Annotated in this window: 55 protein-coding genes and 1 other RNA gene (1 of these 56 cut by a window edge); 40 read left to right on the top strand and 16 right to left on the bottom strand. The window is 58.6% G+C overall.

What is annotated here, in order from left to right; all coding sequences use genetic code 11:
• Positions 1–628: 628 nt before the first annotated feature.
• The 3 genes from ACM6J5_RS22385 (at position 629) to ACM6J5_RS22395 (ending at position 1719) form a co-directional block, all read left to right on the top strand.
• On the top strand, positions 629–763 hold the full coding sequence (locus tag ACM6J5_RS22385) for a hypothetical protein (RefSeq protein ID WP_414929364.1): 135 nt from the start codon (positions 629–631) through the stop codon (positions 761–763).
• 290 nt (positions 764–1053) lie between these two features.
• On the top strand, positions 1054–1287 hold the full coding sequence (locus ACM6J5_RS22390; RefSeq protein WP_414929365.1) for a hypothetical protein: 234 nt from the start codon (positions 1054–1056) through the stop codon (positions 1285–1287).
• A 252-nt stretch (positions 1288–1539) separates the two neighbouring features.
• Complete coding sequence (locus tag ACM6J5_RS22395; protein ID WP_414929366.1) at positions 1540–1719, top strand: DUF2934 domain-containing protein; 180 nt, start codon at positions 1540–1542, stop codon at positions 1717–1719.
• A gap of 119 nt (positions 1720–1838) precedes the next feature.
• Here the strand turns inward: ACM6J5_RS22395 and ACM6J5_RS22400 are convergent, their stop codons facing one another.
• The 5 genes from ACM6J5_RS22400 to ACM6J5_RS22420 all read right to left on the bottom strand — a co-directional run bounded on the left by ACM6J5_RS22400 (position 1839) and on the right by ACM6J5_RS22420 (position 7958).
• Positions 1839–2804 (bottom strand): hypothetical protein, encoded by a 966-nt coding sequence (locus ACM6J5_RS22400; protein ID WP_414929367.1) that lies wholly within the window; start codon positions 2802–2804, stop codon positions 1839–1841.
• The gene (locus ACM6J5_RS22405) at positions 2801–4582 is read right to left on the bottom strand and encodes a hypothetical protein (RefSeq protein ID WP_414929368.1); all 1782 of its coding nucleotides are present in this window, start codon (positions 4580–4582) and stop codon (positions 2801–2803) included. Before ACM6J5_RS22405 ends, ACM6J5_RS22400 begins: the two co-directional genes overlap by 4 nt.
• Positions 4583–4585: 3 nt before the next feature.
• A complete protein-coding gene (locus tag ACM6J5_RS22410; protein WP_414929369.1) occupies positions 4586–5818 on the bottom strand; it encodes a metallophosphoesterase family protein in 1233 nt (410 codons plus the stop codon).
• Positions 5819–5840: 22 nt separating this feature from the next.
• A complete protein-coding gene (locus ACM6J5_RS22415; RefSeq protein ID WP_414929370.1) occupies positions 5841–6638 on the bottom strand; it encodes a DNA adenine methylase in 798 nt (265 codons plus the stop codon).
• 324 nt (positions 6639–6962) lie between these two features.
• The gene (locus ACM6J5_RS22420; RefSeq protein ID WP_414929371.1) at positions 6963–7958 is read right to left on the bottom strand and encodes a site-specific integrase; all 996 of its coding nucleotides are present in this window, start codon (positions 7956–7958) and stop codon (positions 6963–6965) included.
• A 167-nt stretch (positions 7959–8125) separates the two neighbouring features.
• Between ACM6J5_RS22420 and ACM6J5_RS22425 the strand changes: the two genes are divergently transcribed.
• Together ACM6J5_RS22425 and ACM6J5_RS22430 are read left to right on the top strand one after the other, a co-directional pair.
• Positions 8126–8770 (top strand): MBL fold metallo-hydrolase, encoded by a 645-nt coding sequence (locus tag ACM6J5_RS22425; protein ID WP_414929372.1) that lies wholly within the window; start codon positions 8126–8128, stop codon positions 8768–8770.
• Between the two features lie 106 nt (positions 8771–8876).
• Positions 8877–9620, top strand: a complete 744-nt coding sequence (locus ACM6J5_RS22430) for an OmpA family protein (protein ID WP_095943461.1) — start codon at positions 8877–8879, stop codon at positions 9618–9620.
• A gap of 126 nt (positions 9621–9746) precedes the next feature.
• On the opposite strand, the gene ehuA is transcribed toward ACM6J5_RS22430, so the two are convergent.
• The 4 genes from ehuA to ehuB form a co-directional block, all read right to left on the bottom strand.
• Positions 9747–10541 (bottom strand): ectoine/hydroxyectoine ABC transporter ATP-binding protein EhuA, encoded by a 795-nt coding sequence (gene ehuA, locus ACM6J5_RS22435; protein ID WP_095943523.1) that lies wholly within the window; start codon positions 10539–10541, stop codon positions 9747–9749.
• Positions 10542–10621: 80 nt separating this feature from the next.
• On the bottom strand, positions 10622–11278 hold the full coding sequence (gene ehuD / locus ACM6J5_RS22440) for an ectoine/hydroxyectoine ABC transporter permease subunit EhuD (RefSeq protein WP_095943462.1): 657 nt from the start codon (positions 11276–11278) through the stop codon (positions 10622–10624).
• Entirely contained in the window at positions 11275–11934 is a 660-nt protein-coding gene (gene ehuC / locus ACM6J5_RS22445) for an ectoine/hydroxyectoine ABC transporter permease subunit EhuC (protein ID WP_095943463.1), read from the bottom strand. Before ehuC ends, ehuD begins: the two co-directional genes overlap by 4 nt.
• A gap of 77 nt (positions 11935–12011) precedes the next feature.
• Positions 12012–12866 carry an ectoine/hydroxyectoine ABC transporter substrate-binding protein EhuB gene (ehuB, locus tag ACM6J5_RS22450; RefSeq protein WP_414929373.1) on the bottom strand — a complete coding sequence of 285 codons (855 nt, stop codon included), beginning with the start codon at positions 12864–12866 and terminating at the stop codon, positions 12012–12014.
• 292 nt (positions 12867–13158) lie between these two features.
• On the opposite strand from ehuB, the gene ACM6J5_RS22455 reads away from it, so the two are divergent.
• The 8 genes from ACM6J5_RS22455 (at position 13159) to ACM6J5_RS22490 (ending at position 22629) form a co-directional block, all read left to right on the top strand.
• The gene (locus ACM6J5_RS22455; RefSeq protein ID WP_095943524.1) at positions 13159–14553 is read left to right on the top strand and encodes a PLP-dependent aminotransferase family protein; all 1395 of its coding nucleotides are present in this window, start codon (positions 13159–13161) and stop codon (positions 14551–14553) included.
• A 106-nt stretch (positions 14554–14659) separates the two neighbouring features.
• The gene (gene eutB, locus ACM6J5_RS22460; protein ID WP_414929374.1) at positions 14660–15631 is read left to right on the top strand and encodes a hydroxyectoine utilization dehydratase EutB; all 972 of its coding nucleotides are present in this window, start codon (positions 14660–14662) and stop codon (positions 15629–15631) included.
• A 36-nt stretch (positions 15632–15667) separates the two neighbouring features.
• Positions 15668–16660, top strand: a complete 993-nt coding sequence (gene eutC / locus ACM6J5_RS22465; RefSeq protein ID WP_414929375.1) for an ectoine utilization protein EutC — start codon at positions 15668–15670, stop codon at positions 16658–16660.
• A 43-nt stretch (positions 16661–16703) separates the two neighbouring features.
• Complete coding sequence (gene doeA / locus ACM6J5_RS22470) at positions 16704–17894, top strand: ectoine hydrolase DoeA (RefSeq protein ID WP_414929376.1); 1191 nt, start codon at positions 16704–16706, stop codon at positions 17892–17894.
• Positions 17895–17897: 3 nt separating this feature from the next.
• Positions 17898–18899 carry a N(2)-acetyl-L-2,4-diaminobutanoate deacetylase DoeB gene (gene doeB / locus ACM6J5_RS22475; protein ID WP_414929377.1) on the top strand — a complete coding sequence of 334 codons (1002 nt, stop codon included), beginning with the start codon at positions 17898–17900 and terminating at the stop codon, positions 18897–18899.
• A gap of 133 nt (positions 18900–19032) precedes the next feature.
• The gene (locus ACM6J5_RS22480) at positions 19033–19512 is read left to right on the top strand and encodes an Lrp/AsnC family transcriptional regulator (RefSeq protein WP_414929378.1); all 480 of its coding nucleotides are present in this window, start codon (positions 19033–19035) and stop codon (positions 19510–19512) included.
• Positions 19513–19759: 247 nt separating this feature from the next.
• Positions 19760–21232, top strand: coding sequence for an NAD-dependent succinate-semialdehyde dehydrogenase (locus ACM6J5_RS22485; RefSeq protein ID WP_095943470.1), 1473 nt, complete (start codon positions 19760–19762; stop codon positions 21230–21232).
• Between the two features lie 11 nt (positions 21233–21243).
• Entirely contained in the window at positions 21244–22629 is a 1386-nt protein-coding gene (locus ACM6J5_RS22490; protein WP_095943471.1) for an aspartate aminotransferase family protein, read from the top strand.
• 188 nt (positions 22630–22817) lie between these two features.
• Here the strand turns inward: ACM6J5_RS22490 and ACM6J5_RS22495 are convergent, their stop codons facing one another.
• Positions 22818–23252: a YhcB family protein gene (locus ACM6J5_RS22495; RefSeq protein WP_008045970.1), complete on the bottom strand. Its 435-nt coding sequence runs from the start codon at positions 23250–23252 to the stop codon at positions 22818–22820.
• A 144-nt stretch (positions 23253–23396) separates the two neighbouring features.
• Between ACM6J5_RS22495 and ACM6J5_RS22500 the strand changes: the two genes are divergently transcribed.
• The 3 genes from ACM6J5_RS22500 to zapE all read left to right on the top strand — a co-directional run bounded on the left by ACM6J5_RS22500 (position 23397) and on the right by zapE (position 26591).
• Positions 23397–24026 carry an alpha/beta hydrolase gene (locus ACM6J5_RS22500; protein WP_414929476.1) on the top strand — a complete coding sequence of 210 codons (630 nt, stop codon included), beginning with the start codon at positions 23397–23399 and terminating at the stop codon, positions 24024–24026.
• A 24-nt stretch (positions 24027–24050) separates the two neighbouring features.
• Complete coding sequence (locus ACM6J5_RS22505; protein ID WP_095943472.1) at positions 24051–25406, top strand: tryptophan--tRNA ligase; 1356 nt, start codon at positions 24051–24053, stop codon at positions 25404–25406.
• Positions 25407–25496: 90 nt separating this feature from the next.
• Positions 25497–26591 (top strand): cell division protein ZapE, encoded by a 1095-nt coding sequence (zapE, locus tag ACM6J5_RS22510; protein WP_095943473.1) that lies wholly within the window; start codon positions 25497–25499, stop codon positions 26589–26591.
• A 184-nt stretch (positions 26592–26775) separates the two neighbouring features.
• On the opposite strand, the gene ACM6J5_RS22515 is transcribed toward zapE, so the two are convergent.
• A complete protein-coding gene (locus tag ACM6J5_RS22515; protein ID WP_172435333.1) occupies positions 26776–27696 on the bottom strand; it encodes a GlxA family transcriptional regulator in 921 nt (306 codons plus the stop codon).
• Positions 27697–27917: 221 nt separating this feature from the next.
• Between ACM6J5_RS22515 and ACM6J5_RS22520 the strand changes: the two genes are divergently transcribed.
• Positions 27918–29054 carry an acyl-CoA dehydrogenase family protein gene (locus tag ACM6J5_RS22520; protein ID WP_095943478.1) on the top strand — a complete coding sequence of 379 codons (1137 nt, stop codon included), beginning with the start codon at positions 27918–27920 and terminating at the stop codon, positions 29052–29054.
• Between the two features lie 103 nt (positions 29055–29157).
• Here the strand turns inward: ACM6J5_RS22520 and ACM6J5_RS22525 are convergent, their stop codons facing one another.
• Positions 29158–30198 (bottom strand): NADP(H)-dependent aldo-keto reductase, encoded by a 1041-nt coding sequence (locus ACM6J5_RS22525; protein ID WP_095943479.1) that lies wholly within the window; start codon positions 30196–30198, stop codon positions 29158–29160.
• A gap of 245 nt (positions 30199–30443) precedes the next feature.
• On the opposite strand from ACM6J5_RS22525, the gene rplM reads away from it, so the two are divergent.
• The 7 genes from rplM to ACM6J5_RS22560 all read left to right on the top strand — a co-directional run bounded on the left by rplM (position 30444) and on the right by ACM6J5_RS22560 (position 35332).
• Positions 30444–30872: a 50S ribosomal protein L13 gene (gene rplM / locus ACM6J5_RS22530; protein ID WP_007917032.1), complete on the top strand. Its 429-nt coding sequence runs from the start codon at positions 30444–30446 to the stop codon at positions 30870–30872.
• Between the two features lie 14 nt (positions 30873–30886).
• Positions 30887–31279 (top strand): 30S ribosomal protein S9, encoded by a 393-nt coding sequence (gene rpsI, locus ACM6J5_RS22535; protein ID WP_003228056.1) that lies wholly within the window; start codon positions 30887–30889, stop codon positions 31277–31279.
• 268 nt (positions 31280–31547) lie between these two features.
• Complete coding sequence (gene petA, locus ACM6J5_RS22540) at positions 31548–32141, top strand: ubiquinol-cytochrome c reductase iron-sulfur subunit (RefSeq protein WP_095943480.1); 594 nt, start codon at positions 31548–31550, stop codon at positions 32139–32141.
• The gene (locus ACM6J5_RS22545) at positions 32141–33352 is read left to right on the top strand and encodes a cytochrome b (RefSeq protein ID WP_414929379.1); all 1212 of its coding nucleotides are present in this window, start codon (positions 32141–32143) and stop codon (positions 33350–33352) included. The genes petA and ACM6J5_RS22545 overlap by 1 nt, the downstream gene beginning before the upstream one ends.
• Entirely contained in the window at positions 33352–34134 is a 783-nt protein-coding gene (locus tag ACM6J5_RS22550; protein ID WP_095943482.1) for a cytochrome c1, read from the top strand. Before ACM6J5_RS22545 ends, ACM6J5_RS22550 begins: the two co-directional genes overlap by 1 nt.
• A 150-nt stretch (positions 34135–34284) precedes the next feature.
• A complete protein-coding gene (locus tag ACM6J5_RS22555; RefSeq protein ID WP_007972581.1) occupies positions 34285–34902 on the top strand; it encodes a glutathione S-transferase N-terminal domain-containing protein in 618 nt (205 codons plus the stop codon).
• Between the two features lie 16 nt (positions 34903–34918).
• Positions 34919–35332, top strand: a complete 414-nt coding sequence (locus ACM6J5_RS22560; RefSeq protein ID WP_007998247.1) for a ClpXP protease specificity-enhancing factor — start codon at positions 34919–34921, stop codon at positions 35330–35332.
• A 159-nt stretch (positions 35333–35491) separates the two neighbouring features.
• Here ACM6J5_RS22560 and ACM6J5_RS22565 read toward each other — a convergent pair whose 3' ends face one another.
• From ACM6J5_RS22565 to ACM6J5_RS22580, 4 genes are all read right to left on the bottom strand, one after another.
• Positions 35492–36070, bottom strand: coding sequence for a BON domain-containing protein (locus ACM6J5_RS22565; protein WP_095943483.1), 579 nt, complete (start codon positions 36068–36070; stop codon positions 35492–35494).
• Positions 36067–36660 carry a phosphoheptose isomerase gene (locus ACM6J5_RS22570; protein ID WP_007972584.1) on the bottom strand — a complete coding sequence of 198 codons (594 nt, stop codon included), beginning with the start codon at positions 36658–36660 and terminating at the stop codon, positions 36067–36069. Before ACM6J5_RS22570 ends, ACM6J5_RS22565 begins: the two co-directional genes overlap by 4 nt.
• Before the next feature lie 104 nt (positions 36661–36764).
• A complete protein-coding gene (locus tag ACM6J5_RS22575; RefSeq protein ID WP_008045939.1) occupies positions 36765–37127 on the bottom strand; it encodes a YraN family protein in 363 nt (120 codons plus the stop codon).
• On the bottom strand, positions 37127–38938 hold the full coding sequence (locus ACM6J5_RS22580) for a penicillin-binding protein activator (RefSeq protein ID WP_414929380.1): 1812 nt from the start codon (positions 38936–38938) through the stop codon (positions 37127–37129). Before ACM6J5_RS22580 ends, ACM6J5_RS22575 begins: the two co-directional genes overlap by 1 nt.
• Before the next feature lie 177 nt (positions 38939–39115).
• Between ACM6J5_RS22580 and rsmI the strand changes: the two genes are divergently transcribed.
• The 16 genes from rsmI to ftsA form a co-directional block, all read left to right on the top strand.
• A complete protein-coding gene (rsmI, locus tag ACM6J5_RS22585; RefSeq protein WP_162130349.1) occupies positions 39116–40021 on the top strand; it encodes a 16S rRNA (cytidine(1402)-2'-O)-methyltransferase in 906 nt (301 codons plus the stop codon).
• Between the two features lie 75 nt (positions 40022–40096).
• An RNA gene (rnpB, locus tag ACM6J5_RS22590) (RNase P RNA component class A) lies at positions 40097–40450 on the top strand.
• A gap of 355 nt (positions 40451–40805) precedes the next feature.
• On the top strand, positions 40806–41261 hold the full coding sequence (mraZ, locus tag ACM6J5_RS22595; RefSeq protein ID WP_007917012.1) for a division/cell wall cluster transcriptional repressor MraZ: 456 nt from the start codon (positions 40806–40808) through the stop codon (positions 41259–41261).
• Positions 41258–42205 (top strand): 16S rRNA (cytosine(1402)-N(4))-methyltransferase RsmH, encoded by a 948-nt coding sequence (gene rsmH / locus ACM6J5_RS22600; protein WP_008045933.1) that lies wholly within the window; start codon positions 41258–41260, stop codon positions 42203–42205. The genes mraZ and rsmH overlap by 4 nt, the downstream gene beginning before the upstream one ends.
• Positions 42202–42495: a cell division protein FtsL gene (gene ftsL / locus ACM6J5_RS22605; protein ID WP_032829321.1), complete on the top strand. Its 294-nt coding sequence runs from the start codon at positions 42202–42204 to the stop codon at positions 42493–42495. Before rsmH ends, ftsL begins: the two co-directional genes overlap by 4 nt.
• A complete protein-coding gene (locus ACM6J5_RS22610; RefSeq protein ID WP_191628374.1) occupies positions 42495–44234 on the top strand; it encodes a peptidoglycan D,D-transpeptidase FtsI family protein in 1740 nt (579 codons plus the stop codon). The genes ftsL and ACM6J5_RS22610 overlap by 1 nt, the downstream gene beginning before the upstream one ends.
• Complete coding sequence (locus ACM6J5_RS22615; protein WP_150672419.1) at positions 44234–45697, top strand: UDP-N-acetylmuramoyl-L-alanyl-D-glutamate--2,6-diaminopimelate ligase; 1464 nt, start codon at positions 44234–44236, stop codon at positions 45695–45697. The genes ACM6J5_RS22610 and ACM6J5_RS22615 overlap by 1 nt, the downstream gene beginning before the upstream one ends.
• The gene (locus ACM6J5_RS22620; RefSeq protein WP_414929381.1) at positions 45690–47057 is read left to right on the top strand and encodes a UDP-N-acetylmuramoyl-tripeptide--D-alanyl-D-alanine ligase; all 1368 of its coding nucleotides are present in this window, start codon (positions 45690–45692) and stop codon (positions 47055–47057) included. Before ACM6J5_RS22615 ends, ACM6J5_RS22620 begins: the two co-directional genes overlap by 8 nt.
• Positions 47057–48139 (top strand): phospho-N-acetylmuramoyl-pentapeptide-transferase, encoded by a 1083-nt coding sequence (gene mraY / locus ACM6J5_RS22625; RefSeq protein ID WP_095943488.1) that lies wholly within the window; start codon positions 47057–47059, stop codon positions 48137–48139. Before ACM6J5_RS22620 ends, mraY begins: the two co-directional genes overlap by 1 nt.
• Positions 48140–48145: 6 nt before the next feature.
• Positions 48146–49492, top strand: a complete 1347-nt coding sequence (gene murD, locus ACM6J5_RS22630) for a UDP-N-acetylmuramoyl-L-alanine--D-glutamate ligase (protein WP_414929382.1) — start codon at positions 48146–48148, stop codon at positions 49490–49492.
• Positions 49489–50706 (top strand): putative lipid II flippase FtsW, encoded by a 1218-nt coding sequence (gene ftsW / locus ACM6J5_RS22635; RefSeq protein WP_056726220.1) that lies wholly within the window; start codon positions 49489–49491, stop codon positions 50704–50706. The genes murD and ftsW overlap by 4 nt, the downstream gene beginning before the upstream one ends.
• On the top strand, positions 50696–51766 hold the full coding sequence (gene murG, locus ACM6J5_RS22640; RefSeq protein ID WP_008045918.1) for an undecaprenyldiphospho-muramoylpentapeptide beta-N-acetylglucosaminyltransferase: 1071 nt from the start codon (positions 50696–50698) through the stop codon (positions 51764–51766). The genes ftsW and murG overlap by 11 nt, the downstream gene beginning before the upstream one ends.
• Positions 51759–53219 (top strand): UDP-N-acetylmuramate--L-alanine ligase, encoded by a 1461-nt coding sequence (gene murC / locus ACM6J5_RS22645; protein ID WP_007989894.1) that lies wholly within the window; start codon positions 51759–51761, stop codon positions 53217–53219. The genes murG and murC overlap by 8 nt, the downstream gene beginning before the upstream one ends.
• Positions 53216–54199, top strand: coding sequence for a D-alanine--D-alanine ligase (locus tag ACM6J5_RS22650; RefSeq protein WP_414929383.1), 984 nt, complete (start codon positions 53216–53218; stop codon positions 54197–54199). Before murC ends, ACM6J5_RS22650 begins: the two co-directional genes overlap by 4 nt.
• 4 nt (positions 54200–54203) lie before the next feature.
• Positions 54204–55073, top strand: coding sequence for a cell division protein FtsQ/DivIB (locus ACM6J5_RS22655; protein ID WP_095943491.1), 870 nt, complete (start codon positions 54204–54206; stop codon positions 55071–55073).
• A 15-nt stretch (positions 55074–55088) separates the two neighbouring features.
• Positions 55089–56344, top strand: partial view of a cell division protein FtsA gene (ftsA, locus tag ACM6J5_RS22660; protein WP_007989901.1) — the 5' portion only. The gene runs 4 nt beyond the window's last position; only the first 1256 of its 1260 coding nucleotides appear in the window; the start codon lies at positions 55089–55091; its stop codon lies off the right edge, out of view.

Consider the following 56344-nt stretch of genomic DNA (forward strand, 5'->3'; position numbering starts at 1 on the left):
CTATCGAGAAAAAAATATACGTGGTGACGGGAACAAAAAGGATCACTAAAACGTTTACGAGCAGCATCATCAAAACTCCCTGAAACGGGCCATTAAGGCATTGTAGGGGAGCCCGCAGAGTTCGGCTTGAAGTACACCTCAATCAGGCGTCAGGACGATTACTCGCATCCCGTCAGAGTAGGGTCTATTTCTGCATTTTCTGACGCTATGGCGTCCACTTCTACGACCTCAACCTGACAGACAGAGCGCTTAGCGTACGATTTTTTCCGTTTTCTCTATTCGCCCCTAGTTGACCGCGACCATTCGGCGTCACCCGGATGCGCTGCCGTGGCGCGCGGCCAAGGCCACGTTGCTCTAGAAAAACTTTGTCCCTAACTGGAAAAACTTTTCCCGCCAGAATCACGACTTTCTGCTTGGGTTTTTTCCAGCGCATCGGCGGCGGTCACGACCGATCGCGATGCAAGGCCCCGCTGAAAATATTTTTTAGCCAACCGGGCCAAGGGTTTTGCGCGTTGTATACCTGACTTTGCCCACGTTGCCGCCTTGTAGGCCCGGGCACTCCCCGGGCAAGCTGTACCTAACCGGCCTTTCACTCAACCCACAAAAAGAGCCGGGGGAGTAAAAACCAATGACTGATGATCTGATTTTCCTCAAGGCCGCGGGCTGTCTGCTTGTGTGCTATTGGCTGCTGCGCGGCTGGCAGTGGTACAAGTTGCGCAAGGCTGCGGATAACGACCCGTGGGCCGGGATCGAACACCGCTAGCGCGCAGAACCCAAGGAAGGGCGCCACACGTTATGAGTAACGCGTTGTATGTGAAATTGGGGCCCACCTTGCCTAAGGGTGGTGCCCTTTTTTATTTGCCATAGATACCAGCCACCCTCAACTGGTAAACCAGATTCCCAGACACTGGATTTGCTCGAAAGCGGGCACCTGCATCTCCCTAAAACCAATGGATCGCGGCAAATGGTCCGTGGTCAATATGGTTAAAAAGGATGTATTTCGAACTGGGAACTGTTCGATCGCCTATCCCATCGCCGCTCTGGAGGCGATCCATGAACACAACATACTTTGTTCCGCTGAGACATGGGCACCGTCACCCCCCTCTAGTCAGTGATAGCCCGCAGGATACCGCTCGGGCAGATTGGCTCTACAACGCTGCTGAAGAACTGTTGCGTGGCAACAGCGTGTTGTTCCAGCGTCGCATGCGTCCTCAGCAAGGCGTGACAGCTGAGGAATTTGCCCTGGCAGTGGATGAATACGTGAACAACCATCTTGCCGATAGATAGGTGCATACCTCGGCGCTGGGCTGGCTGATCATCACCGCCGAGCGAGGACACGCTGACAAGACTGCCTCAGCCGGACTGCTGGGCAATAGTGACCATCCGCTGGGTAAGCTTGGCGAGATTGCCGAGACGCTCCTTGAACCTCTCGCGGATGACGCTCTGATAGCCAAGGCTCAGGATGAGCTATGAGCACGCACATCATCAGCTGGTGTGAGAGCTTGCGAATCAGTTAACGATTCAGTGAGGAAAATGAAAATGATCGAAGATCTGAAAGTCCGGGAAAGAGCTTACGAGTTGTGGGAAAAAGATGGTCGCCCGGAAGGATCTGAAGAGTTGTATTGGCGACTTGCGCAAGAACAGCTTGAGGCAGAAGCCACGCCTCAAGCTGCTAGTGAGTGGCCAGCAACAGGCGAAGCCAGTCGTTTTGATCACTGATGACTACTGGAGGAGACGGCAATTTTGTAACGGCGGCACCTACGGCGGTGCCGCCATTGGATCGCTGCTCGTTTCGATACTACTCTGCTGCTATACACAAAGTACCCTTTTATGAAAGGCTAATTTAAATATGGGTAATGGTCGAGCTTGGTAACCCTAGAAATAACTAAATCGGTGGTCGGTTTAACCGCGCCACCGCTTCCTCCCATGCTGGAGTAAAGGCAAGAGACCTCAGGGTAATTCATTGCTGATAATATAGATGCTAATGCGTGAGGCTTCGGGCCGAAGGGGACCATAACGATTCCAGCCTTACCAAGATATGGATAAAAAATCTCACGCAACACTGAGTAACATTGAGCAACGCTATGCAACGGAGGAAAAATTGTATTAGCTGAAAAATTCTCCAAAAAAAACTTATTACACTGCTGTGTTTTTTCTGTGTAGTCATCAAGAGCACCAGGGCGTGCTATGACGGAGAATGTCACATCAGGCTCGATTTTATGATGGAGACAAATGGGTCCACCTTCATTGAAGCCTAGACTGAAAATACCAATCGTTTCTTTATTGAAAGTAGAAACAGCAGCGCATCCGGGAAGCACAATAGGATCACTTAATTGCCTTGCTACTCCACTACCCGAGTGCTCACCAACTGAATAAACAAAATCAAACTCAACGGGTACCTGAAAATCATAGTTCTTAAGAAAATTCAGAATTTCTGAATACCATGATCGCGGCATTGAAGAGTAATCAACAAGCACTCTAAATTTATCAATGCATGAAAAGTCAACTGCTGATACAGCCTTCAGCAAATAAGAAAATATCCTACTCGCCCCGTAACTATCTAAAACTGTCGGCGTGATTTTGTATCGCGAGCTACGAGCGTAATAATCACTATTAAATCCATAGTCTTGATTGTCCGTACTTCCAGCAAACCCAAAAACTAGAACATCATCATAGGTTGACTCGAATACGCCAGGAAAAAAAATTGATCTCTCTTCATATCCGCAAGAAAACAAGACTAGATTGTAATGCGAAGATGAGATCTCATCCAGAGATTTATCTGACACATCCAAGTATACCATCATAGTAACTCCAATTGTGGCGAAGCAATATGACGCTCCACACCACGATCAACACCAAAAGATAATATGCTACTTAGCGAAACGTCGTCACCCCGCCTAGGCAGCAAATTAAAATGTGGCGCTAATATATAAGATAACCGAAATACGCCACTCTTCACAGGCAAAGTATCAAATCCAGAACGCTCAACTATTGGTCTTACTAATCCTAGTCCTACAGCATCCGCTATAACGCTCCAAATATTATCATCATCAACATTAAACTTGAAGGATAACACCATGTCCGTCGACAGCTTCTGGCTATGTAGGCAATACTGAAAATACTTACCAATTAACGACAAAACGTCATGAACCTTCTGACCTTGATTTGGCTCATACACCATCCTCTTATACTCATCGTAAGAGTAGGCTCGCAAAATCTTGTCTTGGACCGCAGGCGAAATTGGCTTGAATCCCCCTCCCTCTCCGCTGCCGTTATAGAAGGCATTAAGCAGACTAATGAACCTCCTAGGGTTAGCGTCTGCACAACGAATCACCATCTCATAACCAGAAAAAGCCACCGAGTTTGAGTTTCCTCGATGTGTCAAGCGTAGTTCGCGCAACAATAACGCACCTTTCAGCTTACGACTTATCTCATCCTCAAAACGTTGGGTGCCTTGTAGCTCTCTGGCTCTAAGCCTAGTCCTTTCATTGCAATGCTTATCCACCAAGAGCAACATTCGTGAGTGATCAATTTTCTCGTCACTTGAGAGCAGATAAGAACTACCCAGCAGGGATTTTAACTTAACGCCGCTATCCGCCCAGGCGCTGTTTTTTATCCGCTTATTAAAAATGTCCTCGCAAAATTTTTCAAGAATTTCAAATTCATTCCCCTTGGACTTTCTAGCGGCAACATCTAGATTGTCTAAATAAATATAAGAGAAGTCATCCTTTCTATTCAATGGAACGCTAGTATTAGTTTCCAGTGTGTAGTGTTTATAAGGCATAGTTGTAATTTTAAAAAACAGCCCGTCGGCAAATGTTCTCAGATGTGAGTTCAGAATAACATGATGAAATTCACTTAAATACTCTGCTTCATCTAAGCATACAGCCCAAGCAACATCAGCTGGAAACTCAATAAACTGCTTAGTTAGTTCAATTGCGCGCTTTAACGGGTCAAACAACCCCAGCTCAAATGCCATTCCTATAGCTGCGGGGTTCACCTGAAGATCTACTCTTGCTCGCTGCTCCGCCACCAACTTGTTATACTCGATCTCAGATAGTTTCTCTCTGAGTTCGCGGATCGTAAAGATACTTTCATCTTCAAACCACGCCTTGGATATTTTCTGCGCAACGGCCCGTTCAGTAAGAATACGCTCGGCAACATCACCAGAATAACAATCAATGCAGCTGCGCAGGGTATTCAAGTAAGAAGCGCAGCATGACACATTCAGCCGCCACTTAAAGTGAAGCTCTTGCTCTGACTCATTTAACCAGACTGAGCTTTTCAGCTCCCCCACCCATGACAATCGCATTGGCACATAGATACCAACAAATTTTCTAGAACGTATGACTTGTTTTGCCTGAGGATGGTCAAGCCTGGACAGATACTCATGCGATAACATCTTAACTATCGCGGTTTTTCCCGACCCTCTGGCACCCAGAACTATATGGTTTTTTTGAGATATCAAACGGCCAAACGTCTTCGTCCATACAAACTGCTTAGGCAAGTCTTCAACGGTGCTATTTCTAGCATTGTCATTTTCAAATGGATTAATTACTTTCGCTGTATCGAAGAGCACCATAATTTACCCCTTGAGAATAACAAGTTTATCTAGACCAAAAGCATCTATCTCATGAAGAAGCAATCCCATGGACTTGGCAACTTCTTTCAAGGAGGCACGTAGTGTCTCACTTGTGAAGTATTTAAACTCTGGGTAGTTTGAGATAAAATCTGACCATCGTAAATATTGGACGCTTTTAAATTCTTCCTCAAATTGAATTCGGATTTTTTCAATTAACTGAGCGCGAGGAAGAAAGGCACCGAAGTTTTGCTGATGCTCAGCTCCTGCCCTTCTCAAACTCGGTGTCCAGCCTCCGCCTACGAAATGCGTCCAGGTTTTCACTGACCCTCGTGCGTAGTGACTCTGAGGGCAACGATCATGAAACTCCACCAGATGAAATCGATTCCCTACAGCGTCATAATACTTATTATCCAAGGAGGCGCTAAAACTCCCAGCACATAAAATACTTAAAGGATGGCCGGAATCCTTAATTTCCATATTGAATCGTGGTATATGCTTATGTCCGTGAACAACAAAGTCGAACTCGTATTTCGACAGCAGATCGAGTAGGCCAACCGCATTTGACATGACACTGAAATCTGGCTCGGTAAAAGTTGAATCTAAATACTGGATAGGATGATGATGAAACATGAATAATTTCAGTTTGTCCGTCTTGTCAATACCATCGAGATACTTATCTATTTGCGCGATTTGCTCTGGTCGCACCTCGCCGCAATGAGGCTTTTTATCTGGTCCATCGAACACAGAAGTGTTAAGTGCGCAGATAAGAACATCATCAAACTCCCACACTGCCAAGTAAGGAGACTCATCAAACCGGCCTGTGGCGCTAGACAAATTTCGACTAAAAAGCGCCCCTTCAGAATAAAAATTGAAATACTTCGATTTTATTACTTGAGGTTCTGGGTGATTTAACGGGCTTAAAGCCTTAACAGTTTCCCAGTCGACGTCATGATTCCCTGGGCAAAATAATATCTTGGATTCGGGGACTCCCAAGCAGGATGCTATTTGAGCGATTCGTTCCGATGCGAGTTCAAACTCAGGTTTACACGCTGAATTTGTTATGTCCCCAGGAACCACTAAGTAGTCAGCACTTATGCCTTCGGCAGTGACGAATTTTCTAAACTCACTGAGGTAATCGTCTACGACCCCCTCACTAGCACCGGGCAATGAAAAGTCTTTTGCCTTAGCGCCACTACCAATGTGGAGATCACTAATAACCGCAACACCGATATTCATCTGCCCCACCTGAGATTCCCTTTCATATCGAGAAATTGCTAACAATTAACTCATCTACTACTTTTCTGTGGGCACTAAACCCGGCAACATGCCGCCTTACACTAACGACCTCAGTATTCCATTCTTCCCGCAAGTTTTTACGGATAATTTCACAGTCACTGTAAGAAAAAATGAAAAAAGCACCAACAGAGTTAATGTGATCAAGAAAATTAACTAATCGTTCGATATCACTAAAGTGAAAAGACCCTAGTCCATACTCTCCTCTTTCGCGGCTTTCAGGCTTTGAGTACGGAGGGTCCAGATATACCAAGTCCCCTGCTTTAATGTTATCGATTATCTCTGCGAAATCTCCGCCAACGAGCTGTACGCCTTGAAGCGCATCAGAAAATTTTACCAGCGCCTCAAGAGTCGGCATCTTCCCGGTCTTAGTGCCCATAGGGACATTGAAAGCACCAAGCTTATTTGTTCTATAAACACCATTGAAGCAAAGCTTATTTAAATAGATAAATCGTGCAGCTCTTGCTGCCGGCGGCATAATATTTACGTCCAGACCTCTAAGCTCATAATATTTATCTTTCGAAATTTCATAAGAGCCGAGAAAGCCGTAAACGTCGTCCGGAGATTTTTGAATTTCTCTGTACGCCATTATCAGCTCATCATTTCTGTCAGAAAGAACCGCGGCACGAGGTAAAACATCAAAAAAAAGACAGGCAGAACCGCAAAACGGTTCGTGATACGTTCCATACGCTCTGGGAAATCTTGACTTGATACTGGGGAGTAGCTTTTTTTTGCTGCCCGCCCATCTGAATAAAGGTTCCACCTAGCACCTGCTATGATTTTTTCTGAATCGAATGACATTTGCCGCTGCACAGCATGCAGAGGCATCTGTTCCCAACATAGGTACAGAGTGCTCAAGCAGGCCAGTATACAGTACGCCTCCTTTGCTTTTGACCCGATCCAGTCCAGATCCGAAGGCATCATGCGAGGTACGCTGTAGGTACCTTACCAAGGTATCTCAAGCTTCGGTAAAATACGCTAATTCACTATAGGGCGCGGCTCTTGGATGGACGTACCTCCGGAAAGCTACGCAAGATTCTGCTGCCTTTGCACCCAGTCAAGCCAACTCATAACAGCGGGTCGAGTGCTAAGTGAGCTTCTTGGCTAAGTCCTCCGTTTTTGGATGGTAATAACGCATAAGCATGCGCGTATCCTGATGGCCAGTGATCTTGGTCAGTTCGTGCAACGGGAAGATTTCCGCTAGACGTGAGGTCGCCTCATGGCGTAGATCGTGGAAGCGCAAATCCATCAGGAACGGATCGGCTTCTATGTGTTTGTCGATCTTGTCCTGTGAGACTTTCTTGTGTTTGAGGTGACGGGACAGACCTTCCGTATAGGCGTTGCGTGCATCGGTGATAGCATTCGCGAATGCTTTGGTGATTGAGTCGGGCCTGCTCCGAAAACAGCGGCCATCTTCTCGCTCAGCAAGGTTAGTCAGTATTTCCACTGCCTTGCTGGAGAGAGGAACTCCTCGGGAAGTGCCGTTCTTGGTCATCGGCAGCAGAGCAACTCGCTTGCCTAGATTGACGTTAGCGCTTTGCAAGCCCGTTATTTCACTGCGACGCATCGCTGTTTCTACAGCGAAAGTCATGATTTTGGGTAGCTCGGTCGAGCGAGAGTAGCGACAAATCATTTCGAGCTCGTCCACGTGCTCGTACAACAGCTTCTCTCCTTTTTGCGTCCATACATTGGCGCTGAGAATCCGTCGCTCGCGTGAGTCGTCAACGCTTGGTTGGCGGATGAGTTCAACTGGATTGGTCAGAGACTCCATGCGCCACTCCTTGCGGGCGATGGTGAATACGTGAGAGATCAAGGCGAGTTCTCGGCGCACCGTGGCCGGTGCCAGGCCCCCTTCGAGGCGACTATCACGATAACTCGCCATATCGGAACCGCGAATGCTGGCAAGCGAGCGAAGGGCCAGTGGATGACGTTGCATGGCCTGGATGCGTGACAGCTCGGATGCACTGCTGCGTTTTTTGCTGGTCACCTCTTTGGCGTACAACTCCAGTGCGCTTGCGAAGGAGGTTGCTTCCGCTTCATTGCGGCTGACAAACACGCCAGCATCCATTTCGCGCTCAATCATGGTCGCCCAGGTTTTTGCTTCTAGCTGGGTATTGAATGTGCGTGTCTGTTGGGGCCACCCTTTACGTCTGATTTGAGCGTGCCATTGGTGGGGGCCTTTCTTTCTAAACGTCGCCATCGCATTACGCACTGTGCCAAAAATGTGCCATTAACTTTACAGGAACACCCATGGAAGCCGCAAAGCCCGTGCTAATACGAGAAACCTTCCCCGTCGGCCCTTTGCAGTGCAACTGCACGATCATCGGCGATCCGATAACGAAAAAGGCCATCGTCGTCGATCCGGGTGGCAATCATGAGCTGATCCTGGCGCGTCTCGATGCATTGGGGCTGAAAGTGGTCAGCATCATTCACACCCATGCGCACCTCGATCATTTCCTGGCTTCCGGCCAACTCAAGGAAAAAACCGGCGCGACCCTGCATTTGCACAAGGAAGACCAGTTTCTGTGGGACAACCTGGAAATGCAGTGCCAGATGTTCGGCGTTCCTTATACCCCGGTGCCGTCCCCGGATCGCTGGCTGGCCGATGACGAAGAACTGGCCTGCGGCTGTGGCGTGGCGCTGCACACGCCAGGTCATACGCCGGGCTCCATGAGCTTCTGGTTTTCCGAGGCCAAGCTACTGATTGCCGGTGATACGCTGTTTCGTCGCGGCGTCGGGCGCACGGATTTGTGGGGCGGCGACCAGGCGACCATCGTGCGTTCGATCAAGCAGCGGCTGTACACCCTCGACGAAGACGCGACCGTGGTGACCGGGCATGGTCCGGATACCCTTCTGGGCGACGAAATGCGCGAGAACCCCTTTGTTCGGGGCTGATTTGTAACATTCGGAATTTTTACTGATTAACATGATCCAACGCCCGCAAAGGCTGATGCCTTGCCAACGTTGCACCACAGAATGCAAAAAAAAGTAGGAGCTTTACATGTTCACCACGCGTCGTTTGATGATTGTCGCTACAGCTGTGGCCGTTTTGTCCGGTTGTGCTTCGCCTAACCCTTACGGCGGTCAGGGTCAGACTCAGGGCCAGACGGATAGCGGCTCCGAAGGCATGAGCAAGACCGCGAAATACGGTGGCCTCGGCGCTCTGGCCGGTGCGCTGGCCGGTGCTGCGATCAACCACGATAACCGTGGCAAGGGCGCACTGATCGGTGCAGCGGTGGTCGGTGCTTCCGCCGCCGGCTACGGCTACTACGCCGATCAGCAAGAGAAAAAGCTGCGCGCCAGCATGGCCAACACCGGTGTTGAAGTGCAGCGCCAGGGCGACCAGATCAAGCTGATCATGCCGGGCAATATCACGTTCGCCACCGATTCGGCGAACATTGCCCCAGGTTTCTATCAGCCGCTGAACAACCTGGCGGGCTCGCTGAAAGAGTTCAACCAGAACCAGATCGAGATCGTCGGCTATACCGACAGCACCGGCAGCCGCCAGCACAACATGGACCTGTCCCAGCGTCGTGCCCAGAGCGTGGCAACCTACCTGACCTCGCAAGGTGTCAGCGGTGCCAACCTGAGCGCTCGCGGCGCCGGCCCGGATAGCCCGGTGGCCAGCAACGCTGACGTCAATGGCCGTGCGCAGAACCGTCGTGTAGAGGTCAACCTCAAGGCGATTCCTGGCCAGCAGTATGGTGGCCAGCAACAGCAGGGTACCGTTCAGCAATACCCATAACACCGCAAAACAAAAAATGTGGGAGTGAGCCTGCTCGCGATAGCGGACGGTCAGTCAACATCACTGTTGAATGTGACGGTCCTATCGCGAGCAGGCTCCCACACTGGTTTTTGGGTGTTACGCCTGTTAGTTGGCTTCTTTCACTGCGCTGAGAAACGCGCAGGTCCGTTCCTGCTGTGGATGTTCGAAGATCTGCTCCGGCGTGCCCTGCTCGTGAATCTGACCCTTGTAGAAGAAGCACACACGATCGGCGAACTCCCGGGCAAAGCCCATCTGGTGCGTGACCATCAGCATGGTCAGGTTGTGTTCGGCGCCGAGCTTGCGGATAACGTTGAGCACTTCGCCGCACAGTTCCGGATCGAGCGCTGAGGTCACTTCGTCGAAGAGCATGACTTTGGGACGCATGGCCAACGCCCGGGCAATGGCCACCCGTTGTTGCTGCCCACCGGACAGCTGTGAAGGGTAATGCCCCAGCTTGCTGCCCAGGCCCACCAGTTCCAGAAGGTCCGCCGCTCGTTCGCGTGCTTCGGCCGGCTTCATGCCCAGCACTTGCACCGGCGCCTCAATGACGTTTTGCAAGGCCGTCATGTGCGGAAACAGGTTGAAGCTCTGGAACACCATGCCGATCTTGCCGCGAACGCGACGGATATGCCTGTCGTTGGCAGGCACCAGCACGCCGTTGCGATTGGGCATGTGCGTCAACAAATCATCCTCGATGCGGATCAGTCCGTCATCGATGCCCTCAAGCGTCATCAACACCCGCAGCAGTGTGGATTTTCCCGAGCCGCTGGGGCCGATGATCGCGACTTTTTCGCCTGGAGTGACATCCAGGTTCAAGTGGTCGAGCACGGTGAAATTGCCGTAGCTCTTGGTGACGTCCTGGAAGCTGACAATCGGCTTGACCGGATTCGATTCAGGCATGGCACAGGCCCCTTGCGGATGCAGCGATGTCAGGTCGCCGCGCCGGGAAAGGTTGTTGGAGGTCGAGAGTGGAGAAATCATTAGCGTAGCTCCAGGCGCAGTTCGAGGCGCCGTACCAGATAAGCCAAAGCGATGCTCAGGGCGAGGAAAAACAGACCGACCATGGTGATCGGCTCCAGATAACGGAAGTTTTCGGAACCAATGTTCTTGGCTTGCTGCATGATCTCGACCACGGTAATGGCCGACAGCACCGGCGTGTCCTTGAGCATGGCCACCAGGTAATTTCCCAATGGCGGCAGGATCGGCCGCAGGGCCTGGGGCAGGATGATGTTGCGGTAGGCGCTGTACGGCGCGATGTTCAGCGCCGTAACGGCCTCCCACTGCGCCCGCGGCACGGCGTCGAGGCCGCCGCGGTAAACCTCGGCGATGTAGCAGGCGTAGTGCACACCGATGCCGATCACCCCCACCTGCATGGCTGTCATGCTCACGCCGTAATTGGGCAGCACGTAGTAGAGGAAATACACCTGGATCAGCAGCGGCGTGCTGCGGATGAATTCGATCACCCCGGCGGTCGGCCACGATAACCAGAACAGGCGACTGCGTCGGCCGATGGCCAGAAACAATCCCAGCACAATGGCGATCATGAAGCCGAGCAGGGTAATGCCCACGGTGTTCAGCGATGCCCGCAGCAAATCGGGCAGGATCTGCCAGGCATATGTCCAATCGAACAGGGTCATGACAGACCTCCACGCATCCGGCCGCGAGCCAAACGTCGCTCAACGCTGCGCATGCCGAGGTTGATCGCTTGAGCCAGAACGAAGTACATCACCAGCGCCAGGCTGAAGATTTCCAGGGTCTGGAAAGTGGCCTGGTCCAGTTGCCGGGCCCGGAAGCTGAGGTCCGACAGGGTGATCAGCGAGACCAGCGAAGTATTTTTCAGCAACTCGATCAGCAGGTTGGTGCCCGGTGGAATGGCCGCCAGCAACGCCTGGGGCAAAATGATTCGCCGAAAGCGCTTGTAGCCGCTGAAGTTCAATGCGGTCGCCGCTTCGTACTGACCTTTGGCAACGGAACTGATCGCACCGCGCATCACCTCCGCGCCGTAAGCGCCGATGTGCAGGCCGAGGCCGACAATGGCGACGCTGTAGGGGCTCAGTTCGAGATTGAACGGTGGTAGCGGCAACACGAAAAACAGCCAGAACAATTGCACCAGCAGCGACGTGCCGCGGAACACTTCAATGTAGGCGACCGAGAACCAGCTCAGCGGCCGCCACGGCGACATGCGCCCCAGCGCCGCCAGAATGGCCGCGACAATCGCCAGGATCGAGCCGAAGAAGGTCACCTGGAGCGTGACCCAGGCGCCTTGTATCAAAAGCGGAAGTAATTCACCCATTGTTCACACCTGCGTGGTTCAACATCCGGAGTCAGCAGGAAAATAGGCATCGCGCCGCAGCGCCATGCCTGTTTCGGCTATTGAGCGCAGAGCTCGGCAGCCGTTTTGCTGGTCACGTTGGATTTGTCAAAGCCGAACGGGGCGACCGTCTTGAGATGCTCTTCGGAGCCCAGCCACTTTTTCAGTTCGGCGTTGACCGCATCCCGCAGGTCCTTGTCTTCCGGGCGGAAGGCGAGGGCGCCGTAACCGGTATGCGACGGGTCATCCTTGAATTCGGTGACTGCTTCGACCTTTTCACCACCCTTGGCGGCCAGGCCTTTCATGGTCAGTTGGGTGCCTACGGCGGCATCGGCGCGACCGGCGCGCACGGCTTGCAACTGCGCGGTGGTGTCGGGCACCTGGAGGATTTGTGCGTCCTTCACCCCGGAGTCCCGCGCATATTTCAGGTTGACCGTGCCGGCCATGATCGCCAGTTTCACATCCGGGTTCCTGGCGATGTCTTCATAGCTGTGCAGGTTTTTGGGGTTGCCTTTGGCGGTCAGGAGGGCGTCGGGCAACTGGTACTGCGGATCGGTGAAGATGACTTGCTTGCAGCGTTCGGGCGTGATGTACATGCCCGCGGCAATCACGTCGAAACGACTGGCGCGCAGGCCTGGGATCAACGAGCCCCACTCGGTCAGCACGCCATCGACTTGCTTGATGCCCATTTTGGCGAAGATGACTTTGGCGATTTCCGGCGATTCACCGGTGACCCGGCCATCGGTCTCGGTAAAGGCGAACGGGGTTTCGTTGGCGTAGCCGATGCGGATGCTGCTGTTTTTCGTAATGGTTTCCAGCGTCGTGGCGTGGGCGCTGGTGGCCAGGCCGAATATCGCACAAGCCACGAACAGGTGACGCAAGACATGGGGAGTGCGGGGAATGGAATTGCTCATCGATAAAATCTCCTGTTTCTTGTGGACCCGTCTTTGACGGCTCTGTGGTAGGAGGCAGTGTGACAAGAGCAAAGCGTACGAGGGCTGGTCCACCTGTTGAGCCAAAGCGTGGAGAGACAGTTCCGGTACAGATCGATTGATTGTTGTTGGCGGCGGGTTCCCCAGCCTGTGCATCGACCTTGTACCGAGCATACAAAAGCACTGTGCAGGATTGCATTGCACTAGGACAATTGCTTTGCATGGTTTCTCGCGGGATGCTGTCGGCACTGGCAAACACGTGGGTTCGGCGCCGATGGACAAGTGGAAGGCAGCATTGGAAATCGCCCGCAGCGGCGAGTCGAAATACAAGATCCTGGTCCAGGCGATTGCCGACGATATCGAGCAGGGTGTGCTGGCCAATGATCAGCGGCTGCCACCGCAACGTAATGTCGCCGATGCCATGGGCATCAGTGTGCAAACCGTCACCAATGCCTACAAGGAGCTCGAGCGCCAGGGCCTGGTCAGGTGCGAGGTCGGGCGCGGCAGTTTTGTCTCGCGGCGAATGAGCGACCGGGTCGCCACTTATATTCTCGACAGCCCTGAACGGGCGCTGGTGGATTTTTCCATCACTCGGATCATGCACACCCGAGAGCATGACCAATTCTGGCGCGAAACCTGTCGCGAACTCAGCACCGAAGAGGATCAGCCCTGGATTCACGCGTTTCGCCCGATTGCCGGTTTCGAGTCGCACCGTGAAGCGGCGATGCACTGGATCGCACGGCAGGGCCTGCGGGTCGAACGCGACGACATCCTGATCACCAACGGCGCTGCCCACGCAATCTTTCTGGCCTTGGCATCCCTTGCCGGCCCGGATGATGTGGTGCTTTGCGAAGGGCTGACCGATCACGGTGTGATCGGCAACTCCCAGGTGCTCGGGTTTACCCTCAAGGGGCTGGAGATGGACCGACATGGCATCGACCCCGAGCATTTCGAGGACATGTGCAGCAACGAGCGCATCACCGCGCTGGTCTGTACGCCAAACCTGAACAACCCGACCACCAGTCTGATGCCGGACAGTCGTCGACGGGAAATTGCCGAGATCGCCCGGCGGTTTGGCGTGCACATTATCGAAGACGATGTGTACGGCCCTCTACTGGACGAGCGCCGGGCACCGCCGATCAGCCACTATTTGCCGGAACTGTCGTTCTATTGCACCAGCATGACCAAATCGGTGCTCACCGGTCTGCGCGTCGGTTATCTGGTGATGCCAAAGCGGCTGGCGTTGCGCACCGAAAGTATCTTGCGGGTCAACAGCTGGATGGCCACGCCCATGGTCGCGGAGATTGCAACGCGCTGGATTCGCGACGGGCGCGCCGACACCCTGGTGGACCTGCAACGCCAACTCTTGTCCGGTCGGCAAGCGATGGTCAGCGAGTACCTGGGCGAGTACCTGCTCGGCCAGCATCCCTATGCGTTGAGTGCCTGGGTCGGCATTCCCCCCCATTGGGAAGTCGACAGCCTGGTGCGGGCGCTGCGACACAAGCATATTGCAGTCACTTCGCCCGACCCGTTCACGGTGCGTGGCACGCCCAGGCCCCGGGCCGTTCGGGTGTGTGTCGGTGCCGAATGCAGTGACGACGAAATGCGCGACGCGCTGATGGGCATGCGTGAAATCTTCGGTCAGTACCCGCAGATCCATGATTTTTGAGCGGGCAATCGGTGCAAAAAAGTTTGTCGACTAAATTGCCCTAGTACATTCATCGCGACAATCCAGCCCTCTTAGACTGCGCCCAATACCTCATCGGGATGCGGTCATGTCAGCGCTACAGCTCAACGATATTTACCTCGCCCGCCAGCGCATCGCAGCACTGGTCCGGTGTACGCCCATGGAACATTCGCCCAGCCTGTCCCGGCGGTTGGGCGTGCCGGTGTACCTCAAACTCGAATCCTGGCAAATCACCGGCAGCTTCAAGTTACGCGGCGCGAGCAATGCCGTGGCACAGCTCAGTGCCGAGCAAAGGGTGCGTGGCGTCGTCGCCGCGTCGACCGGCAATCATGGGCGGGCGCTCGCTTACGCCGCATCGCGCCAAGGCGTGAAGGCGACGATTTGCCTGTCGCATCTGGTGCCGGGCAACAAGGTACAGGCCATTCGCGATCTAGGCGCCGAAGTCTGCATCGTCGGCCAGTCCCAGGATGATGCCCAGCGTGAGGCCGAGCGGATTGCTTGTGAACATGGCGCGACGCTGCTGCCGCCGTTCGATCATCCGGCGATCATCGCCGGGCAGGGCACGCTGGGGCTGGAGATCCTTGAGCAGCAACCAGACGTCGCCCAGGTGCTGGTGCCGTTGTCCGGCGGCGGTCTGTTCGCCGGCGTGGCGCTGGCACTCAAAAGTGCCAATCCGCAGATCGTCACCCACGGCATCAGCATGCAGCGCGGCGCGGCCATGCACGCCAGCCTCGCGGCCGGGCGTCCGGTGGAAGTCGAAGAGCTGCCGACCTTGGCCGACTCGCTCGGTGGCGGCATCGGCCTGGACAACCGTTACACCTTTTCCATGACCCGCGATACCTGCGACCACCTGCATCTGCTCAGCGAAGCCTCCATTGCCAACGCCATCCGTCATGCCTACCGCGAAGAGCGCCTGGTGCTCGAAGGCGCGGCTGCGGTGGGGATCGGCGCGTTGCTTGAAGGCCTGATCGAGCCCCGTGGGCCGGTCGTGGTGGTGGTCAGCGGACGCAACGTCGATATCGATCAGCATCTACGCGTGCTGACAGGTGCCGATGCATGAACTCCCACAATAACGACTCAATGGAGTGCCGCGTTGATGAGTGAAATAGCCTTGTTGAGCGAAGCGGATCTGCGTGCCTGCGTGGCGCTGGATTTGCCAAGCATTGAAGCCATCGAGCAAGCCTTCGTGCTGCTGGCCACCGCTGCCGTGGCCATGCCGCCGATCCTGCGCCTGGACATTCCTGAACATAACGGCGAAGTGGACGTGAAAACCGCCTACTTGCCGGGCCTGGAACGCTTTGCGATCAAGGTCAGCCCGGGTTTTTTCGACAATCCGAAACTCGGTTTGCCCAGCCTTAACGGCATGATGATGTTGCTGTCCGCTCGCACCGGTCTGCTGGATGCCCTGCTGCTGGACAACGGTTACCTGACCGCCGTGCGTACAGCGGCGGCCGGGGCCGTGGCGGCGCGGGCGCTGTCGCGAGAGGACAGCCGCAGTGTGGCGCTGATCGGTGCCGGTGAGCAGGCCGCGTTGCAGCTGCAAGCCCTGCGCCTGGTGCGGCCGATCGACAGCGTACGTGTCTGGGCGCGGGATTCCGCCAAGGCTCAGGCCTTTAGCGTCGAGCTGGCTCGGGACAGTGGCCTGGCAGTCAAACCGTGCGCGAGCATCGATGAGGCCATGGCCGATGTCGACATCGCGATCACCTGCACGCCGAGCCGCGAGCCGTTGATTGACGTGCACCATTTGCACCCTGGCCTGCACATCACCGCCATGGGTTCGGATGCCGAGCACAAAAACGAAATTTCCCCCCATGCGCTGGCGCAAGTCGACTGCTACGTGGCCGATCGTTTGAGCCAGACGCGCATCCTCGGCGAGTTGCATCACGCCCTCGCTGCGGGCGTCGTCAGCGACGAATCGGGCTTCGCAGAGCTCGGCCAAGTGCTGGCCGGCCAACGGCCCGGTCGCACGGACGCAACGCAGATCACCTTGTGCGATCTCACGGGCACCGGCGCCCAGGACACGGCCATGGCCAACCTGGCCTTCGAGCGTGCGCGCTCGGCGGGCAAAGGTTTTCAGTTCGGCAGTTAAACCGCTTTTTTCATCCGTGCGTCATTTATCAGAGGGCATGTGCATGTCTCAGATAGTCGTCAATCTTCCGTTCCAGCGGGAGGAATACGCCCAGCGTCTGGCCAAGGTGCGAGTGGCCATGCAGGCGCAGGGCATCGAGCTGTTGCTGGTCACCGATCCGTCGAACATGGCCTGGCTGACCGGCTATGACGGTTGGTCGTTCTACGTTCATCAATGCGTGCTGCTGGCGCTCGACGGCGAGCCCGTGTGGTTCGGTCGCGGGCAGGATGCCAACGGCGCCAGGCGCACGGTGTTCATGCAGCAAGAAAATATCGTCGGTTATCCGGACATCTATGTGCAGTCCCGGGAACGTCACCCGATGGATTACCTGTCGCGGGAAGTGATCAGCGCCCGGGGTTGGGATGCGCTGACCATTGGCGTGGAGATGGACAACTATTACTTCAGCGCCGCCGCGTTCCTGTCGCTGCAGAAAAACCTGCCAAAGGCTAAATTGATCGACTCGGTCGGGTTGGTGAACTGGCAGCGGGCGATCAAGTCGCCGCAGGAAATCGCCTACATGCGCATCGCCGCGCGCATCGTTGAAAACATGCACGGTCGAATCCTCGAGCGGATCGAGCCAGGCATGCGCAAGAATGAATTGGTGGCCGAGATCTACAGCAGCGGCATCCTCGGCGCCGACGGTCATGGCGGTGATTACCCGGCCATCGTGCCTCTGTTGCCCACCGGTGCCGATGCCAGCGCGCCGCACCTGACCTGGGACGATACGCCGTTCGAAAAGGGCGCCGGTACCTTCTTTGAAATCGCCGGTTGCTATAAGCGTTACCACTGCCCGTTGTCGCGCACGATCTACCTGGGCAAGCCGCCGCAGCATTTTCTCGATGGTGAAAAAGCCGTGGTCGAAGGCATCGCCGCCGGGCTTGAAGCGGCCAAGCCAGGCAACACCACCGGCGACATCGCGGTGGCGTTCTTCAAGGTGCTGGAGAAATTCGGCATCCACAAGGACAGCCGTTGCGGCTATCCGATCGGCATCAGTTATCCACCGGATTGGGGCGAGCGCACCATGAGCCTGCGTCCCGGCGACACCAGCGTGTTGCAACCGGGCATGACGTTCCACTTCATGCCGGGCCTGTGGATGGACGACTGGGGGCTGGAGATCACTGAGAGCATTCTGATCACCGAAACCGGCGTTGAAACCTTGTGCAACGTGCCACGCCAACTGTTCGTGAAGGAATGAACCATGAGCGAATTGCCTGACAACCCGATCAGCGCCACGGTGGATTTTACCCGTGAAGGCGTGCAGCACGGTTTTCTCAAACTGCCGTATTCCCGGGACGACTCGGCCTGGGGGGCGGTGATGATTCCGCTTACGGTGATTCAACGCGGTGAGGGGCCGACTGCGTTGCTCACCGGTGGCAACCATGGCGACGAATACGAAGGGCCGGTGGCGCTGAGCAAGCTGGCCCAGGGGCTGAGCGCCGCCGAGGTCAGTGGGCGGGTGATCATCGTGCCGTTCATGAACACCCCGGCGTTTCATGCCGGGCGGCGCACGTCTCCGATCGACAAGGGCAACCTCAACCGCAGCTTTCCCGGCAAGCCGGACGGCACGGTGACCGAGAAAATCGCCGATTACTTCACGCGTACTTTGCTGCCATTGGCCGACATCGTGCTGGATATTCACTCCGGCGGTCGCACCCTGGATTTTCTGCCGTTCGCCGCTTGTCATGTGCTGCCGGACAAACAGCAGCAGGCGCAATGCGAGGCCGGAATGCGTGCCTTCAATGCGCCGTACAGCATGCGCATGCTGGAGCTCGATGCCGGGGCGATGTACGACACCGCCGCTGAGTCTCAAGGCAAAATCTTCGTCACGACGGAGTTGGGCGGCGGCGGTTCGTCGACGGCGCGCAGCGTGGCGATTGCCGAGCGTGGCGTGCGCAATCTGCTGGTGCATTCCGGGATTCTTGAGGGCGAGGTTCAGACAGCGGCCTCGATCATGCTCGACATGCCCGACGGCGATTGCTTCATCGCCAGCGAGCACGACGGCTTGCTGGAAATGTGCCGGGATCTGGGCGATAACGTGAACAAGGGCGACGTGATCGCCCGCGTCTACGACGCTACCCGCAGCGGCGTTGCTCCGGTGGAATACCGTGCGGCGCGCAGCGGTCTGCTGGCGGCGCGGCATTTTCCGGGGCTGGTGGGGTGTGGCGATACCATTGCAGTCATCGCCGATGTGTTGACCTGACCCAAACCCCCTGTGGGAGCGAGCCTGCTCGCGATAGTGCCAGCACATTCAATAGAGCCGTGACTGACATACCGCCATCGCGAGCAGGCTCGCTCCCACAGGGTTCCCCGTACATTCAGGAGATTCTCGGCCCATGCACAAACTCGATCGCTATGACCTGAAAATCCTGCGAATCCTCGCTGAAGACGGGCGTATCACCAAATCGAGCCTGGCTGAGGCGATCAATCTGTCAGTGACCCCGGCCTGGGAGCGTGTGCGCAAGCTTGAAACCCTTGGCCTGATCAAGGGCTACCGCGCGCAGATCGACTGGAGCGCAGTGTTCAAAAGCCAGCAGGTGCTGGTGGAGATCACCCTGGCCCGGCACACCGCGCAGGACATGCGGCGTTTCGAGCAGCGCATGAACGAGGCTGCCGAAGTGGTGTTCTGCTACGCCACCGGTGGTGGCGTCGATTACATGGCGATGATCCAGGCACCGGACATCGATCATTACCAGCGCTTCATCGACCAACTGCTGCTCGACGACCTGGGCATAGAACGCTATTTCACCTACATCGTCACCAAAACCATCAAGACCAGCGGCGCGTTGCCGGCCGAACTCTCTCAAGATTCCTGAGCACACTGAAAACCCCTGTGGGAGCTAGCCTGCTAGCGATGACGTCGGCACATCCAACATTGATGTGACTGAAAGGGCGCCATCGCTAGCAGGTTAGCTCCCACAATGGTTTTGCTCCAACCGAAAAATCCGCTGTTCACCCCCGCTCAATCAGAAAAAACCACCTGCCGCACCCCGTTCAAACGCCAAATTCTCAACGCCTGGCTGACCTAGCATGGTTCCACGCACACGGATTGGAGTGAACGCCATGACTTACAAACATCCACTGCTGTTCAAGGCACTTTGCTACGTTGATGGCCATTGGGTCCACAGCGACAGCGGTCACAGTATCGCCGTGCATAACCCGGCCGATCAAAAACTCATCGGCCATGTACCGATGCTCGATCAGCCGCAAATTGTCGCCGCCGTCGGTGCCGCGCACCGCGCGTTCGCCGATTGGCGCGAACAAAGCCTGGAGGCGCGCGGGGTGATTCTGCGGCGCTGGGCGGCATTGATTCTTGAGCATCAGGAAGACCTGGCGCGGATTCTCAGCCTGGAGCAGGGCAAGTCCCTGGCCGAGTCCCGCGGTGAAATCGCCTATGCGGCCAGCTTCATTCCCTGGTTCGCCGAGGAGGCGCGGCGCCTTTATGGGCAGAACATTCCCAGCCACATACCCGGCGCGCACCTGGGCACGGTCAAGGAGCCGGTCGGCGTCTGCGCGTTACTGACCCCTTGGAACTTCCCCTCGGCGATGATCACCCGTAAAGCCGCCGCCGCCCTGGCTGCCGGCTGCACTGTGGTGATCAAGCCAGCCCATGAAACGCCGTACTCGGCGTTCGCTTTGGCGCAACTCGCCGAGGAAGCGGGTTTCCCGGCCGGCGTATTCAATGTGGTGCTGGGCGAGCCGCAAATGGCCATGCAAACCCTGGTGCAGGACAGTCGCGTGCGCTCGGTGAGTTTCACCGGCTCGACTCGCGTGGGTAAGTTGGTGCTGCAAGCGGCGGCCGCGGATGTGAAGAAGGTCTCGCTGGAACTGGGCGGCAACGCACCGTTCATTGTCTGTGCGGATGCCGATCTCGGGCTGGCGGTAAAAGTCGCGGTTGCCGCCAAGTTTCAGACCTCCGGCCAGGATTGCTGCGCGGCCAACCGCATCATGGTCGACCGCTCGATCTACCCGGAATTTCTCAAGGGATTTGCCGCGGCGGTGCGGGAGCTGCGGGTCGGCCCGGCAATGCTGGGCGATCGGGAGCAGAACGTCGATATTGGCCCGTTGATGCATCAGGCGGCATTCGATATTACCGCCGAGCGCGTGGCCGATGCCTTGCAACAAGGGGCGCAACGACTGGTGGGGGGCGAAGCCCATGCGCTCGGCGGCCTGTTCTATCAGCCGACGGTGCTGGCCGACGTCACGCCGCAAATGCGCATCTACCGCGAAGAGAACTTCGCACCGATTGCCGGGGTGATGCCGTTCGACAGCCTCGATCATGCCGTCGAGATGGCCAACGACACCGAATACGGTCTGGCCGCCTACATTTGTTCCAATCGCCTGGACCTGATCTACCCACTGATTCGTCGTCTCGACCACGCGATGGTCGCGGTCAACGGCGTCAAGTTCACCGGCCATCCGATCCCGTTCGGTGGCATGAAAGCCTCGGGGCTGGGCCGTGAAGGCGGCACCGAGGGCTTCGAAGCCTTTGTCGAAACCAAATACTTCTGCCTGCACCATCAAGGCCAGTTCTGAGGAGATCTACCATGAGCCAAGAATTCGACACCCTGTTCGAGCAAGACCGTGCGCATTTCATGCACCCTTCGACCCACGCCCATGATCACGCCAGCGGGGCACTCAAGGGGCGCATCATCAAGGGCGCATCGGGCATCCGCATTCGCGACCACGAAGGCCGCGAACTCATCGACGCCTTCGCCGGCCTGTACTGCGTGAACATCGGCTATGGTCGCACCGAAGTCGCCGATGCCATCTACAAGCAGGCCAAGGAACTGGCCTATTACCACACCTACATGGGGCATTCGACCGAAGCGATCATCGAACTGTCGAGCCGCATTATCGACTGGGCGCCGGAAGGCATGAAGAAGGTCTACTACGGCCTCTCCGGTTCCGACGCCAACGAAACCCAGATCAAACTGGTGCGCTACTACAACAACGTGCTGGGGCGCCCGCAGAAGAAGAAAATCATCTCCCGCGATCGCGGTTATCACGGCTCGGGCATCATGACCGGCAGCCTGACCGGCCTGCCGAGCTTCCATCAGCATTTCGATCTGCCGGCCGAAGGCATCAAGCACACCGTGTGCCCCCACTGGTACCGCAAGGCGCCGGCCGGCATGGATGAAACCGCATTCGTGCGCTATTGCGCCGACGAACTGGAGAAAATGATCCTCGCCGAAGGCCCCGACACCGTGGCGGCGTTTATCGGCGAGCCGTTGATGGGCACGGGCGGCATCATCGTGCCGCCGGCGGGTTACTGGACTGCGATTCAAGCCGTGCTGAACAAATACGATGTGTTGCTGATCGCCGACGAAGTGGTCTGCGCCTTTGGTCGCCTCGGCTCGAAGATGGGCAGTCAACGATACGGCATGCGCCCGGACCTGATTACCACCGCCAAAGGCCTGACCAGTGCCTATGCACCATTGTCGGCAGTGATCGTCGGCGAAAAAGTCTGGGATGTCATCGAAAAGGCCTCCGAATCCCAAGGTGCCATGGGCCATGGCTGGACCTATTCCGGACACCCGATCTGTGCCGCGGCGGCGCTGGCCAACCTCGATATTCTGGAACGGGAAAACCTCACGGCCAATGCCGAGAAGGTCGGCGGCTATCTCAACCGTCGGTTGCGCGAAAGCCTGGAAGGGCACCCGCTGGTGGGCGAAGTGCGCGGCGACGGCATGCTCGCAGCGGTTGAGTTCATGGCTGATCGCGAACAACGCACACCGTTCGATGCAGCACTGAAAGTCGGCCCGAAAGTCTCGGCGGCTTGCCTTGAACGCGGCATGATTGCCCGAGCGATGCCCCATGGCGACATTCTTGGCTTCGCGCCGCCGCTGGTTCTCACCGAAGCAGAGGCGGACCTGATTGTTGGCATTACCAAGGACGCGATCGATCAGGTGGCCAGTGAGGTTTTGGGCTGATCATCTTGTGTTGCCTGTCCCGGCCCCATCGCGAGCAGGCTCGCTCCCACATTTGAAATGCACTCCCCTGTAGGAGCGAGCCCTGCTCGCGATGAGGACCTGACAGGCACCAGAAATACTGGATCAGAAATAAAAAAGCCCCCGGACAACCACTTGTCCGGGGGCTTTTTGCAATGCGCGAAAGCTGCTTACTTCTTCAGGCCATAATGCTCATCGAGCATGCCCGGCGAGTTCGGGGCTTTTGGTGCGTAGTCGCGTGGCGGCTCCTGATCGCGCGGTGGCGTCAGGCGTTCACGGGGTGCCTGCGCCGCGTCGGCGTGCAGGGACGCCAGCAGGCGTTGGCGAGTCTGTTCGTCCAGGGCCAGTCGGTTGGCGCCCTCGGCGAGATGGTCTTGCACTTCCTGATAGCTCTGAGTCAGTTTCTTGACCAGTGTCGCGGTGCTGTTGAAGTGGGTCACCACCTCGTTCTGATAACTGTCGAAACGTTCCTGAATATCGTCCAGCTGACGCTGCGTGCGGCTGGGCGCGGCGTTCGGCGCAACGCGAGCGATCAGGAACCCAATGGCGACACCCACAACCAGGGCAAGAGTCGGTAACAACCAAACTAAGAGCGAGTGTTCCACGAGTCCTTCCTCTATAAACGGCTTTGCTTTACGTTAACGGCTCGAACCTGCGCTGTATACCGCGATTCACTCGCAATGGACAGCCACAGACAATTTGCTAGACGAGCCGACCTGATCCGAGGTCACGGAGTTCCTTCCTTGCTGATGCGTGAAACCCCTGTAGTGATTGATGGCCCGGTGGGTCGACTGGAAGCACTGTACCTGGACAACGAGCAACCGCGTGGCCTGGCGCTCATCTGCCATCCGAACCCGGTGCAGGGCGGCACCATGCTCAACAAAGTGGTCTCGACCCTGCAGCGCACTGCGCGTGATGCCGGTTTGATCACCCTGCGCTTCAACTATCGTGGCGTCGGCGCCAGCGAAGGTACACATGATATGGGCACAGGCGAAGTCGATGATGCCCAGGCGGTCGCCGAATGGTTCCGGGCCAGACACCCGCAATTGCCGCTGACTCTTTTCGGTTTCTCCTTCGGTGGATTTGTTGCAGCAAGTCTCGGCGGGCGTCTGGAAGCGCAGGGCGAGCCGCTCAAGCACCTGTTCATGGTTGCGCCGGCGGTCATGCGCCTGGGCGCTCAGGATCAGCTGCCGCAACAGGGCGAACTGACCCTGATCCAGCCGGAAACCGACGAAGTGATCGATCCGCAGCTTGTTTACGAATGGTCCGACAAGCTCGAACGCCCCCATGAGCTGCTGAAAGTGGCAGAATGCGGACACTTTTTTCATGGCAAGCTGACCGATCTCAAGGATCTGATCCTGCCGCGTCTCTCGAATTGATTGCAGTCTGACAAGCGATTACCCATGACGACTCGTACCCGTATCCTCACCGGCATCACCACCACCGGCACGCCGCACCTGGGCAACTACGCTGGCGCTATTCGCCCGGCGATCGTCGCCAGCCGTGACAGTAATGCCGATTCGTTCTACTTCCTGGCCGACTACCACGCCCTGATCAAGTGCGATGACCCGCTGCGCATCCAGCGCTCGCGTCTGGAAATCGCCGCGACCTGGCTGGCCGGTGGCCTGGATGTCGAGCGCGTGACCTTCTACCGCCAGTCCGACATCCCGGAAATCCCCGAGCTGACCTGGTTGCTGACCTGCGTTGCCGCCAAGGGTCTGCTCAACCGCGCCCACGCCTACAAGGCTTCGGTGGACAAGAACGTCGAGACCGGTGAAGACCCGGACGCCGGCATCACCATGGGCCTGTACAGCTACCCGGTGCTGATGGCCGCGGACATCCTGATGTTCAACGCGCACAAGGTGCCGGTCGGTCGTGACCAGATCCAGCACGTGGAAATGGCGCGGGACATCGGCCAGCGCTTCAATCATCTGTTTGGCCAGGGCAAAGAGTTCTTCACCATGCCCGAGGCGTTGATCGAAGAGAGCGTCGCCACGTTGCCGGGCCTGGATGGCCGCAAGATGTCGAAGAGCTACGACAACACCATCCCGCTGTTCAGCAGCGCCAAAGAGATGAAGGACGCGATTTCGCGGATCGTCACCGACTCCCGCGCGCCGGGCGAAGCCAAGGATCCGGACAACTCGCACCTGTTCACCCTGTTCCAGGCGTTCGCCACCCCGGCGCAGGCCGACGAGTTCCGCAGCGAACTGTTGCAGGGCCTGGGTTGGGGCGAGGCGAAGAATCGCCTGTTCCAGCTGCTGGACAGCGAACTGGGCGAATCCCGCGAGCGTTATAACCAGCTGATCGAGCGTCCGGCGGATCTGGAAGACATCCTGCAACACGGCGCGAAAAAGGCCCGTTCGGTAGCGACACCCTTCCTCAACGAACTGCGTGAAGCGGTGGGCCTGCGCTCCTTCGTTGCCCAGGCTCAAGTGGCGGCGACCACCAGGAAGAAAGCCGTGAAGGCTGCACGTTTTGTCAGTTTCCGTGAAGACGACGGCAGTTTCCGCTTCCGTCTGCTGGCGGCCGATGGCGAACAACTGCTGCTGTCGCGCAACTTCGCCGACGGTAAAACCGCGGGGCAAGTGACCAAGCAGCTGCAAGCGGGCCAGGATCTGGACGTGCGCAGTGAAGAACTGGGCTTCAGCGTCTGGCTGGAAGGCCAGTGCGTTGCCGACAGCCCGGCCTTCGCCGACAGCGCCGCACGCGACGCGGCTATCGAAGCCTTGCGTATCGCCCTGACGCCTGTTCAGGAATAAACAACGGTTCGGCCCGACCAAGGGCCGATTGCCATTCCTCGGGGCCGTCGCTACAGTGTCGGCCCGTTTTTGTTGCCTTGCTAACGAATTATGACGCCCCTAGAACGATATCAAGCTGATCTGAAACGCCCGGAATTCTTCCATGACGCCGCACAGGAAACTGCCGTGCGTCATTTGCAGCGCCTGTACGACGACCTGGTCGCGGCCGAGCAAAACAAGCCGGGCCTGCTGGGCAAGTTGTTTGGCAAGAAGGATCAGACCCCGGTCAAGGGCCTGTATTTCTGGGGTGGCGTAGGTCGCGGCAAGACTTACCTGGTGGACACCTTCTTCGAAGCGCTGCCCTTCAAGGAAAAGACCCGTACGCACTTCCACCGCTTCATGAAGCGCGTGCACGAAGAGATGAAAACCCTGGGCGGCGAGAAAAACCCGCTGACCATCATCGCCAAGCGCTTCGCCACCGAAGCCCGGGTCATCTGCTTCGATGAATTCTTCGTTTCCGACATCACCGACGCCATGATCCTTGGCACCCTGATGGAAGAGCTGTTCAAGAACGGCGTGACCCTGGTCGCAACGTCGAACATCGTGCCGGACGGCCTGTACAAGGACGGTCTGCAACGCGCGCGCTTCCTGCCGGCCATTGCGCTGATCAAGCAGAACACCGAAATCGTCAACGTCGACAGCGGCGTCGACTATCGTCTGCGTCACCTCGAGCAAGCCGAGCTGTTCCACTATCCGCTCGACGAAGCCGCCAACGAAAGCCTGCGCAAGAGCTTCCGTGCGCTGACGCCGGAATGCACGGCAGCGGTCGAAAATGACGTGCTGATGATCGAAAACCGTGAAATCCGTGCCCTGCGCACCTGCGATGACGTGGCCTGGTTCAACTTCCGTGAACTGTGCGACGGCCCGCGCAGCCAGAACGACTACATCGAACTGGGCAAGATCTTCCACGCCGTATTGCTCAGCGATGTCGAGCAGATGAGCGTCACCACCGACGACATCGCCCGACGCTTCATCAACATGGTCGACGAGTTCTACGACCGTAACGTGAAGCTGATCATTTCCGCCGAAGTCGAGCTTAAAGACCTGTACACAGGTGGCCGCCTGAACTTCGAGTTCCAGCGTACCCTGAGTCGCCTACTGGAAATGCAATCCCACGAATTCCTGGCCCGGGCGCACAAACCGTAGGGCGGTTCGGAAAATGAAAGAGGCCTGCAAATGCAGGCCTTTTTTATGCGTTATAGGTTCACCAGGATCCCTGTGGGAGCGAGCTTGCTCGCGAAGGCGGTGGGTCAGTCACATTGATGCTGGATGTGCCGACGTCATCGCGAGCAGGCTCACTCCCACATGGGGTTTGTTTGAGGCTTGAGGTCTACGCTGCCTGCTGAAACTGCTGCCGATACTGATTCGGCGACAACTCCGTGTGCTGGCGGAACAGCCGGGCGAAGAAGCTCGCATCGTCATAGCCGACTTCATAGCTGATGGTCTTGATGCTCTTGCGGCTGCCGGACAGCAGGCCCTTGGCGGTTTCGATGCGCAGGCGTTGCAGGTAATGCAGGGGTTTGTCGCCGGTGGCGGTCTGGAAGCGGCGCATGAAGTTGCGGATGCTCATGCCGTGTTCGCGGGCGACGTCTTCGAAGCGGAACTTGTCGGCGAAGTGTTCTTCGAGCCAGTGCTGGATCTGCAGGATGATCACGTCCTGGTGCAGTTTCTGCCCACCAAAACCAATCCGTCCTGGCGAATAACTTCGCTGCACCTCATAGAGGATGTCTCGGGCTACGGCCTGGGACACGTTGGCGCCGCAGAAGCGCTCGATCAGGTAAATGTACAGGTCACAGGCCGAGGTGGTGCCGCCGGCGCAGTACAGGTTGTCGGCGTCGGTCAGGTGCTTGTCCTGATTGAGCTGGACTTGGGGGAAACGTTCGGCGAAGGCATTGAAGAAGCGCCAGTAGGTGGTCGCTTCCTTGCCATTGAGCAGCCCGGCTTCGGCCAGCCAGAAAACACCGGTGGCCTCGCCGCACAGTACGGCACCGCGTGCATGTTGCTGGCGCAGCCAGGGCAGGACTTGCGGGTAACGCTTGCAGAGGCTGTCGAAATCGTCCCAGAACGCGGGAAGAATGATGATGTCGGCGTTTTCCAGCCCGCCATCTACCGGAATCATCACATCACTGAAGGTGTTGACCGGTTTGCCATCGGGGCTGACCAGACGGGTTTCGAACGCCGGTGTCAGGCCCTGGCCCAGCTGTTTGCCGTAGCGCAGGCTGGCGAGGTGGAAGAAATCCTTGGCTTGCATGAGGGTGGAAGCGAAAACCCGGTCGATGGCCAGGATGCTGACGCGCCGCAGGGGCGTGGAGGCTTGGTTAGACATAATTCAACTTTATTTTTATAGGGGGAAGTGGTCACCAGACGGCTGGATCGTCTTATTTTTTGTCGGATGTGTCCAGTGTCCTGTATCGGAAGCGAGGCATAGTCTCTGAAGGTCAACTCCTTCTAAAAACAAAGAAAAGGTGCCGCATGATCCCCAGAACCCTGTTCAGTTCCGAGCACGAGCTATTCCGCGACAGCGTGCGAACGTTCCTCGAAAAGGAGGCGGTGCCGTTCCATGGGCAGTGGGAAAAACAAGGCTATATCGACCGCAAACTGTGGAACAAGGCAGGGGAGGCGGGGATGCTTTGCTCGCACTTGCCGGAAGAGTACGGCGGTCTGGGGGCGGACTTTCTCTACAGTGCGGTGGTGATCGAAGAAGTGGGGCGACTGGGTCTGACCGGCATCGGTTTTTCCCTGCACTCGGATATCGTGGCGCCGTACATCCTGCATTACGGCAGTGAAGCGCTGAAACAAAAGTACCTGCCGAAACTGGTGTCCGGCGAGATGGTTACCGCGATCGCCATGACCGAACCGGGTGCCGGTTCCGATCTGCAAGGGGTGAAAACCACGGCGGTGCTCGACGGCGATGAGTATGTGATCAACGGCTCCAAGACCTTTATCACTAACGGCTACCTGGCCGACCTGGTAATCGTCGTCGCCAAGACCGATCCGAAGGCTGGCGCGAAGGGCACCAGTCTGTTTCTGGTGGAAGCCGATACGCCGGGCTTCGACAAGGGCAAGCGCCTGGAGAAGGTCGGGATGAAAGCCCAGGACACCTCGGAGCTGTTCTTTCAGGACGTGCGTGTGCCCAAGGAAAACCTGTTGGGCCAGGCCGGGATGGGCTTTGCCTACCTGATGCAGGAGTTGCCTCAGGAGCGCCTCACGGTGGCCATTGGCGGGCTGGCTTCAGCGCAAGCGGCGCTGCAATGGACGCTGGACTACACCCGCGAGCGCAAGGCGTTCGGCAAGTCGATCGCGGATTTCCAGAATACCCGGTTCAAGCTGGCGGAGATGGCCACGGAAATCCAGATCGGCCGTGTCTTCGTCGACCGCTGTCTGGAACTGCACCTGCAAGGCAAGCTCGACGTGCCGACGGCGGCGATGGCCAAGTACTGGGGCACCGATCTGCAATGCAAGGTGCTCGACGAGTGTGTGCAGTTGCACGGTGGCTATGGGTTCATGTGGGAGTACCCGATCGCACGGGCATGGGCAGATGCGCGGGTGCAGCGGATCTATGCCGGGACCAATGAAATCATGAAGGAGATTATTGCGCGGTCGCTTTGATTTGCGGCGACTGATCGTCCGTCATCGCGAGCAGGCTCGCTCCTACAGGGATTGCGCTGTACCTGTGGGAGCGAGCTTGCTCGCGACTGGGTCTATGAATCAATCAAGGCGCCGGATTCGGATGATCCTTGTGAATCGCCTCGATCCCTTCCAGTACTTCCTCCGACAGCTTCAAGTCAAAACTGGCGATGTTGCTCTCCAGTTGCTCCATCGTCGTCGCGCCAATGATGTTGCTGGTCACGAAAGGCTGCTGCGTCACGAACGCCAGGGCCATTTGTGCCGGGTCCAGGCCGTGCTCGCGAGCCAGGGCCACGTAACGGCTGCAGGCAGCTTCCGACTGCGGGTTGAAATAGCGGCTGAAACGGCTGTAGAGGCTCAGGCGACCTTTTGGCGGGCGGGCGCCACCTTCGTACTTGCCTGACAGGAAACCGAACGCCAGCGGCGAATAGGCGAGCAGGCCGCATTGCTCGCGGATGGCGATTTCCGCCAGGCCGACTTCGAAGCTGCGGTTGAGCAGGTTATACGGGTTCTGGATCGACACGGCGCGCGGCCAGCCTCGGGCTTCGGCCAGGGCCAGGAAGCGCATGGTGCCCCACGGCGTTTCGTTGGACAGACCGATGTGGCGGATTTTGCCGGCGCGGACCTGCTCGTCCAGTGCTTCGAGGGTGTCTTCGAGCGGGGTCAGGTTGGCTTCGATCTTGTGCTTGTAGCCCAGCTGTCCGAAAAAGTTGGTGCTGCGCTCCGGCCAGTGCAATTGATACAGGTCGATGTAATCGGTCTGCAGGCGCTGGAGGCTGGCATCCACCGCCTCGGTGATGTGCTGGCGGTTGTGGCGCAGGTTTCTATCGCGGATGTAGTCGATGGTGTTACCGGGGCCGGCGATCTTGCTGGCCAGGATCCAGTCGGCGCGGTCGCCGCGGCTTTTAAAGTAATTGCCGATGTAGCGTTCGGTGGTGGCGTAGGTTTCGGCCTTGGGCGGCACCGGGTACATTTCGGCGGTGTCGATGAAATTGATCCCGGCACGCTTGGCCCGCTCAATCTGGGCGAAGGCGTCTGCCTCGCTGTTTTGCTCGCCCCAGGTCATGGTTCCGAGGCAGAGGGCACTCACGTTCAGATTGGTCCGGCCTAGCTGGCGATAGTCCATCGGGTGCTCCTTGGGCAAAACAATCATAAAAGCAGGTTGAATTATTTTTCGCAATCTGCATAATTGCGCACCTCTTTCTGCAGTGGAAGTGATGCGCCGCCGCCGAAGAATCTTGCCGTTGAACGGACGCGCCGACCCGAGCCCCCGAAAGCGTCTGTATCCGGCTGCCTTTGACTTGTCAAAGTACGCACTATTCAGTAAGATCCGCCGTCTAATTTACAGGGCGGCCCCTGAGGCTATAAAGAATGAAAACTTTTACTGCTAAACCAGAAACAGTAAAGCGCGACTGGTTTGTCGTCGACGCTGCTGGTCAGACCCTGGGTCGTCTGGCCACCGAAATCGCGAGCCGTCTGCGTGGCAAGCACAAGCCTGAGTACACTCCTCACGTTGACACCGGCGACTACATCGTCGTAATCAACGCTGAGCAGATCCGTGTTACCGGTGCTAAAACCACTGACAAAATGTACTACTCCCACTCCGGTTTCCCGGGCGGCATCAAGTCGATCAACTTTGAAAAGCTGATCGCCAAGGCCCCTGAGCGCGTGATCGAGACCGCGGTTAAAGGCATGCTGCCTAAAAACCCACTGGGTCGCGACATGTACCGTAAGCTGAAAGTCTATGCGGGCGCTGCACACCCACATACTGCTCAGCAGCCCCAAGAACTGAAGTTTTAACGGAATAGTACATTATGTCGGCGACTCAAAATTACGGCACTGGCCGTCGCAAGACCGCAACCGCACGCGTTTTCCTGCGTCCGGGTACTGGTAACATCTCCATCAACAACCGTTCGCTGGATAACTTCTTCGGCCGCGAAACTGCCCGCATGGTAGTTCGTCAGCCGCTGGAGCTGACTGAGACTGTCGAGAAGTTCGACATCTACGTCACCGTGATCGGCGGTGGTGTGAGTGGTCAGGCTGGCGCAATCCGCCACGGCATCACTCGTGCTCTGATGGACTACGACGAGACTCTGCGCAGCGCCCTGCGTAAAGCCGGCTTCGTAACCCGCGATGCTCGTGAAGTTGAACGTAAGAAAGTCGGTCTGCGTAAAGCGCGTAAGCGTCCGCAGTACTCGAAGCGTTAATTCGCTTTCACGTTCAAAAAAGAACGCCCAGTTTCCTCGCGGAGCTGGGCGTTTTTTTATGTCTGCGATTTATCAAAGAATTGCGCTGTGACAACTTGCCACATCCGCAGACGCCCTATACTACAAGGCTTGGGGGTGATGGGCTCCGGTAATTACCTTGTCAGAATTGGGGCTTTTCATTACCATTCGGCAAAATTTTTATAAGTACATAGTTTTACTTAGTAGACGCCTGATTTAACAGGCCACAAAGCTGATGGGAGAGGACTGAATGAGCAATGACGGCGTGAATGCAGGCCGGCGTCGCTTCTTGGTAGCAGCCACATCCGTGGTGGGTGCTGCAGGAGCGGTGGGGGCTGCGGTCCCGTTCGTGGGGTCATGGTTTCCCAGTGCCAAGGCGAAAGCCGCAGGTGCACCGGTGAAAGTGAATGTCAGCAAGATCGAGCCAGGCCAGCAGATGATTGCTGAGTGGCGCGGCCAGCCGGTGTTCATCGTCCGCCGTACACCGGAAATCCTGGGGAATCTGAAGAAGATCGAAGGCCAGCTCGCTGACCCGACCTCCAAGAACTCGACACAACCGACTTATGTTGATCCGGAAACCCGTTCGATCAAACCCGAGGTCCTGCTGCTGATCGGTATCTGCACGCACCTGGGTTGCTCGCCGACCTTCCGTCCCGAAGTGGCACCCGCGGATCTGGGTAAAGACTGGGTAGGCGGCTATTTCTGTCCTTGCCACGGTTCTCACTACGATCTGGCTGGTCGCGTCTACAAGTCGCAGCCTGCGCCTTTGAACCTGCCAGTTCCCCCGCATTCCTATGAGACCGATGAAATTATTATCATTGGCGTCGATACGGAGAAAGCGTGATGAGCAAGTTCATGGATTGGGTTGATGCACGCTTTCCCGCCACCAAGATGTGGGAAGACCATCTCAGCAAGTATTACGCTCCGAAGAACTTCAACTTCTTCTACTTCTTTGGTTCCCTGGCATTGCTCGTTCTGGTCAACCAGATCGTTACCGGTGTCTGGCTGACCATGAGCTACAACCCGTCGGCGGAAGAGGCGTTCGCTTCCGTCGAATACATCATGCGTGACGTCGAGTACGGCTCGATCCTGCGTCTGCTGCACTCTACCGGCGCCTCGGCGTTCTTCATCGTGGTCTATCTGCACATGTTCCGTGGCTTGCTCTACGGTTCGTACCAGAAGCCGCGTGAGCTGGTGTGGGTCTTCGGCATGCTGATCTATCTGGCGCTGATGGCTGAAGCCTTCATGGGTTACCTGCTGCCGTGGGGTCAGATGTCCTACTGGGGTGCCCAGGTGATCATCTCGCTGTTCGGTGCGATCCCGGTCATCGGCAACGACCTGACCCAGTGGATTCGTGGTGACTACCTGATTTCCGGTATTACCCTGAACCGCTTCTTCGCCCTGCACGTGGTTGCTCTGCCGATCGTTATTCTGGGTCTGGTGGTGCTGCACATCCTGGCGTTGCACGAAGTCGGTTCGAACAACCCGGACGGCGTGGACATCAAGAAGCACAAGGACGAAAACGGCATACCGCTGGACGGCATTGCCTTCCACCCGTACTACACCGTGAAAGATATCGTCGGCGTGGTGGTGTTCCTGTTCATCTTCTGCTCGATCGTGTTCTTCTTCCCGGAAATGGGCGGCTACTTCCTCGAGAAGCCGAACTTTGAAGTGGCGAACGCCTTCAAGACCCCAGAGCACATCGCTCCGGTCTGGTACTTCACCCCGTTCTACGCCATCTTGCGTGCGATTCCGGACAAGCTCCTGGGCGTGATCGCCATGGGCGCGGCCATCGCTGTGCTGTTTGTCCTACCGTGGCTCGACCGCAGTCCGGTCAAGTCGATGCGCTACAAAGGCTGGCTGAGCAAGATCTGGCTCTGGGTGTTCTGCGTCTCGTTCGTGATCCTGGGTGTGTTGGGTGTTCTGGCTCCGACTCCAGGCCGTACGCTGTTGTCGCAGGTATGTACCTTCCTGTACTTCGCCTACTTCATTCTGATGCCGTTCTACACCAGGCTCGAGAAGACCAAACCGGTTCCGGAAAGGGTGACTGGCTGATGAAAAAACTATTTGCTGTATTGATGCTTGCTGCGCTGCCGGTGTTTGCTTTCGCAGCTGAACACGGTGGCCCCGAGCTGGAAAAAGTCGACATCGACGTTTCCGATAAAGCAGCCATGCAGGACGGCGCGCGTACGTTCGCCAACTACTGCATGGGTTGCCACAGTGCCAAGTTCCAACGCTATGAACGTGTTGCCGACGACCTGGGCATTCCCCATGAGTTGATGCTCGAGAAGCTGGTATTCACGGGTGCCAAGATCGGCGACCACATGAGCATCGGCATGCAGCCGGCGGACGCCAAGGCCTGGTTTGGCGCAGCGCCGCCGGACCTGACCCTGGTTGCTCGTGTTCGCGGCACCGACTGGCTCTACGGTTACCTGAGGTCGTTCTACGAAGATCCTGCGCGCCCATGGGGCGTGAACAACAAGGTCTTCCCGAACGTGGGCATGCCTAACGTCCTGGCCGGCCTGCAAGGTCGCCAGGTGGTTGGCTGCAAACAGGTTCAGATCGTCGAAGGCGGCAAGAAGCAATTTGATCCGTTGACCGGCACGCCATTGACTCATGAAGCGTGCGATCAACTGACCATCGTGCCGAAAAGCGGTGCCCTGACTGCAGAGCAGTTCGATGAGAAGGTCAAGAATCTGGTAACCTTCCTGGCTTACTCGGCTAACCCGGTTAAGCTGCAACATCAGCGCATCGGTACATACGTATTGTTGTACCTGGCGTTCTTCTTCGTATTCGCTTACCTGCTCAAGCGCGAATACTGGAAAGACGTGCACTGATAAAGCTTCAAGCTATTGCTGTTAATCGCGCGCGCCCAAGGGCGCCTCTGAATATGTAGCGAAACTGGTGATCCAGTCGTTACGGGAGGCGCCCTCTGGGCGCGCTCGTTTTTGAGCTTTCGATAATTTCTACAAGCGAGGAGGATCGCCATGGGCGTGACCAATCGGTTGGCCTGTTACTCCGACCCCGCCGACCACTATTCCCACCGAGTGCGCATCGTACTGGCAGAGAAGGGTGTCAGCGCCGAGATCATTTACGTGGAGGCTGGTCGCCAGCCGCCTAAACTGATTGAAGTGAACCCTTACGGCAGTCTGCCCACGCTGGTCGATCGCGACCTGGCGTTGTGGGAGTCGACAGTGGTGATGGAATATCTGGATGAGCGTTACCCGCACCCGCCGCTACTGCCGGTTTATCCCGTGGCGCGTGCCAACAGTCGTCTGCTGATTCACCGCATTCAGCGCGACTGGTGTGGTCTGGTGGACCTGATTCTGGATTCGCGGACCAAGGAAGCGGCCCGTGCCGTGGCTCGAAAAGAGTTGCGCGAAAGCCTGACGGGTGTGTCGCCGCTGTTTGCCGACAAACCGTTTTTCCTCAGTGAGGAACAAAGTCTGGTGGATTGCTGCCTATTGCCAATACTCTGGCGATTGCCGATTCTGGGTATAGAACTGCCGCGGCCGGCCAAGCCGCTGCTTGATTATATGGAGCGTCAGTTTGCGCGTGAGGCTTTCCAGGCGAGTCTGTCTGGTGTCGAACGCGACATGCGCTAAGGCTTAAGGAGCCGCTATGAACTCCAGTCGACCTTATCTGGTCCGCGCGCTCTATGAGTGGATTGTGGACAACGATTGCACCCCGCACATGCTGGTCAATTCCGAGTATCCGTCGGTGCAGGTGCCTCAAGGGTTTGCCAGTGACGGACAGATCGTCCTGAACGTATCGCCACAAGCCGTGCGTCACTTGCACATGGATAACGAGGCGGTCAGTTTCGAGGGGCGCTTTGGTGGCGTGCCGCACACCTTGTACGTGCCCATTGCTTCGATCCTGGGTATCTACGCCCGGGAGAATGGCCAGGGCATGGTGTTCGATCTGGAGTCGCCCATGGGCGAGGACGACGAGATCGAACCGGATGACGATCTTCCGCCACCCGACAGTGAGCCACCGCGTCCAAGCGGTCGCCCCAGTCTGAAGGTGGTGAAATAAAAAAGGGTGATCCGCAAGGATCACCCTTTTTTTTCATCACCTTCAAACGATGTAGGAGCGAGCCTGCTCGCGATGGGCGTGAACGATGACGCGGGTTGTCTGAATGAGCGCATTCACCGGACGTTTTTCGCGAGCAGGCTCGCTCCTACAGGATGGGGTTCAGTCGATGTACTCGAACAGCTTCACAATCTTCTGTACGCCGGAAACGCCCTGTACCAGGTTGGTCGCCTGCGCTGCTTCCTGCTTGGTCAGCAGGCCCAGCAAGTAGACGATGCCGTTTTCAGTGACAACCTTGATGCGCGAACCAGGGATGTTCGCATCGGCGAGCATCTGGGCCTTGATCTTGGTGGTCAGCCAAGTGTCGTTCTGGCGTGCCAGCAACGAGGAGGGTGGCAGGATTTGCAGTTCGTTGTGCACCTGTTTCACGCGCTGGACAGCGGCGGCGGCCTGTTCGGCCTTGGCCTTGAGGTCTGCGCGTGGCGTTTGCCCGGCGAGCAGCACGACACCGTTGAAGCTGGTGACGACGATGTGCGAATCCTTGTCCAGGGCCGGGTCGGCCTTGGCGATGTTCACACCGACCTTGGTGTCGATCAGGGAGTCGTCGATCTTGCTGCCCAGTGTGCGAGTGCCGCGGTCATCTTCAATCGGTGCTTCACGGCTGGCAGTCACCACCGAGGTGCAGCCGCTGATGCCGAGGCACAGGGTCAAGGCCAGTAGGCCAAGGCGATTAGGGGTCATTCTTCACTCCCGAACAATTGGCTGTCGATCAAGTCGCAAAGGCAGTGGATCGCCAGCAGGTGGACTTCCTGAATACGAGCGGTGACGTTGGCCGGTACGCGAATCTCGACGTCCTCGGGCAATAGCAGCGACGCCATGCCGCCGCCATCACGCCCCGTCAATGCTACGACAATCATTTCGCGATCATGTGCGGCCTGGATCGCTTGAATTATGTTGGCCGAGTTGCCGCTGGTGGAGATAGCCAGCAACACATCGCCCGGTTGGCCGAGTGCACGGATCTGTTTGGAGAAGATTTCGTTGTAGCTGTAGTCGTTGGCGATCGAGGTGATCGTCGAGCTGTCGGTCGTCAGGGCGATGGCCGGCAGGCTCGGACGCTCGCGCTCGAAGCGATTGAGCAGTTCAGACGAGAAATGCTGGGCGTCGCCGGCAGAGCCACCGTTGCCGCAGGAAAGCATTTTGCCTTCGTTGAGCAGGGCATTGACCATGACCTGGCTGGCTTGCTCGATGTGCGGTGCAAGTACTTCCATCGCCTGTTGCTTGGTGTCGATACTGGCCTGAAAAAGCTGGCGAATTCGCGATTGCATGTCCATCTGTGTGACCTTAAGTAGCGCGGCTGTTCGGCACGTGAATGTGCAGCCCGCAAAGCAAAGAGCAAAAGTGTTGAGTGATAGTGTCCGGTTCGCAATGCCGGCAATCAGCCGTCGAAGGCATTCTGTAGCCAGTTCAATTGATCGAGGTTGCTGTCGATGGCAATCACGTCGAAGCGGCAAGGGGAATTGGCCCAGCGCGGCTCGCGCTGAAGAAAATATTGCGCGGCGAAAATCAGTTTTTGCCGTTTGCGCTCATCGATGCTATCGAGCGCGCCACCCCATTGAGTGTTTTTTCTGTAGCGGACTTCAACGAATACTACTGTATCGCCATCTAACATGACCAGATCAAGCTCGCCGCGTTTACACAACCAGTTCTGCGCCAGCAGGCGCAGACCCTGTTGTTGAAGATGCTCGAGCGCATGGCGCTCGGCATCCTTGCCGCTTTGCTGGCGTGACCTGTCGGGCATCAGCGAGCGGTGTCCGGCAGGCGCTGAACCTGGCCATTGGCGAACTCGGCCCATGGCAACTGGCGCACGACCCGCTGGCTCTGAGACATGCCAAGGCTGCCCGACTCGCCTTCGATTCGGCTGTCCGGAAGGGATTTGAGCTGGCCCAGGCGAGGCGCCAGTCGATAGGCGTCCACACCCATGGCATACAGGCGCCCCAGGCTGCCGGCCGCTTGTGGCCACTGGGCGGTGACCTGGCGGCGCAGCGGGTCATTGGCGTCCAGCAACCATGGCGTCTCGCAGAAGCGAATGCCATTCATGTCGTTGTACTGATTGACGTCACCGCTGGCGCTGAACACGTGGGAGGTGGCGTAGACCGGAACATCGCCTGCGTACTGGAAGTTCAGGGTCGGTTTGATCTGTTGGGCCTGTTGCGGTGTTGCGGCGAGGAAAATGAACTCGATGTCCTGGCGGCGCGATGGCTGGGCAGCGACTTGCGAGCCAACGGTGCTTTGCAGGCTCTTGGCGCGACCTTCGCTCTGGCGCAGCTGGAACATGTCGGCAATCTGCTGGGCCAACTGGACCGGTTGATCAACACGTTCGGTGGCGACAATGGTGCCGCCATTGGCCTGCCAGTCCTGGCTGAACGCCTTGAGCACGCGGTCGCCCCATTCACCTTTCGGCACCATGATGGCTGCGCGATGCAGGCCGTCGGCGCGAGCGCGGCGCGACACTTCGCGGGCTTCGTCTTCAGCGGCAAGGCCGAACTGGAACAGCTGCGCCGGGCCTTGATCGCCCTCGCTGTAATTGAGTGCCAGGGTAGTGATCGGCAGCTGCGGGCGAGTGCTCAGCTGTTTGACCAGCGGCTTCTCCAGCGGGCCGACGACCAGTTGCACGCCATCGGCCTGGGCCTTGCGGTAGAACTCGTCCATGGAAGTCAGGCGCGAGCTGTCATAGAACTCGATGGCCGGTGGTTTCTGCCCGGCCTGTTGGGCCTGGTAGTGAGCGGCCATGAAGCCGTCGCGCAGTGCTCTGCCAACCGAGGCCAACTGGCCGTCCTGAGGCAGCAGCAGGGCGATCTTGCTCAGGGGCTGGCTGGCCAGCTCCTTGAGTTGGGTCAGTGGCTGCGGCAATTGAACGGCTGCCGGGTGCTTCGGGTTCTGTGCGCGCCAGTTGTCGATGGCCGCCTGTTGCTGCTCCAGGGTGCCGGCGGATTTCACGGCCAGCGCCAGGGCCATCCAGCCGCCGAGATCGTCGGTGGTGTTTGGTTGCAACTGATCGGTCGGCAGCGAAGCGATCAGAGTCCAGATGGCTTCGTGGTTTTTGCCCGCGGCTTCGCCTTCGAGCATCGGGGCGATGAAAATGCGCTGGCGAGCGGCGGCGAGGGTCTGGCCATCGGCTTCAAGTGCGCGGGCGTGAACGGTGCCGGTGCGGACCTGTTGTTCGTCGGGCAGTTCGCTCAAGTATTGCAGGCTTGGGTGGCTCAAGGCGGCCAATGCAGCCTTGGGCTGATTGCGGGTCATGGCCAGTTCAGCCGCCAGGGTGTTGGCGAAAACCTGCGGGCCCGGCTTGAGTTGTTCGACAGGAACCTGTTGCAGGATTTGCGCGGACTGGCCGGCATTGCCCTGGCGATAGGCCAGGTCGGCAGCGCTCAAGCGCAGCAGGGCGGCATCTTCCGGTGATTTGCTTTGGGAGGCCTTCTCGAGCAGTTGCTCGATACTGGCGTCCGGTGTCCGTGGAAGCTCGCCAAGGCTGGAGGAGGGCGAGCTGGCGCAAGCCGTCAACAAGGCAGCGAGGCAGAGGGCAGATAACAGCCGCAGGCAAGCGATCATGTAAGCGTTCCTGATACTCGATCAAATTAGCGTGGAATTGTACCCAAGCACTGGCCGGGGCGCGATGTTACTGGCGTGAATCGATCAATTTAGCTGGTGTAAATGTTGCTCCAGCGCACAAACAGTCGCCGATACCTCGTTTGCTTGCGGGTATCGTGAGTCTCGCTACGCGCTACAATGGCGACTTTTACCGATCATGAGGTGTGCGCTTTGACTGCTCCAGGTGCTTTGAATTCCGCTGCTGGCTCGCTTTATGTGGTGGCGACGCCCATCGGCAACCTGGATGACATCAGTGCGCGGGCGCTGAAGATTCTGCGTGAAGTGGCCCTGGTCGCTGCGGAAGACACCCGTCATTCCCAGCGCTTGATGCAGCACTTCGGCATCTCGACGCCATTGGCGGCCTGCCATGAGCACAACGAGCGGGATGAAGGTAGTCGCTTTATCACGCGCCTGCTTGCCGGTGACAACGTGGCGTTGATTTCCGATGCCGGGACGCCGCTGATTTCCGATCCGGGTTATCACCTGGTGCGGCAGGCCCGGGCAGCGGGCATTAATGTAGTACCGGTTCCGGGTGCCTGCGCATTGATTGCAGCGCTGTCGGCAGCGGGGCTGCCTTCCGATCGTTTCATTTTCGAAGGTTTTCTGCCGGCCAAGGCAGTGGGGCGGCGTGCGCGTCTGGAGCAGGTAAAGGAAGAACCTCGTACTTTGATCTTCTATGAGGCTCCGCATCGCATTCTGGAATGCCTGCAAGACATGGAGCTGGTGTTCGGCCCCGAGCGTCCGGCGCTGCTTGCCCGTGAGCTGACCAAGACGTTTGAGACCCTCAAGGGGCTGCCGCTGGCTGAGTTGCGCGAGTTCGTCGAGTCGGACAGCAACCAGCAGCGCGGCGAGTGCGTGGTACTGGTGGCTGGCTGGTCCGCGCCCGAGGAAGAGGGGGCCGTCAGCAGCGAAGCGATGCGCATCCTCAACCTGTTGCTCGAAGAAATGCCGCTCAAGCGTGCGGCGGCGTTGGCGGCGCAAATCACCGGCGAGCGAAAGAATGTGCTGTACCAGATCGCGCTGGATCAGCAAAAGGGCGAGTAAAACCCGACGCACAGGCGTGCTCAATGGCGCTTGGCGCTTGTTCTTCGGGCGCTGTGCCGGTAACCTTCGCGGCGGAGAGTCGATCGGACAGTCGCTGCCCTCTATGAAAATTAGGGGGGGGAGGAAAGTCCGGGCTCCATAGGGCGAAGTGCCAGGTAATGCCTGGGAGGCGCGAGCCTACGGAAAGTGCCACAGAAAATAACCGCCTAAGCGCTTCGGCGCCGGTAAGGGTGAAAAGGTGCGGTAAGAGCGCACCGCACGTCTGGCAACAGTTCGTGGCTAGGTAAACCCCACTTGGAGCAAGACCAAATAGGGTCCCAAGGCGTGGCCCGCGCTGGGACCGGGTAGGTTGCTAAAGATGTCCAGTGATGGCCATCGTAGACGAATGACTGTTCAAGACAGAACCCGGCTTACAGATCGACTCTCCACCTTTTTCTTTCCTCTGCTTGAATCATCGGGCAGGGGGTGGGTGATAGCAATTTCCCTCCTTACACATTCATCCGCAGAACCTCTTTTGTAATACCAAAAAAATCTTACTCTTAATAAATTACTTTAACTTTCGAACGCAGCCTTCTGTGCTGATTCAAGTTATCGGTCAGTTTCATCTGCCGGATTCTCGTTACCCCTCCGCTAATGCTCCTAAATCTCAGTTCTGTAAGGGTTTTCCTTTAATCCGCGCCTTGACGGTGTGGTGGGCGCATTCCTATAGTGTGCACAAGTGGCGGAAAGTGGCATGAAGTGGGTTTTTTGAACTCAAAACGCTAGAATTTGGAGAAGCGCTGACGTGTTTCGCGGAGCCAACGCTATCAGTCTCGATGCAAAGGGCCGTCTCGCAATGCCGAGCCGGTACCGTGACGAGCTCGATTCGCGCAGCTCCGGTCAGTTGATCGTGACAATTGATGCCGTTGATCCTTGTTTATGTGTTTACCCGCTCGATGAGTGGGAAATTATTGAAACCAAACTGCGCGCATTGCCTTCGCTTCGCGAAGAGAACCGCCGCCTGCAACGTTTACTGATTGGTAATGCCGTCGACCTCGAGCTCGATGGCAGTGGTCGTTTTCTGGTTCCGCCGCGTCTTCGTGAATATGCCAAGTTGGATAAGCGCGCGATGTTGGTAGGCCAACTGAACAAGTTCCAACTGTGGGACGAAGATGCCTGGAACGCGGTTTCTGCCGCTGACCTGGCTGCCATTCAACAACCGGGCGCTATGCCTGATGAACTGCGTGATTTGATCCTGTGACTATTGATAGCGGCTTTAACCACATCACCGTACTGCTTGACGAAGCTGTCGAGGCTCTCGCCGTACGTCCTGATGGCTGCTATCTGGACGGCACGTTCGGGCGCGGCGGACACAGCCGGTTGATCCTCAGCCAGCTCGGTCCCGATGGTCGGTTGCTCGGATTCGATAAAGATCCACAAGCGATTGCCACCGGGCAGACGCTAGCGGCCGAAGACGGCCGCTTTGTCGTTGTGCAGCGCAGCTTTGCCGAGCTCGGTTCGGAAGTCGCCGAACGCGGTCTGGCCGGCAAGGTCAGCGGCGTTCTGCTGGATCTGGGCGTGTCTTCGCCACAGCTCGACGACCCTGAGCGCGGCTTCAGTTTCCTCAACGACGGTCCGCTGGACATGCGCATGGATCCGTCCCGTGGCATCAGCGCCGCCGAATTCGTCAACACCGCGCCCGTGGAAGAAATCGCCCGGGTGTTCAAGGAATACGGCGAAGAGCGTTTCTCCGGCCGCATGGCCCGTGCCGTGGCCGAGCGCCGCGACATCAAGCCATTCGAACGCACCGGTGACCTGGCAGAAGTCCTGAAGGTCGCCAACCCGGCGTGGGAAAAGGGCAAGAACCCTGCAACCCGCGCCTTCCAGGGGTTGCGTATTCACGTCAACAACGAACTGGGTGACCTGGAAACCGGCCTCGAAGCCGCGCTGGAATGCCTGGAAGTGGGCGGTCGCCTGGTGGTGATCAGCTTCCATTCGCTGGAAGACCGTATCGTCAAACTGTTCATGCGCAAGCTGGTCAAAGGCGAAGCCGACAACCTGCCGCGCAACCTGCCGGTTCGGCATGTCGCCTTCGAACCGAAAATCAAAATCCATGGCAAAGCGCAGACGGCCTCCGACGCCGAACTCAAAGCCAACCCACGTTCCCGTAGCGCTGTCATGCGTGTGGCGGAGAAGCTGCGGTGAGCAGGCTTTTCGCCAAGCCATTGCCCGGCGGAAGCTTCTTCATGCTGCTGCTGTTTGTCGGCGTGCTCATTTCGGCCATCGGCGTGTCCTACAGTGCCCACTGGAACCGTCAGCTATTGAATTCGCTGTACAACGAATTGAGCGTGCGCGACAAGGCGCAGGCGGAGTGGGGGCGGTTGATTCTGGAGCAGAGCACCTGGACCGCTCACAGCCGTATCGAAGTGCTGGCCACCGAACAATTGAAAATGCACATCCCCGGTGCCGCTGACGTGAAGATGGTGGCGCCATGATGAAACTCGAAGGTGCACTCTTTCCCTGGCGGTTCCGCGTGGTGCTGGGTTTGCTCGGCATCATGGTGGCTGCGATTGCCTGGCGCATCATCGATTTGCAAGTGGTCGACCGTGCCTTCCTCAAAGGTCAGGGCGATGCCCGCAGTGTTCGTCATATTCCAATTCCGGCTCACCGTGGTCTGATCACCGACCGAAACGGCGAGCCTTTGGCCGTGAGTACGCCGGTCACCACCCTTTGGGCCAATGCCAAGGAAATGCAAACGGCCAAAGAGAAGTGGCCGGCACTGGCGGCAGCCTTGGGGCAGGACCCGAAAGCCCTGGCCGAACGTCTCGAAGCCCAGGCCAACAAAGAATTCATTTACCTGGTGCGCGGGTTGACCCCGGAGCAGGGCCAGGCTGTGCTCGACCTGAAGGTGCCGGGTGTCTATGGCATCGAAGAGTTCCGGCGGTTTTATCCTGCCGGTGAAGTCACTGCCCATATGGTCGGGTTTACCGACATCGACGATCATGGTCGTGAAGGCGTCGAACTGGCTTACGACGAATGGCTGGCCGGGGTCCCCGGCAAGCGTCAGGTGATCAAGGACCGGCGCGGCCGGCTGATCAAGGATGTGCAGGTCACCAAAAACGCCAAGGCCGGTAAGCCCTTGGCGTTGTCCATTGACCTGCGCCTGCAATACCTGGCCAACCGCGAACTGCGCAACGCGATCATCGAGAACGGTGCCAAGGCCGGTAGCCTGGTGATCATGGATGTGAAGACCGGCGAGATTCTCGCGATGGTCAACCAACCGACCTACAACCCGAACAACCGTCGCAACCTGCAGCCGGCGATGATGCGTAACCGCGCGATGATCGACGTGTTCGAGCCGGGTTCGACCATGAAGGCGATCTCGATGGCCGCGGCCATCGAAACCGGGCGCTGGAAACCGACCGATACCGTCGAGGTGTATCCGGGCTCCTTGCAGATTGGCAAGTACACCATCAAGGACGTATCCAAGAGCGAAGGTCCAGTGCTCGACCTGGCCGGCATCCTGATCAATTCCAGTAACGTCGGCATGAGCAAGATCGCGTTCGATATCGGCGGCGAGACGATTTTCCGCCTCGCCCAGAAAGTCGGTCTTGGCCAGGATACCGGCCTCGGCTTCCCGGGTGAGCGTGTCGGCAACCTGCCGAACTACCGCGATTGGCGCAAGGCTGAAACCGCCACGCTGTCCTACGGCTACGGTGTTTCCGTGACGGCGATCCAGTTGGTCCACGCCTTCTCGGCCCTGGCCAACAACGGTCGCCTTGCACCGCTGACGCTGATCAAAACCGACAAGGCGCCGCAGACCACCCAGGTGCTGCCGGAAGCCGTCGCGAAAACCATGCAAGGCATGCTGCAACAAGTGATCGAAGCCCCGCGCGGTGTATTCCGTGCGCAGGTGCCGGCGTATCACGTGGGCGGCAAGTCGGGCACTGCGCGTAAAACCTCGGTCGGCACCAAGGGTTATGCCGAGAACTCCTACCGTTCGTTGTTTGCCGGTTTCGGTCCGATGAGCGATCCGCGTTACGCCATAGTGGTGGTAATCGACGAGCCGACCAAGGCCGGTTACTTCGGCGGCCTGGTTTCCGCGCCGGTGTTCAGCCGTGTGATGTCGGGCACCCTGCGTCTGATGAACATTACGCCGGACAACCTGCCACCTACTCAACAAGCGAACGCAACACCGGTCGTTCCGCTGAAAGCCAATGGAGGGCGCGGCTGATGTCTCTGAGCCTGAACAAGATTTTCCCTCACGCCGGTCACGATCTGCTGATTCGCGAGCTCGCCCTGGACAGCCGCAAAGTGCGCGCGGGCGATCTGTTCCTCGCCGTGCCGGGCGGGAAGTTCGATGGACGCGCGCATATTGCCGACGCTTTGCAGCGCGGAGCTGCCGCGGTGGCCTATGAAGTAGAAGGCGCCACGGTCCTGCCGATCACTGAAGTGCCGCTGATTCCGGTCAAAGGTCTGGCGGCTCAGCTGTCGGACATCGCCGGGCGTTTTTATGGCGAGCCAAGCCATCACCTGAACCTGGTGGGCGTGACCGGCACCAACGGCAAGACCAGCGTGACTCAATTGGTTGCCCAGGCACTGGACCTGCTCGGCCAGCACTGCGGCCTGGTCGGTACGCTCGGTTCCGGTTTCTACGGCGCGCTGGAAAGCGGCCTGCATACCACGCCGAATCCGATTGCCGTGCAAGCGACCCTGGCAGACCTGAAAAAGGCCGGGGCCAAAGCCGTGGCGATGGAAGTGTCTTCCCATGGTCTGGACCAGGGTCGCGTGACTGCACTGGCGTTCGATGTGGCAGTGATGACCAACCTGTCCCGCGATCATCTGGATTACCACGGCACCATGCGGGCTTACGGCGAAGCCAAGGGCAAGCTGTTTGCCTGGAATGACTTGAAATGTCGTGTGGTCAACCTCGACGACGAGTTTGGCCGGCAACTGGCTGCCGACAAGCTTGAATCGCGATTGATCACCTACAGCCTGGAAGACTCCAGTGCTTATCTGTATTGCCGCCAGGCGCAATTCGACGACGAAGGCGTGCGCGCCACGCTGGTCACGCCACAGGGCGAGCACCACTTGCGCAGCACCTTGCTCGGTCGCTTCAACCTGAGCAATGTCCTGGCGGCGGTCGGCGCGTTGCTCGGTCTGGATTACGCCCTGGACGAAATTCTCGAGGTGCTGCCGAAGCTGGAAGGCCCTGCCGGTCGCATGCAGCGTCTGGGCGGAGGCTCGCAGCCGCTGGTGGTGGTCGATTACGCCCACACCCCGGATGCCCTGGAAAAAGTACTGCTGGCCCTGCGTCCACACGCCAAGGGCCGGTTGCTGTGCCTGTTCGGCTGTGGCGGCGACCGCGATCGCGGCAAGCGACCATTGATGGCCGAAGTGGTCGAGCGCCTGGCCGATGGCGTGCTGGTCACCGACGACAACCCGCGTACTGAGGACCCAGCAGTGATTTTCGATGACATCCGTGCCGGTTTCACGGCTGTGGATAAAGTGGAATTCATTGCCGGCCGTGGTCAGGCGATTGCCCGGTTGATCGCCAGTGCCTCGGTGGATGACGTGATTGTCCTGGCCGGTAAAGGTCATGAGGACTATCAGGAAATCAACGGCGAACGCCATGCCTTTTCCGATCTGGTCGAGGCCGATCATGCCTTGACTGCGTGGGAGGTGGCCCATGCTTAAGGCATTGAAACTGAGTGAACTGACCGGTGCGCTGAATGCTCGCCTGGTGTCCGCCGATGCCAGCTTTGACGGTGTCAGCATCGACAGTCGTGCAATCAAGCCGGGTCAACTGTTTATCGCGTTGGCCGGTCCGCGCTTCGATGGTCATGATTATATCAATGAAGTCGCCGCCAAGGGCGCCGTGGCTGCGCTGGTCGAGCGTGAAGTCGCCGGCAGCACGCTGCCGCAGTTGCTGGTCAGCGACACCCGCCAGGCCCTGGGCCAGTTGGGCGCACTGAATCGCGCCGCCTACACCCATCCGGTCGCGGCCGTCACCGGCTCCAGCGGCAAGACCACGGTCAAGGAGATGCTTGCGAGCATCCTGCGTACGCGCGGCGCAGTACTCGCCACCCGTGGCAACCTGAACAACGATCTCGGCGTGCCTTTGACCTTGCTCGAACTGGCGCCGGAACACTCCGCTGCCGTGATCGAACTGGGTGCTTCGCGCCTGGGTGAAATTGCCTACACCGTCGGCCTTACCAGGCCGCACGTGGCCATTCTCAACAATGCCGGGACCGCCCACGTCGGCGAGTTCGGCGGTCCGGAAAAAATCGTCGAAGCCAAGGGCGAGATCATCGAAGGGCTGGATGCCGATGGCATCGCCGTTCTCAATCTCGACGACAAGGCATTCGGTATCTGGAAGGCCCGCGCCGGTGATCGCAAAGTGCTGACGTTTGCGTTGAGCAATTCGAGCGCCGATTTCCATGCCAGTGACCTGGCTACCGATGCCCGCGGCTGCCCGGCGTTCAACCTGCACTGCCCTGAAGGTGTGGAGCGCGTGCAACTGAACCTGCTCGGCACCCATAACGTCGCCAATGCCATGGCCGCCGCCGCTGCCGCCCATGCCCTGGGCGTGTCGCTGTTCGGTATCGCCACCGGCCTTGGCGCGGTGCAGCCGGTCAAGGGTCGCACCGTTGCGCAGCTGGCCACCAACGGTATGCGCGTGATCGATGACACTTATAACGCCAACCCCACCTCCATGTGCGCTGCCGTTGATATACTGGCCGGCTTTTCCGGTCGCACCGTCCTGGTGCTCGGGGATATCGGCGAGTTGGGCGAATGGGCGGAGCAGGGGCACCGCGACGTGGGCGAGTACGCCCGTGGCAAGGTTTCTGCGCTGTACGCCGTCGGGCCAATGATGGCTCACGCCGTGAACGCATTCGGTCCACAGGCTCTTCACTTCAGCACGCAGGCTGAACTGATCAAGGCCCTGGGGGCCGAGCAAGACACAAACACCACCATTTTGATCAAGGGATCGCGCAGCGCTGCGATGGAAAACGTCGTCGCCGCCTTGTGCGGGTCCAGTCTGGAGAAACATTAATGCTGCTGCTGCTAGCGGAGTATCTGCAACAGTTCTACAAAGGCTTCGCGGTCTTCCAGTACCTGACCCTGCGCGGGATTCTCGGTGTACTGACCGCGCTGGTCTTGTCGCTGTGCTATGGCCCATGGATGATCCGCACCTTGCAGAACCGGCAGATCGGTCAATCCGTGCGCAACGACGGCCCGCAGTCGCACCTGTCCAAGTCGGGTACGCCGACCATGGGCGGCGCGCTGATTCTGTCGTCCATCGGTGTCAGCACCCTGCTGTGGGCTGACCTGAGCAATCGCTACGTCTGGGTCGTACTGCTGGTGACCCTGCTGTTCGGCGCCATCGGCTGGGTCGACGACTACCGCAAGGTCATCGAGAAAAACTCCCGTGGCTTGCCGAGCCGCTGGAAATATTTCTGGCAATCGGTGTTCGGTCTGGGCGCGGCGATCTTCCTTTATATGACTGCCGCCACGCCGGTGGAAACCACCCTGATCCTGCCGATGCTCAAGGACTACAGCATTGCGCTGGGCGCCGGTTTCATCGTCCTGACCTATTTCGTGATCGTCGGTTCGAGCAACGCGGTCAACCTGACCGACGGCCTCGACGGCCTGGCGATCATGCCGACCGTGATGGTTGGTGGTGGCCTGGGCATTTTCTGCTACCTGTCGGGTAACGTGAAATTCGCCGAATACCTGCTGATTCCTTATGTACCGGGCGCCGGTGAGTTGATCGTGTTCTGTGGCGCACTGATCGGAGCAGGCCTGGGCTTCCTCTGGTTCAACACCTATCCGGCACAGGTCTTCATGGGTGACGTCGGCGCACTGGCGCTGGGCGCGGCCCTGGGCACCATCGCGGTGATCGTCCGTCAGGAAATCGTCCTGTTCATCATGGGCGGCGTGTTCGTGATGGAAACCCTGTCAGTCGTCATTCAGGTTGCCTCTTTTAAACTGACCGGTCGCCGTGTTTTCCGCATGGCGCCCATTCACCACCACTTTGAACTCAAGGGCTGGCCCGAGCCGCGCGTGATCGTCCGTTTCTGGATCATCACCGTGATTCTCGTGCTGATCGGCCTTGCCACCCTGAAGCTGAGGTAGAAACACGTGTCTCTGATCGCTTCTGACCACTTCCGCATCGTTGTCGGCCTCGGCAAGAGCGGCATGTCCCTGGTTCGCTTCCTGGCGAACCAGGGCGTGGCGTTTGCCGTGGCCGATACGCGGGAAAATCCACCGGAACTGGCCACGCTCAAGCGTGACTATCCCCACGTGGAAGTGCGTTGTGGCGAGCTGGACGTCGAATTCCTGTGCCGTGCCGACGAGCTCTACGTGAGCCCCGGCCTGGCGCTGGCGACCCCGGCCCTGCAGGCTGCCGCCGCCCGTGGCGTGAAGTTGTCCGGCGACATCGAGCTGTTCGCGCGTAACGCGAAGGCGCCGATCGTGGCCATCAGCGGCTCCAACGCGAAAAGTACCGTGACCACCCTGGTCGGCGAGATGGCGGCTGCGGCCGGCAAGCGAGTTGCCGTCGGTGGCAACCTCGGTACGCCGGCGCTGGACTTGCTCAGTGACGACATCGAGTTGTACGTGATGGAACTGTCGAGTTTCCAGCTGGAAACCACCGATCAGCTCAACGCCGAAGTGGCGACCGTGCTCAATATCAGCGAAGACCACATGGACCGTTACAGCGGTCTGCCGGCCTATCACCTGGCCAAGCACCGGATCTTCCGGGGCGCCAGGCAGTTCGTGGTCAATCGCCAGGATGCCCTGAGTCGTCCGTTGATGGGCGAAGGTCAGCCTTGCTGGACCTTCGGCCTGAGCAAACCTGATTTCAAGGCCTTTGGTATCCGTGAAGAAGGCAGCGAGAAATACCTGGCCTTCGAATTCCAGAACCTGATGCCGGTGCGCGAATTGAAGATTCGCGGCGCCCACAACCAGTCCAACGCCCTGGCGGCCCTGGCCCTGGGCCATGCGGTCGGCCTGCCGTTCGACGCCATGCTGTCGAGCCTGCGCACCTTCGCCGGTCTCGAGCATCGTTGCCAATGGGTCCGCGACCTCGACGGCGTGGGCTACTACAACGATTCCAAGGCCACCAACGTCGGTGCCGCCCTGGCGGCCATCGAAGGTTTGGGCGCAGACATCGACGGCAAGGTCGTGCTGATCGCCGGTGGCGACGGCAAGGGTGCCGAGTTCAAGGACCTGCGCGATCCGGTGGCGGCCAACTGCCGCGCCGTGGTCCTGATGGGCCGCGACTCCGACAAGATCGGCGAGGCCATCGGCGATGCCGTACCGCTGATCCGCGCCGGCTCCCTGGTCGAAGCCGTCGAACAATGCCGTGCCGCAGCCCAACCGGGCGACGTAGTGCTGCTGTCGCCAGCCTGCGCCAGTTTCGACATGTTCAAGAACTACGAAGACCGTGGTCACCAGTTCGTCCAAGCCGTGGAGGATCTGGCATGAGCCTCAAAGGCATCATCAAGCCGTATCCATCGCCACTCATCACCGGGCGGGGTATCGACCTTGATTTCCCGATGCTCGCCGGTTGCCTGACGCTGCTCGGCCTGGGGCTGATCATGATCGCCTCGGCATCGACCGAAGTGGCGGCCGTGCAGTCGGGCAGCGCCCTGTATTACATGATTCGCCACCTTATTTACGTGGTGCTGGGCCTGGGTGCCTGCATCGTCACCATGATGATCCCGATCGCCACCTGGCAACGCCTGGGCTGGCTGATGCTGCTGGGTGCGTTCGGCTTGCTGGTGATGGTGATCATTCCGGGGATCGGCCGTGAAGTTAACGGCTCAATGCGCTGGATCGGCTTCAGTTTCTTCAACGTCCAGCCTTCCGAGATCGCCAAGGTGTTCGTGGTGATCTACCTCGCCGGTTATCTGGTGCGCCGCCAGAAAGAAGTGCGTGAAAGCTGGATGGGCTTCTTCAAGCCGTTCATCGTGCTGCTGCCGATGGCAGGTCTGCTGCTGATGGAGCCGGACTTCGGTGCCACCGTCGTGATGATGGGGGCCGCTGCGGCGATGCTGTTCCTGGGCGGCGTCGGGCTGTTCCGTTTTTCCCTGATGGTGGTGCTGGCTGTCGGCGCGGTGGTGCTGTTGATTCAGATGCAGCCCTATCGAATGGCGCGCCTGACCAACTTTGCCGACCCGTGGGCCGACCAGTTCGGCGCCGGCTATCAGCTGTCCCAGGCGTTGATCGCCTTCGGTCGCGGAGAATGGCTGGGCGTCGGCCTGGGCAACAGCGTGCAAAAACAGTTCTACCTGCCGGAAGCCCACACCGACTTCGTGTTCTCGGTCCTGGCCGAAGAGCTGGGTGCGGTGGGTTCGTTGTGCACCGTGGCATTGTTCGTCTTCGTGTGTATTCGTGGCATGTACATCGGACTGTGGGCTGAAAAGGCCAAGCAGTTTTTTGCAGCTTACGTGGCATATGGCCTGTCGTTCCTGTGGATCGGTCAATTCCTGATCAACATCGGCGTGAACGTCGGTCTGCTGCCGACCAAGGGTCTGACCCTGCCGTTCCTCAGTTATGGCGGCAGTTCGTTGGTGATCTGCTGTGCCTGTCTCGGCTTGTTGCTGCGCATCGAGTGGGAAAGTCGTACCCACCTGGGCAGTGAAGAGATGGAGTTCCATGAAAGCGACTTCGCCGAGGAGCCGAACCATGGGCGCTAACGTCATGATCATGGCCGGCGGCACCGGTGGCCACGTGTTCCCGGCGCTGGCCTGTGCCCGCGAATTCCAGGCGCGCGGCTATACCGTGCACTGGCTCGGCACACCCCGAGGGATCGAGAACGATCTGGTGCCGATGGCCGGTATCGAGTTGCATCGGATCAACGCCAGCGGTCTGCGGGGCAAGGGCAAATTGTCCCTGCTCAAGGCACCGTTCATGTTGCTCAAGTCGGTTTGGCAGGCGCGGGCGATCATTCGTCGTCTGCAACCGGTCTGTGTCGTGGGCTTTGGTGGCTTTGTGACCGGTCCTGGCGGTGTCGCGGCCAAACTGGCCGGCGTGCCGGTGATCGTTCACGAACAGAACGCCGTGGCCGGTACCGCCAATCGGTTGCTGGTGCCGTTTGCCGCCCGAGTCTGTGAAGCGTTCCCCGACACCTTTACCCTGTCGGACAGCCGCCGGACCACCGGTAATCCGGTGCGCACTGAGCTGTTCCTCGAGACATCGCGACCTGCCCTGGCCGGTCGCAAGGCGCGTTTGCTGATCCTGGGCGGAAGCCTGGGCGCAGAGCCGTTGAACAAGTTGCTGCCTGAAGCCCTGTCGCAAGTCGCTGCCGACTTGCGTCCGGAAGTGTTCCATCAGGCCGGCAAAAACCACGATGAAGTGACTGCAGAGCGCTATCGCGCGGCTGGCGTCGAGGCGCAAGTGCAGCCCTTCATCAAAGACATGGCCCAAGCCTACGGCTGGGCCGACCTGGTGGTATGTCGCGCAGGCGCGCTGACCATCAGTGAACTGGCCGCCGCCGGTCTGCCCTCGATGCTGGTGCCTTTGCCTCACGCCATCGACGATCACCAGACCCGCAACGCCGAATATTTGGCCCGTGAAGGCGCAGCCTTCCTGATGCCACAAAGAACGACTGGCGCAGCGGATCTTGCCGCTCGCCTGACAGAGGTCCTGATGCAACCACAACGACTCAACGAAATGGCTACCGCGGCACGCCGCCTGGCCAAACCCGATGCCACCCGTAACGTGGTCGATAGCTGCCTGGAGGTGGCCCATGGTTGAGAGTCAGAAAGCCATGCCGCAACCGGAAATGCGCCGCATCCGCCGTATCCACTTCGTCGGCATCGGCGGTGTAGGCATGTGCGGGATTGCCGAAGTGCTGCTGAACCTGGGTTATGCCGTGTCCGGTTCCGACCTGAAGGCTTCGCCGGTGACCGAGCGTCTGGAGTCCTTCGGGGCGCAGATCTTCATCGGCCATCGCGCCGAGAACGCCGCGGCCGCTGACGTTCTGGTGGTGTCGAGCGCCGTGAACACCTCCAACCCGGAAGTCGCTACCGCGCTGGAACGCCGTATCCCGGTGGTGCCGCGTGCTGAGATGCTGGCTGAGCTGATGCGTTATCGCCACGGCATTGCCGTTGCCGGTACCCATGGCAAAACCACCACCACCAGCCTGATCGCTTCGGTGTTCGCCGCCGGTGGCCTGGACCCGACATTCGTGATCGGTGGACGCCTGAATGCCGCGGGCACCAATGCCCAGCTCGGCACCAGCCGCTACCTGATCGCCGAAGCCGACGAAAGCGACGCCAGCTTCCTGCACTTGCAACCGCTGGTGGCCGTGGTCACCAACATCGACGCCGATCACATGGCGACCTACGACGGCGACTTCAACAAGCTGAAGAAAACCTTCGTCGAGTTCCTCCACAACCTGCCGTTCTACGGTCTGGCGGTGGTGTGCCTGGACGATCCGGTGGTGCGTGAAATCCTCCCGCAGGTCAAACGCCCGACGGTCACCTATGGCTTCGGCGAAGACTGCGACGTGCGCGCCATCAACGTGCGCCAGCAAGGCATGCAGACCTTCTTCACCGTGCTGCGCCCTGACCGCGAGCCGCTGGATGTTTCGGTCAACATGCCGGGCAACCACAACGTATTGAACGCACTGGCGACCATCTGCATCGCCACTGACGAAGGCGTCAGCGATGAAGCCATCGTCCAGGGTCTGTCCGGGTTCCAGGGTGTCGGCCGACGCTTCCAGGTCTACGGCGAACTGCCGGTGGACGGCGGCAATGTGATGCTGGTCGATGACTACGGTCACCACCCGACGGAAGTCGCGGCCGTGATCAAGGCCGTACGCGGTGGCTGGCCGGAGCGCCGCCTGGTGATGGTCTACCAGCCGCACCGTTACAGCCGCACCCGTGACCTGTACGACGATTTCGTCAATGTGCTGGCCGACGCCAACGTCCTGCTGCTGATGGAAGTCTATCCGGCCGGTGAGGAGCCGATCCCAGGGGCCGACAGCCGCAAGCTGTGCAACAGCATCCGTCAGCGTGGCCAGCTGGACCCGATCTACATCGAGCGTGGTGTCGACCTCGCGCCAGTGGTCAAGCCGCTGCTGCGTGCCGGCGACATCCTGCTGTGCCAGGGCGCCGGCGATATCGGCGGTCTCGCACCAAAACTGTTGAAAAGTGAGTTGTTCGCCGGTGCCGTTGCCGCACCGGAGAAGGGGAAGTTGAAATGAGTGCTGCCTACGCCAACCTGGTCTCCACGATCGCGCCGAAAGACTTCGGCCGTGTCGCCGTGCTGTTCGGCGGCAAGAGCGCCGAGCGAGAAGTGTCCCTGAAGTCCGGCAACGCCGTTCTCGACGCACTGCAAAGCGCCGGTGTGGACGCGTTCGGCCTCGACGTGGGCGATGACCTGCTGCAGCGTCTGCAGAGCGAAAAGATCGACCGCGCCTTCATCATCCTCCACGGTCGTGGCGGTGAAGACGGCAGCATGCAGGGCCTGCTCGAATGCCTGGGCATTCCGTACACCGGCAGTGGCATCCTGGCTTCGGCCCTGGCCATGGACAAACTGCGTACCAAGCAGGTCTGGCACAGCCTGGGCATTCCGACCCCACGTCACGCGGTCCTTTGCAGCGAGGCCGATTGTATTTCGGCGGCGACGGAACTGGGCTTCCCTTTGATCGTCAAACCGGCCCATGAAGGTTCAAGTATCGGGATGGCCAAAGTGAGTTCCTCTCCTGCGTTGATCGACGCATGGAAAGCGGCCAGTACCTACGATTCGCAAGTGTTGGTCGAGCAATGGATTCACGGTCCGGAGTTCACCATCGCCACCCTGCGTGACCAGGTGTTGCCACCGATTGCCCTGGGCACGACGCACAGCTTCTACGACTACGACGCCAAGTACATCGCCAACGATACCCAGTACCGCATTCCGTGCGGTCTGGACAGCGCCAAGGAAAAGGAACTCATGGACCTCACGGCGAAAGCCTGTGAAGCGCTGGGGATCGCCGGTTGGGGCAGGGCAGACGTGATGCAAGACGCCGACGGGCAGTTCTGGTTCCTGGAAGTCAACACCGCACCGGGCATGACCGATCACAGCCTGGTGCCGATGGCGGCCCGTGCCGCCGGTCTGGATTTCCAGCAACTGGTTCTGGCCATTCTGGCCGAGAGCGTTGTCGGCAACACTGCCGGTAACCAAGAGTCGACGAGAGGTTAAGGCCATGCAAGGCGCTCAGCTCAGACATCAGCCCACCGCACCGACCGGCCGCAAGCCGGTACCGCGGGGCGCCAGCCGAATGGTGGCCAAAGAGCCGATGTCCGCGCGCCTGCCGAAAGCCAATTTCGGTTTTCTCAAAGCGTTGTTCTGGCCGGTACTGCTGGTGGCTTTGGGGGTCGGTACTTATGAAGGCGCGACGCGGTTGTTGCCGTATGCCGACAGACCGATCACCAAAGTCAACGTGCAGGGCGACCTCAGTTACATCAGTCAGCAAGCGGTGCAGCAGCGGATCGCCCCGTACGTGGCGTCGAGCTTCTTCACCATTGACCTGGCGAGCATGCGCACCGAGCTGGAAACGATGCCATGGATTGCCCACGCCGAAGTGCGCCGGGTGTGGCCGGATCAAGTGGTGATCCGCCTGGAAGAACAACTGCCGGTGGCCCGCTGGGGCGACGAGTCGCTGTTGAACAACCAGGGCCAGGCCTTCACTCCGCGCGAGCTGGCGAACTATGAACACCTGCCACAGCTGTTCGGCCCACAGCGGGCCCAGCAGCAAGTGATGCAGCAATACCAGGTGCTGAGCCAGATGCTCAGGCCGCTGGGCTTCTCGATTGCACGCCTGGAGCTGCGTGATCGCGGCAGCTGGTTCCTGACCACCGGCCCAGGCAGTGCGGGTCCCGGGATCGAACTGCTGCTGGGACGCGGCAACCAGGTGGAAAAGATGCGCCGTTTTATCGCCATCTATGACAAGACGCTCAAAGAACAGATTACGAACATTGCGCGCATCGATCTGCGCTACGCCAACGGCCTCGCTGTTGGCTGGCGGGAACCTGTAGCGCCCACGGCAGCCCAACCCGCTGTCGCGAAGAATTAAGAAGAGGCAGGACCCATGGCAAACGTGCAAAGCGGCAAAATGATCGTCGGTCTCGATATCGGCACCTCCAAGGTGGTGGCGCTGGTGGGCGAGGTCGCGGACGACGGCACGCTGGAAATCGTCGGGATCGGTACTCATCCGTCCCGTGGCCTGAAAAAAGGCGTGGTGGTGAACATCGAGTCCACCGTGCAATCGATCCAGCGCGCCATCGAAGAAGCGCAGCTGATGGCTGGTTGCCGCATTCACTCGGCGTTCGTCGGCGTGGCCGGCAATCACATCCGCAGCCTGAACTCCCACGGCATCGTGGCGATTCGTGATCGCGAAGTCAGCTCGGCGGACCTCGAGCGCGTTCTCGACGCCGCCCAGGCCGTGGCGATCCCGGCGGACCAGCGCGTGCTGCACACCCTGCCGCAGGATTACGTGATCGATAACCAGGAGGGTGTCCGCGAGCCGCTGGGCATGTCCGGCGTGCGTCTGGAAGCCAAGGTCCACGTGGTCACCTGCGCCGTCAACGCCGCACAGAACATTGAAAAATGTGTGCGCCGCTGCGGTCTGGAAATCGACGACATCATTCTCGAGCAACTGGCTTCCGCGTACTCGGTACTGACCGATGACGAGAAAGAGCTGGGCGTGTGCCTGGTGGACATCGGTGGCGGTACCACCGACATCGCGATCTTCACCGAAGGCGCGATCCGTCACACCGCGGTGATCCCGATTGCCGGCGACCAGGTGACCAACGACATCGCCATGGCGTTGCGCACTCCGACCCAGTACGCCGAAGAAATCAAGATCCGCTACGCCTGCGCCCTGGCCAAACTGGCCGGTGCCGGTGAAACCATCAAGGTGCCAAGCGTTGGCGACCGTCCACCGCGCGAGCTGTCCCGCCAGGCCCTGGCCGAAGTGGTCGAGCCGCGCTACGACGAACTGTTCACGCTGATCCAGGCCGAACTGCGCCGCAGCGGCTACGAAGACCTGATCCCGGCCGGCATCGTGCTGACCGGCGGTACGTCGAAGATGGAAGGCGCTACCGAACTGGCCGAGGAAATCTTCCACATGCCGGTGCGCCTGGGCGTGCCTCACGGCGTGAAAGGTCTGGATGACGTGGTGCGCAACCCGATCTATTCCACCGGCGTCGGCCTGTTGATGTACGGCCTGCAGAAGCAGTCCGACGGCATCTCGTTCTCGGGCATCGGCAGCCGCGACAGCTATAGCAACGAAGAACCACAGGCTCCGCTGCTGGACCGCCTGAAGAAGTGGGTTCAGGGCAATTT

It is taken from the genome of Pseudomonas sp. IT-P74, assembly GCF_949768175.1.
GTDB lineage: Bacteria > Pseudomonadota > Gammaproteobacteria > Pseudomonadales > Pseudomonadaceae > Aquipseudomonas.

Coding starts and splice junctions, on each gene's coding strand:
- rpsI (WP_003228056.1), top strand. CDS start 30,887: ATGTCGGCGACTCAAAATTACGGCACTGGCCGTCGCAAGACCGCAACC.
- ftsW (WP_056726220.1), top strand. CDS start 49,489: ATGAGCCTCAAAGGCATCATCAAGCCGTATCCATCGCCACTCATCACC.
- doeB (WP_414929377.1), top strand. CDS start 17,898: ATGAGCGAATTGCCTGACAACCCGATCAGCGCCACGGTGGATTTTACC.
- ACM6J5_RS22410 (WP_414929369.1), bottom strand. CDS start 5,818: ATGAATATCGGTGTTGCGGTTATTAGTGATCTCCACATTGGTAGTGGC.
- ACM6J5_RS22550 (WP_095943482.1), top strand. CDS start 33,352: ATGAAAAAACTATTTGCTGTATTGATGCTTGCTGCGCTGCCGGTGTTT.
- murC (WP_007989894.1), top strand. CDS start 51,759: ATGGTTGAGAGTCAGAAAGCCATGCCGCAACCGGAAATGCGCCGCATC.
- ehuB (WP_414929373.1), bottom strand. CDS start 12,866: ATGAGCAATTCCATTCCCCGCACTCCCCATGTCTTGCGTCACCTGTTC.
- rsmI (WP_162130349.1), top strand. CDS start 39,116: ATGGCGACTTTTACCGATCATGAGGTGTGCGCTTTGACTGCTCCAGGT.
- ACM6J5_RS22485 (WP_095943470.1), top strand. CDS start 19,760: ATGACTTACAAACATCCACTGCTGTTCAAGGCACTTTGCTACGTTGAT.
- ACM6J5_RS22405 (WP_414929368.1), bottom strand. CDS start 4,582: ATGGTGCTCTTCGATACAGCGAAAGTAATTAATCCATTTGAAAATGAC.
- ACM6J5_RS22490 (WP_095943471.1), top strand. CDS start 21,244: ATGAGCCAAGAATTCGACACCCTGTTCGAGCAAGACCGTGCGCATTTC.
- ACM6J5_RS22515 (WP_172435333.1), bottom strand. CDS start 27,696: ATGCAAGCCAAGGATTTCTTCCACCTCGCCAGCCTGCGCTACGGCAAA.
- ACM6J5_RS22655 (WP_095943491.1), top strand. CDS start 54,204: ATGCAAGGCGCTCAGCTCAGACATCAGCCCACCGCACCGACCGGCCGC.
- ACM6J5_RS22560 (WP_007998247.1), top strand. CDS start 34,919: ATGAACTCCAGTCGACCTTATCTGGTCCGCGCGCTCTATGAGTGGATT.
- ACM6J5_RS22610 (WP_191628374.1), top strand. CDS start 42,495: ATGAAACTCGAAGGTGCACTCTTTCCCTGGCGGTTCCGCGTGGTGCTG.
- ehuA (WP_095943523.1), bottom strand. CDS start 10,541: ATGCCTGAATCGAATCCGGTCAAGCCGATTGTCAGCTTCCAGGACGTC.
- ACM6J5_RS22545 (WP_414929379.1), top strand. CDS start 32,141: ATGAGCAAGTTCATGGATTGGGTTGATGCACGCTTTCCCGCCACCAAG.
- ACM6J5_RS22400 (WP_414929367.1), bottom strand. CDS start 2,804: ATGATGGTATACTTGGATGTGTCAGATAAATCTCTGGATGAGATCTCA.
- ACM6J5_RS22525 (WP_095943479.1), bottom strand. CDS start 30,198: ATGGACTATCGCCAGCTAGGCCGGACCAATCTGAACGTGAGTGCCCTC.
- ACM6J5_RS22500 (WP_414929476.1), top strand. CDS start 23,397: ATGCGTGAAACCCCTGTAGTGATTGATGGCCCGGTGGGTCGACTGGAA.
- ACM6J5_RS22390 (WP_414929365.1), top strand. CDS start 1,054: ATGAACACAACATACTTTGTTCCGCTGAGACATGGGCACCGTCACCCC.
- ACM6J5_RS22565 (WP_095943483.1), bottom strand. CDS start 36,070: ATGACCCCTAATCGCCTTGGCCTACTGGCCTTGACCCTGTGCCTCGGC.
- eutC (WP_414929375.1), top strand. CDS start 15,668: ATGAGTGAAATAGCCTTGTTGAGCGAAGCGGATCTGCGTGCCTGCGTG.
- ACM6J5_RS22505 (WP_095943472.1), top strand. CDS start 24,051: ATGACGACTCGTACCCGTATCCTCACCGGCATCACCACCACCGGCACG.
- ACM6J5_RS22480 (WP_414929378.1), top strand. CDS start 19,033: ATGCACAAACTCGATCGCTATGACCTGAAAATCCTGCGAATCCTCGCT.
- ACM6J5_RS22385 (WP_414929364.1), top strand. CDS start 629: ATGACTGATGATCTGATTTTCCTCAAGGCCGCGGGCTGTCTGCTTGTG.
- ACM6J5_RS22420 (WP_414929371.1), bottom strand. CDS start 7,958: ATGATTGAGCGCGAAATGGATGCTGGCGTGTTTGTCAGCCGCAATGAA.
- eutB (WP_414929374.1), top strand. CDS start 14,660: ATGTCAGCGCTACAGCTCAACGATATTTACCTCGCCCGCCAGCGCATC.
- ACM6J5_RS22395 (WP_414929366.1), top strand. CDS start 1,540: ATGATCGAAGATCTGAAAGTCCGGGAAAGAGCTTACGAGTTGTGGGAA.
- ACM6J5_RS22520 (WP_095943478.1), top strand. CDS start 27,918: ATGATCCCCAGAACCCTGTTCAGTTCCGAGCACGAGCTATTCCGCGAC.
- ACM6J5_RS22620 (WP_414929381.1), top strand. CDS start 45,690: ATGCTTAAGGCATTGAAACTGAGTGAACTGACCGGTGCGCTGAATGCT.
- ehuD (WP_095943462.1), bottom strand. CDS start 11,278: ATGACCCTGTTCGATTGGACATATGCCTGGCAGATCCTGCCCGATTTG.
- ACM6J5_RS22555 (WP_007972581.1), top strand. CDS start 34,285: ATGGGCGTGACCAATCGGTTGGCCTGTTACTCCGACCCCGCCGACCAC.
- doeA (WP_414929376.1), top strand. CDS start 16,704: ATGTCTCAGATAGTCGTCAATCTTCCGTTCCAGCGGGAGGAATACGCC.
- mraY (WP_095943488.1), top strand. CDS start 47,057: ATGCTGCTGCTGCTAGCGGAGTATCTGCAACAGTTCTACAAAGGCTTC.
- zapE (WP_095943473.1), top strand. CDS start 25,497: ATGACGCCCCTAGAACGATATCAAGCTGATCTGAAACGCCCGGAATTC.
- ACM6J5_RS22580 (WP_414929380.1), bottom strand. CDS start 38,938: ATGATCGCTTGCCTGCGGCTGTTATCTGCCCTCTGCCTCGCTGCCTTG.
- ACM6J5_RS22570 (WP_007972584.1), bottom strand. CDS start 36,660: ATGGACATGCAATCGCGAATTCGCCAGCTTTTTCAGGCCAGTATCGAC.
- ACM6J5_RS22615 (WP_150672419.1), top strand. CDS start 44,234: ATGTCTCTGAGCCTGAACAAGATTTTCCCTCACGCCGGTCACGATCTG.
- murG (WP_008045918.1), top strand. CDS start 50,696: ATGGGCGCTAACGTCATGATCATGGCCGGCGGCACCGGTGGCCACGTG.
- ACM6J5_RS22425 (WP_414929372.1), top strand. CDS start 8,126: ATGGAAGCCGCAAAGCCCGTGCTAATACGAGAAACCTTCCCCGTCGGC.
- petA (WP_095943480.1), top strand. CDS start 31,548: ATGAGCAATGACGGCGTGAATGCAGGCCGGCGTCGCTTCTTGGTAGCA.
- ACM6J5_RS22650 (WP_414929383.1), top strand. CDS start 53,216: ATGAGTGCTGCCTACGCCAACCTGGTCTCCACGATCGCGCCGAAAGAC.
- ACM6J5_RS22430 (WP_095943461.1), top strand. CDS start 8,877: ATGTTCACCACGCGTCGTTTGATGATTGTCGCTACAGCTGTGGCCGTT.
- ACM6J5_RS22455 (WP_095943524.1), top strand. CDS start 13,159: ATGGACAAGTGGAAGGCAGCATTGGAAATCGCCCGCAGCGGCGAGTCG.
- rplM (WP_007917032.1), top strand. CDS start 30,444: ATGAAAACTTTTACTGCTAAACCAGAAACAGTAAAGCGCGACTGGTTT.
- ehuC (WP_095943463.1), bottom strand. CDS start 11,934: ATGGGTGAATTACTTCCGCTTTTGATACAAGGCGCCTGGGTCACGCTC.
- ACM6J5_RS22575 (WP_008045939.1), bottom strand. CDS start 37,127: ATGCCCGACAGGTCACGCCAGCAAAGCGGCAAGGATGCCGAGCGCCAT.